This window comes from Anabaenopsis arnoldii (assembly GCF_028331025.1).
Lineage (GTDB): Bacteria > Cyanobacteriota > Cyanobacteriia > Cyanobacteriales > Nostocaceae > Anabaenopsis > Anabaenopsis arnoldii.
Map to the genome: position 1 here is coordinate 1 of NZ_JAQMUH010000187.1, position 54,199 is coordinate 54,199.

Sequence of the window (54,199 nt, forward strand, 5' to 3'; positions counted from 1 at the left end):
AATGGGGCGTACAACATATTAAGAAAAGCAGTCCTGAACGCTTTTGCAGACGGGATAGAGGGGTTAGGAGTAACTCCAATCAGGTTTACCCCTGGTAAAGTGACTTTGTAGATTTGTCTATAATTTCACAAACTCTAAAGAAATCTTTGATGCAGGATCATCTTTTTTCAAATATCCGATAAGAGGATGTTTGATAAGTTTTCAACAGGTAATTTTTATCTTAGGGAAAAGGGAACACCGGATCAGGGAATGGGGAATGGGGAATGGGGAACACACCGAACACACAATAAACAATAAAATCCAGTCCCCTCCCCTTACAAGGGGAGGGTTAGGGTGGGGTCAAACAATATTTGATACACTAATCATGACTTGACAAATATCGGCTAAGGCCATCAACTTACTTTAAATCTAATAATCCTTGCTCTTTCAATTTGGGATTAAACCGTAATTGTTCTTGTAAACCGCGGTTTTTCAATACTAGTAAAATTTCTGCTTCTACTCGCCGGGCTATATTTTTCAGTACTTTGATTTGCGCCAATTCATCATTAGCTGGGTGATGATATTTTTCTTCTTCCTCAGGTGTCATTAATTGCAGCACATTAATAGCCTGTGTCCAGCTTTCCCGATCATCTGCATTACCTAAAGGAATAGTAGTATTTTCCTCTATCCAAGCATTTTGAATACTTTCTAAAATTGCACGTTTAGGACTTGCAATTGTTTGCACTTTGACCCAATAACATTGTTCTGGTTTACGGACTAAATGTTGCTTAAGACTCAAGTAAACATCCCGAGAATAGCCGACAAATTGTAGTTGTTTAGCCTGGTCAAAAATAGCGTATACGCCTATTTTGCCAGAAAATACTTGAGGCAATTCTCCGTTTATATCAATATAAGGTACGTATTCTATTGCGGATAAACTGGAAAAGTTGGTTTCAATGGTCATTTGTTAAATACCCAATTCTATCACTGATAGTATACTTTGGGGACTATGTAACGCCAGCTAATAAAGGCGGACGGCTAATTTCTGTAATTCGTATTTGTTAATACTTCGCTCATAAAAAATCCTTGGAGCATTGAGAGGAATTAATCTCCCAATTGTATCATTAACAGTCCACCAGTCCATTTAATCAGTTAGTGGGGGGATTGGGGATTAATTATTGGCTAAAATTCCCATCTATTCCTCTGATAAGTGATATAGCCTTTTTCAGGCTCATGAAGTACACACCAATTCCCTATTCCCTCAAACTAAAAAAAAATGTACCTCACGAGCATGGGAAATGCTATAGTTTAACCAAAAAAAATCAGAAATAATCTCCAATACGTATAAGTCAACAGCTTCTGTATTTCTAAGTATTATGTTAAATAATCTATCAACTGTCACAGGTAAGACCCATGTACTGAATAGGACTAACTAGCGCTGTAGCCTTAACAACACTGACATTTACCCTCAGTGCTACCCAGACTTGGAGTCAAACTAAAACTAATCAAAACAGCTTTACTTGTCTCTCAACTCGCTACCCCGGTTGTGTGGAGAAAATTCCCACACCCTTGGGGTTAACACCTGAACCAGGAGGAAAATACCAGAGAATCATTACTTGGAAATCTGACTCTTTACCCCCAACTGTGCAGATATCCCATAGCGATACAGTGACTTATATCGCTCGCAGTAATGTTTACCGTAAGCAGCAGAAATGGGATTTAGCACTGGCTGATTACAACAAAGCTATTGCGATTGATCCTAATGATGCTTATGCTTACTTGTATCGCGGTGCTGTTTATGTTTATCTCAGAGACATCAACAAAGCCAGGGAAAACCTACAACGAGCAGGGCAATTATACCTCACTCAAGATGATCCCGATGGTTATCAACGAACAATTACGCTTTTAAACTCTCTGTAGCTGCAAGATCCCCGACTTCTCACATTATCAGAGATAATCTAGGCTAATTTAGCTAGAAGTCCGGGCTCTGTGTGACACCGAAGATCATGTATTTGATGATCTTGACAAGATGGGATAGCGCCATTCTATATACCCCCCTTACGTTGCAAGGGGAGGGGTTGGGGGTGGGGTCAAACCTAATCAGAAGGGCGAAGCTATAGGCGATCGCACCTCCATGAGTAATATCCCCGACTTCTTACATAATTGGGATAATCTAATATAATTTGTCCAGAAGTCGGGGCTCTGTGTGACACCGAAGATCATGTATTTGATGATCTTGACAAGATGGGATAGCGCCATTCTATATACACCCCCTTACGTTGCAAGGGGAGGAGTTGGGGGATGGGTAACCCCCGGATACTAGATCTGAGAGTGCAAGGTTTTAAAAATCCTCATCCTCATCCATATCATCTTCATATTCATCATCGTCAGCCACCAAGTCGTTGACTATGTCATCCGCAATTAATTCATCCTCCTCATCTAATATTGACCTTTCAGAGCGACGAGTACCAAAAGTACCCTCCCCTAAACCAGAAACATCCAGGTTATAACTGCGCGCTGTGCGGTCATCTAACACCATATCCAGCGGGTCATCCACCTCATCTAAAACACCGCTACCCTCTAGTGTCCCATATTCATCTAAAGCCCCCGGCTCCTCGTAAGTGTTATAACCAGTCCCCGCCGGAATCAAGCGCCCAATAATCACATTCTCCTTCAACCCCCGCAGCCAATCAGATTTCCCCTCAATAGCTGCCTCAGTTAATACCCTAGTAGTTTCTTGGAACGAAGCTGCAGAAATAAAACTATCCGTATTTAAAGAGGCTTTAGTAATCCCTAACAGCACGGGCGTATATTGTGCCTTCGCCCCCCCTGTAATCGACATCGCCTCGTTCACCTGCTCTACTTGTCGCAGTTCCACTAACTCCCCAGGAAGCATCGTAGTATCTCCACCATCATCAATTCTGACCTTGTTAGTCATCTGGCGGACAATTACCTCAATGTGCTTGTCAGCAATATCAATCCCCTGGGACTGATACACCATCTGCACTTCATTGACTAAAAAAGTCTGTACCTTTTGCAAAGCATGACTAGCACAAGCATAAACACCCTCCTCTGAACCTAGACTAAAGAAAACCTCTAGTATTTCATGGGGATTAGAAGGGCCATCGCTCAGTGGTTCTCCAGCTGTAACAGCCCCTCCATCTGGAATCATTAAATTTTGTCCTGGTCCTAGGGGATACTCAGTCACCACCCCATTCGCCTCAACTACCCTCCCGGCGATCGCCTCATCCCCATCACCATAAACCACCTGCAACTCCCCAGAGCGCCGAGCTAAAATACAAGCCTCCTTAGGTTTACGAGCCTCCAGTAACTCCTCAATCCGGGGCAAACCTTGGATAATATCCCCAGTTTTCGCCCGTTCAAACACCAGCAAAACCAAATTATCCCCCCGTTGCACCAAATCCCCATCTTCCACCTGCAAAACAGCCCCCGGACTCACACGGTAAGGGCGACCCACCCGGATATAAACAGCATATTCCTGCCCAGCCAGAGCCGAATCCTCACCAGTCGCAGCAGTTGTCTTCCTCTGAACCACAGACCAAACCTGCCCCGACTCCTGCGCAAACACCCCCGGAGCTAGCTCCGCCCCTTCTACCAACAAGTCACCCATCTTAACCTTGGGTTGGCTGCAGCTACTCACCACCACCTTATCAACATCACGCAAAACCAAACAGCGCCGCACGGTTTCCAGGTCTTCTCTCACGCCCCGGACAATTCCGCCATCTTTAGCAAGAATCTTAGTACGCGCAACCACAGACCCAGGCGCTATGCAGTCCCCATCCTCAACCTCCAAACTAGTTTCCGTACTCCCTTGAGTAGCATCCGCCGCTATATCCCGCCGCACCACCAAAGACTCCAGAATCACCAGCTGCAAACGCTGCACGGCTGGATTTTCCGCATCTTGTACTAACTCAATGTCCGCAGCCAAAGGAGAACCACCATGGTCTTGTTCCCCATCTTGCTCAATCTCCAAAACTAACTGAGTTCGTAAAAGTTCCACCCCATCCACAGACTTAACACGTTCAGAATCCTTATAAGGCAAGCGCTGCACTGCCCGCATTTGTATAGAGCGCCCAGTTTGTTGATTAATAGATGTTGTTGAAGGAACATCTGGATGATTAGGTACTGGAAACTCTATCACCGGACGGCTTAATAAAGCCGGACCTTCTGGAGTTTCCACATACTGAACGTAGCGTAACTCAGTCGCCACTGCACCGCGAAACTCCTGACCGGGTTGGACAAAAGTATTATCCACGCCCATAATTTCTTCCAAATCCCCCGCGTCAGCAGTAGTAAGTCCCGCATCCATCAGCAGCAACTCACCGGGTTTAATCACCACCTCCCGGAGGATATCGTTTTTCTGGGTGATTTCTATCACTCCACCGGTTTGACAGAAAATATCTTTAACAACTTCAGTACCAGCTTCCACAAATTGCCCATCTTCCACTAAAAGTAGGGAGATATCTTTGTTCACCTCATGAGTTTCTTCAGGAATCCACAAAAGTGTACCCCCTTGAACCACCTCATAACCTAGTTTCGCTTTACCTTTCTTCTGAACCTCTACACCCGCGAACTTAAGAAAACCACCCGTATTTGTACGATACCGGTCATCAATTAGTTCAGCTACTACTTGACTATTTTGGACTTTTGTACCTGGGGTCGCCCGTAAGTTAAAAACTTGGTTATTACTAGTTGTAATTAAATAGTGGTTACGACCTTGGGAACTTTCTACGGTGACTGTAGCTTGGTCTAAGACTACAGAAGCTGTGATGATTTCAATTTCCCTAGCATTCTTTCCGGGGAGATTTTCCGGTAACCGTACTACTCCCCCATGTTGTGTGGTTAACTTGGTTTCTGCTAAAACGCCGTTTTCTGAAATTCGGTCACCATTTTTTACCACCAATTCCGCCCCCGGTGGTAAATTGTAAACCTCTCCAGATAATACCCAAATTAATCCACCCCGGGCAGCCGTCGTAGTTGTGTTTCCTTGGCGGTCTGTCTTTTGCTCAGGTACAACTTCTGCAAATAACACTTCACCCGCCAAATCTGAAGCTACATCTTTTACCGCTTTTTCCGTATTCAAGCGGGTTGTCCGTCCACCTAGAGCCACTTCCGCCAGTAATTGACCGATTTTTACCTGCTGACCATTCTGGACGTATAAAGTAGAGCCTTGGGTAACGTTGATTTCTTGGGCGACTTGGCTTTCATGGTCTGAGTGTAAATGAATGACTCCATTAGCTTCAACATATAAAGCATCTTCACCATGTCGCGTGCGATAAGTACGGGTGCGGAGTTTCCGGGGGAACCGGATAGTACCGTCACTCTTAGAACGAACCTGCTGCGCCACTTCACCGGTGAACACACCCCCGGTGTGGAAAGTACGCATTGTTAACTGTGTCCCTGGTTCTCCAATACTTTGGGCCGCAATAATGCCCACAGCTTCCCCTAAGTCTACCATTTTGGCATGGGCTAAACTCCAGCCGTAACAATGTTGACACACAGAACGCGCAGCTTCACAGGTTAAAGGCGATCGCACTACCACCTCAGTCACCCCAGCCTCATGGATTTTATCCGCCAACTCATCCGACACCGGAGTATTCCGGGGCGCAATTACTTTTCTTGTTTCAGGATGCACCACATCCTCAGCAATTACCCGCCCTAGCAACCGTTGAGACAGAGGAATCAAAATCTTACCCCCCTCCGTCATGGCACGTAAAGGAATACCCCTGGTAGTACCGCAGTCAATTTCCCGAATAATTACATCCTGGGAAACATCTACCAACCGCCGGGTCAGATAACCAGAATCCGCCGTCCGTAAAGCTGTATCTACCAATCCCTTACGCGCACCGTAAGAAGAAATAATATACTCAGTTACCGTCAGACCTTCCCGGAAATTGGTCTTAATCGGTAAATCAATAATTTCCCCCTGCGGGTCAGCCATCAAACCCCGCATACCAACCAACTGGCGCACCTGGGAAATATTCCCCCGCGCTCCAGAGAAAGCCATCATATATACAGAATTGAGAGGGTCAGTGCTTTTAAAGTGCACTACTACCTCATCCTTGAGGGCCTCACTAGTTCCGTTCCAAGTATCAATTACTTTTTGGAACCTTTCCACTTCGGTGATTTCGCCCCGTTGATAGCGGTTCTCCGTGGACCGGATTTCTTCCTCCGCTGCCTCCAACAGCGATCGCTTAGTCGGGGGAATCATCAAATCATCCACACTAATAGACACCCCCGCCTTAGTCGCATAGCGGAACCCCAAATCCTTCAACTTATCTGCCATCACCGCAGTCCGCGCCGTCCCATAATGGGTAAACGCCCAAGAAATTAACTTTCTCAATTGACCCTTATCAACCACCCGATTCCGAAAAACAGCCTGTTCTTTAGTCATTATTAGTAATTCCCTATCTTGTAAAAAAGATGGTTGACAGTCAACAGCCAACAGTCAACAGTCAACAGTCAACACCCAACAGTCAAGAGTTTATACAGCCAAAGCCTCTTGAATCGCCTTGTTATAAATCACCCGACCCGGAGTAGTGCGGACATATTGAGACATTAAATTACCTTGGGCATCCTCCCTGACTCGGCGATACTTATACATCACAGTCCGTGTACCATCACCATTTTCCGTCACTTCCAGGGCTTCTACATCTGGTTTCTCTGTTTCCACATCCCCATCAAAGCGGACATAAATATAACTGTGTAGATCAACCTGCCCTTGATGGAAAGCCATAATCACATCATCCAGAGAAGCGTAGTACCTACCCGCCCCCTTAGTCGCCCTAGGATTTTCCGCAGTTAAATAATACGCTCCCAACACCATATCCTGACTAGGGGTAATAATCGGTCTCCCCGTAGCCGGAGATAAAATATTATTAGAAGCCAACATCAACAGTCGCGCCTCAGACTGACTTTCTAAAGACAAAGGCACATGCACCGCCATCTGGTCACCATCAAAATCAGCATTAAAAGCCGGACAAACTAAAGGATGTAACTGAATCGCCCTACCCTCGACCAACACAGGCTCAAAAGCCTGAATACCTAAACGGTGGAGGGTAGGCGCTCGGTTTAACATCACGGGGTGTCCCTCAATTACCTCCTCTAGCACATCCCACACACTAGGGTCATTACGAGAAATCAACTTTTTCGCAGCCTTAATATTGTTCACCATCCCACTGCGGATTAACCGATTAATCACAAAAGGCTGAAATAGTTCTATAGCCATCTCCCTAGGTAAACCGCACTGGTGGATATTCAACTTCGGACCCACCACAATTACCGAACGTCCCGAATAATCTACCCGCTTCCCTAACAAATTTTGGCGGAAACGCCCTTGTTTACCCTCAATAATGTCAGACAGCGACTTCAGAGGGCGATTATTTGCCCCCACCACAGTCCGACCCCGCCGACCATTGTCAATTAAAGCATCCACTGCTTCTTGCAGCATCCGCTTTTCATTCCTCACAATAATCTCCGGGGCTAAAATCTCTTGCAATCGCGCCAGCCGATTATTCCGATTGATCACCCGGCGATACAGATCATTGAGGTCACTAGTAGCAAACCTCCCACCATCTAACTGCACCATGGGGCGTAAATCTGGGGGAATCACAGGAATCACAGACATAACCATCCACTCAGGTTTAGAACCAGTGGCAATAAAATTATCAATGACTCGCAGTCGTTTAATTAACTTGGCTCGTTTCTGACCCTTAGCCCCGGCGATTTCCTCCCGCAGGTTTTCGGCTTCTTGTTCTAAGTTAATATCAGCTAATAAACGCAGCAAGGCTTCTGCTCCAATACCTACTTCTACCCCTTGCAGCGTCGAATCTTCGCTGTAAATTTGGTCTTCAATTTCTAACCACTGGTCTTCACTGAGCAACTGCTTATAACTTAAAGTTTCCGCATTACCAGGACTAAGCACCACATAGGAATTGAAATACACAATCTGCTCCACATCCCGTAAAGGCATATCCAGCAGAATCGAAATATAACTCGGAATACCCTTGAGATACCAAACATGAGCCACAGGCGCAGCCAGCTTTATATATCCCATGCGGTGACGACGCACTCGCGACTCCGTTACCTCCACGCCGCAGCGTTCGCAGACAATACCACGGTGACGGACTCGTTTGTATTTGCCACAGTGACATTCCCAATCCTTAGCCGGTCCGAAAATCCGCTCACAGAATAGGCCATCCATCTCCGGCTTGAGAGTACGGTAATTAATAGTCTCAGGTTTAGTGACTTCCCCCACCAACTGACCATTAGGTAGGGTTCGCTCACCCCACTGGCGAATGCGTTCTGGTGATGCTAAACCGATTTTGACATAATCAAACTGATTTGACTGTATTGTTCTCATATTTCCTTAGTCATGAGTAAATCCTTAAATGCGTTCACTGTTGACAGTTCAGTGTTAACTGAAAAATACCGTCAACAGTCAACCGTCAACCGTCATCTGTACAGGTTTTTTAGTCTTCCTCTAAGGAATCACGAGTCAGAGATTCATAGGTAGGACGAGGAGGTGTACGTCGGACAGATTGATCCGCCATTAAATCTACCTCCACATCCAAGGAACTACCGTCAGATTGGGTCTCAACCTTATGGACAGCAATATCTAAACCTAGAGACTGCAACTCTCTCATTAAAACCTTGAATGATTCCGGCGTTCCAGGTCGAGGAATTGACTTACCCTTCACGATCGCATTCAAGGCCTCATTCCGTCCCTGCATATCATCAGACTTGACTGTCAGCAACTCCTGCAACGTATAAGCCGCCCCAAAAGCCTCCAATGCCCAAACCTCCATCTCTCCAAATCTTTGCCCACCCTGTTGAGCCTTACCCCCCAAAGGTTGCTGAGTTACCAAGGAATATGGACCTGTAGAGCGCGCATGAATTTTATCATCAACCAAATGTACAAGCTTCAGGATATAAGCCACCCCCACTGTAATCGGTCGGTCAAAAGCTTCGCCAGTCCGACCATCAAATACCATAATTTTACCGGGGTTATCAGGGTTATACACCCAGTCCTTACCCGTCTCATCCCTTGCCTCCTGTAACTTCCCATGTACCAATGTCCGGGAGGTCTCCTCACCATACATCTCATCAAAAGGTGTAATTTTAAACCTCACTCCCAATGTGTGAGCAGCCCAGCCCAACATACACTCAAAGACTTGACCTACATTCATCCGGCTAGGTACACCTAAAGGATTAAGCACAATATCCACGGTGGAACCATCAGCCAAATAAGGCATATCCTCGACTGGTAAAATCCGGGAAATAATCCCTTTGTTCCCATGGCGACCGGCCATTTTATCCCCGACCTGGATTTTACGTTTCTGGGCTACATATACGCGCACCACCATATTAGCACCTGGCGGTAATTCGTCACCTTGTTCCCTTGTGAATAAACGGACATCAACTACTCGTCCTTTTTCTCCATTGGGAACCCGTAGGGAATTATCCCGCACGTCTCGCGCTTTCTCGCCAAAAATAGCCCGTAAAAGCTTCTCCTCGGGGGGTTGGTCAGACTCTCCCTTTGGTGTAACCTTTCCAACTAGTATATCTCCGGATTCGACCCAAGCACCAACCCGAATAATTCCCTGCTCATCTAGTTGGCGTAGAGCATCTTCCCCCACGTTGGGAATTTCTCTAGTGATTTCTTCGGGTCCTAGTTTAGTTTGTCTGGCCTCAATTTCATATTTCTCAATATGAATCGAAGTATAAACATCATCCTGCACTAATCGCTCCGAAATCAAAATCGCATCCTCGTAGTTATAACCCTCCCAGGGCATATAAGCGACAATGATATTTTGACCCAACGCTAACTCCCCACCTTCGGTAGAAGAGCCATCCGCAAGCACTTGACCGGCGATCACCCGCTCGCCAATCCTAACCAGAGGTTTTTGATTTAAACAAGTATCCTGATTAGACCTTTGGTATTTAGACAGGCGATACTTAATTTCTGGAGAGTCATTGAAAGGCTTAACCCGAATTTCCGTAGCATCCACATAGGTAACTTCTCCATCCGTGCGGGAAACAATCACCATCCCCGAATCCCTTGCACCTTGAGCTTCTAAACCAGTACCCACCAAAGGACGCTCCGGCTTTAACAGCGGTACAGCTTGGCGTTGCATATTGGAACCCATAAGAGCGCGGTTAGCGTCATCATGTTCCAAAAATGGAATCATACTTGTAGCTACTGAAACAATTTGCACGGGCGAAACTGCTACATAGTCCACCTGTTCAGGGGTAGTGGTTGCCCAGTCTTGGCGGTAGCGCACAGGTACAGACGGTCCTTTAATGTAGCCATTGTCGTCTAATGGTATATCACCCGTGGCTGTACGTAAATCGTCTTCCTCATCCGCAGTCATATAAACTGGCGGTAGGTCAAAGCGTACCCGCCCATTTTCCACAGGTCTAAATGGCGTTTCCAAAAATCCATATTGGTTAACACGCGCATGGGTAGCCAAAGACCCAATTAACCCTGCGTTGGGTCCTTCTGGTGTTTCAATGGGGCAAATTCTGCCATAGTGGGAAGGGTGAATGTCTCGCACTGCAAACCCAGCCCGTTCACGTGTTAAACCACCTGGACCGAGTGCGCTAAGGCGGCGTTTGTGGGTCAGTTCTGCTAAGGGATTTGTTTGATCCATGAACTGACTTAGTTGACTAGAGCCAAAGAATTCTTTGATTGCTGCTACCAATGGTTTAGGGTTAACTAGGGAAGCTGGGGTTAGAACTTCGGCATCAGATACTGTCATCCGTTCCCGAATAATCCGCTCTAGGCGGTTCAAGCCGACTCTTACTTGGTTTTGTAGCAGTTCGCCGACGCTTCTGACGCGACGATTACCTAGGTGGTCAATATCGTCGATATTGCCAATGTCATATTCTAGGTTAATCAGATAGTCTACTGCGGCTAAAATATCTACGGGAGTTAATACGCGGGTGGTGTCAGGAACAGAAAGTCTTAATTTTTTATTGAGTTTATAGCGACCCACTCGACCGAGATCATAACGTTTAGGGTCGAAGAAGCGGGAATCTAACAGCTGTTGTCCGCCTAGTACTGTGGGTGGTTCACCGGGGCGTAATTTCCGGTACAATTCCATCAGGGCTTCTTCTTCGGAAAATTGACCTTCTTTTTCAATGGTCTTTTGGAAATATTCGGGGTGGCGCAGGGCGTCAAATATTTCGTTGTCGGATAAGCCAAGGGCTTTTAATAGCACTTGGGCTGAGAGTTTGCGGGTTTTGTCGATGCGTACCCAGACTAAATCATTACGGTCTGTTTCAAATTTCAGCCAAGCCCCCCGATTAGGGATTAAGCTAGCTGAATAGGTACGTCGTCCGTTTTTGTCTATTTCTGATTTGTAGTAAACTCCGGGCGATCGCACTATTTGATTAACGATTACCCGTTCGGCTCCATTGATAATAAATGTCCCACGGTCTGTCATTAAAGGCAGGTCGCCAATAAATACCTCTTGCTCTTTAATATCTCCTGTTTCCTTGTTCAGCAGACGTGTAGGTACATACATCTGTACCGCGTAGGTACTGTCACGCCGTTTTGACTCCTCAACGCTGTATTTGGGCTCTTTGAGTTTATAGTTATGTCCTAAAAAGTGTAGTTCTAGTTTGCCTGTGTAGTCTGTAATTGGACTAAAGGAATTTAGTTCTTCTATCAGCCCCTCTTCTAAAAACCAGCGAAAACTCGAGCGCTGGATTTCAATCAAGTCGGGTAATAAAAAGGCGGATTCCATATATTTATCTGTAGTCATGCCCTTACCTTCGTCAACCTGGTTAAATTTGTTTATTGGACGCTGCTAGTGTCTGGTTTTTGCGTGTTCCCCAATTAGGCGTATATGTCTATCACTCTTAGGAACACCTGTTTCTTTATCCCATCTATTTCTACACTTAGACAAACCCTGCCATTTAAGCTAGAAAGAGAGTTTTTGACAAGGGGCTAATCGCCCTTATTTTCTCTTGTGGCTGCGCTAAAATCCAGATATTAATTTGCTCCCATGGCTTACGCCACGCTACGCCACGCTACGCTATCATGAATATGCCTAGACTTCTCTAAGCTCTCTTGGTGCGATCAATGCACGGTTTATAGTTACAGTTGTCTGTTTCTACACAGGTAAACAGCATAGTACTTGGTTAAGTTTGATTTGTCACCTCGTTGCTCTATTTTGCTCGTTTTTCCATGGACTAGGCCACGCTACGCGACCTGCTTTAGCAGCAGCGCTGGCGCTATCGCACGCGACATGATTTACTTTTAACAATTTTCTATAGGTTGAGTATGGCTCCATGCGCTGTTTTGAGCAAAGTCACCGGTGAGAGTCGAACTGCTAAACCAGTCATAAAATCAGAACATCCACTTGTAGAGAGGAGAAGGATGATCAAGTTGATAACATTACAAAATCAAGCTTAAGAGTTTGTAATTCCTTCCTTTTTTTTGATTATGACTTATTCAAGTTTTGGAGGGATTCATCTTAGCATAACTTTGTCCTGCCGGAGTTAGACCTTGATCAGAGCCGCCTCCCACACAAAAAGGGAGGAATTTCACCAGGGGCGGCTTTAGTAATATCCCCATTTATGGTAGGTGATATCTATGTTTCACATCTGGGAACCCGGTCACCCCCACTAATCCAAATAATTTACAAGCATTTTCAGTAGTTTGAGTAGCAATGGCTTCTAAAGTCTCCCCACGCAAATCGGCTACCTTTTCCGCCACATAACGGACATAGGCTGGCTCATTCCGCTTTTCACCCCGTTTAGGGACAGGGGACAAAAATGGGCAGTCTGTTTCCACTAGTAGGCGATCGCCTCTGACCATCGCGGCGGAAGCCTGTATGGCTTTGGCATTTTTGAATGTTACCGTCCCGCTAAAGCTAATATAGAAACCTAAGTCCACAAACCATTGAGTTTCTTCTGGTGTTCCACCCCAACAATGCATGACACCTCTGGGGATTTCTCCCCTATTTTCCCGCCACTGTAGCAATATTTCCCTCACTTCCGGCGCGGCATTACGACAATGGATAATCACCGGTAAATTGAGTTGGCTGGCGATCGCCAATTGTGCTTCAAACACTATGCGCTGTGCTGCATAGTTATCTGCCTTATAGAGATCCATACCCATCTCCCCAATGGCTACCACCTTCGCTTCAGAACTAGCCAAAGATTTGATTTGCGCGGCTGTATCGCTCCCCCACTTGTCAACATCCAAAGGATGTAAACCAACGGAGAAGCTGAGTTCCGGGAACTGGTGCGCTAAGGATTTGATCCCCGAAAATTCTGACGGTTCGACGCACGAATGTACTAGACGCACTACACCTGCTTCTTGCCATCGCGATCGCACTGTTTCTAAATCCCCCTTGAATGTATCAAAATTCAGATGGACGTGAGTATCAATCAAAATTAGACCACCCGTGGGCGGGAGGCTTGCATTGTCCTTTTTGCTCATGAGTTCTTATGTCGCAACGCCAAGGGCTACCCTGATGCTAGATCGGTTTTTATGATTCCCTGACCAGTAATCAGTCAGAGTAACTGATTACTGATAGAGTAGCGTGGCGTAAGCCATACACTTGAACTACTCAGCAGATGCTGGGGTGAGTGGCTTGAGTTTCCGAGCCAGTCTTGATTTTTTTCTAGCGCCATTGTTCGGATGTAGAACACCGCGCTTGACCGCTTTGTCAATTTTGCTGACAGCCGCGGACAGCCGCACCTGTACCTCTTTCTCTAAATCTGAGTTAGGATTAGCTGCATAGACATCTACAGCGCTAAAGTATTTTTTCATCAGCGTTTTTACTGCTGATTTGTAAGCTTTGTTCCGCAGACGATTGCGTTCTGCGATTTGGGCGCGTTTAAGAGCAGATTTTGTATTCGCCACGGTCAATTCCAGAAATACTATTAATATGTACACACACTACTAGACTTACTAATATAGCACTCATACTGCCAATGTCAGAATTTATCAAAAAAAACTTTTTCTATGGCTAACGCCACGCTATCGCTATGGGCAGTAGAGAGTGGCAAGTAGGATTACGACTATGGAACAGACAGGGGTAGTGTGGTCTGCTGCGTTACTCCACAAAGCCTGATGATCAATTAAAGTATCCTTGACAACTTTACCGTTGGCGTGTACTCATTGGCTAAAATGCGTTAAGATAAGGTACTAATAAAAATATCGCGGTAAGCGGGAAACTCAGCGGCTTTAGCCCTGAGAGGGAAGCGACTTAGTGGTTAAAACCACCGTGGTCTTTTCAGGTGAAAAGTAGCCAGTAAGCTAGGCTTAGACTTTAAGTGAAAACTACTGTTGGTAGCCTTGGAAGTATTAAAAAAAATCCAGGTTAAGCTATAGAAGAGAGTTAGGACGATCTCGATAACCTGATGGTTGAAGAGTTAAGACTAATTCTCAGGCGGGAATATCCTAAATTTTGGCATTATCCTTACTCCATGCTGCGAATCATTACTCAGCAGGCAGATGTTGTATCAGAACTGCAACGTATCTGCAACCGTACTCACGATGAACACGTGCTTCACAAAGAAGCAACTGTGCGCGAAGTACTGCAAGCAGTGAAGCGCCAAGGCGACAAAGCTGTTTTGCATTATACAGCTGAATTCGATAACCAAACCCTGAAACCAGAGGAGTTGCGTGTTACTGGCTCGGAAATGGATGCAGCCTACCAACAAGTATCGAGGGAGCTACTCCAGGCGATTCAGTTGGCTAGCTGCAAGATTGAAGCATTTCACCGGCAGCGTGTGCCGAAAAGTTGGGTACACTTTGGTGATGATGATGTCGTGCTGGGCAAACGCTATATCCCGGTAGATTGTGCTGGTTTATACGTTCATGGCGGTCGCGCAGCTTATCCGAGTACTGTGCTTATGAATGCTATTCCAGCTAAAGTGGCTGGTGTACCGCGTGTAGTAATGGTAACACCACAGGGGAACAGAAAAGCAATTAACCCGGCTGTTTTGGTGGCCGCACAAGAAGCGGGGATAAGAGAAATTTATCGTGTGGGAGGGGCACAAGCGATCGCGGCTTTAGCCTATGGTACAGATACGATTCCGAAAGTGAACGTAATTACCGGTCCGGGCAATATATATGTCACCTTAGCGAAAAAACTAGTTTACGGCACTGTCGGCATTGATTCCCTAGCCGGTCCGAGTGAAGTTTTAATTATTGCCGATGAAACAGCAAATCCTGTAAATGTGGCGGTGGACTTGTTAGCCCAAGCAGAACATGACCCAATGGCGGCGGCGATTTTGTTGACCACAGATACAGCTTTAGCCAAAAACGTACAAGTAGCGGTGGAAAGACAGTTAGTAGATCATCCACGACGGATAGACACGGAGAAGGCGATCGCCCACTATGGTTTAATTGTAGTTGTAGAATCGTTATCGGCAGCAGCAGCATTTTCTAATGAATTTGCCCCAGAACACTTAGGATTACAAGTTCAAGATCCCTGGGGATTACTTGCGGATATTCGCCACGCTGGGGCAATATTCTTAGGGGACTCAACACCAGAAGCCCTAGGAGACTATTTGGCCGGGCCTAACCATATCTTGCCGACTTCCGGTGCTGCTCGTTATGCTTCACCTTTAGGAGTAGAAACCTTTCTGAAACATTCCAGTATTATTCAATACTCACAGAGAGCACTGGAAAAGGTAGCTGGGGCAATTGACGCTTTAGCAACAATGGAAGGACTACCATCTCATAGAGATTCAGTGCGACGGAGAATTCAGCAGCAAGAGTAATTATCAATGTTGATTTTTTGGATAATCTATTGTAAAAACTTACTCAGTGGAGGCACAATAAAAGATTGTCACTCAGTAGCCACAATAGAGCAGGGTTATAAGTGACAATAACTTGTATCAGGGAATTATATTAAAGGGTTATACCTTTGAGGAGATCAGTGGTGCTAAAAAATGTTTTGGTAGCTCTTGACGGATCGGAAATTGCAGAACGAGTCATTGACAGTTTAAATGACTTGGTGTTTTCCGGTGATACCAAGGTCATTCTGTGTCATGTATTTCCCACGCCAGAGTCAAAGATGCAACTATCCACAGATAGCGATCATCGAGAATCTTCCAACCTGCCTGATTTCCATATTGAAAAACTACTGTTAAATTATAAGGAAAAATTAACATTTAAGAGTGAATTAGAATTGGTAACAGGAGATCCTGCCGAAGAAATTATTCGTCTTGCTAACATTTACAAGGCGGATCTAATTATCATTGGTAGTCGCGGGTTAACTGGGATGAAGCGAATTGTTTTGGGTTCTGTGAGCACTCAAGTAGTGGAGGAGGCTAATTGTTCGGTGTTCGTGGTGAAACCAACCTGACAAGCAGTTAAGGAACATGGGGTAAAATTTAAGGATCAGTTTTTCCTGGAGGCGATTAATCACGGGCTTTTGTGTAAAAGCGATTAAAGGCCTCTTTCGCATTAATTAATTGACTAAAAACTGCCGCAAACTTAACAAACTTAGGGTATGACCTAGATTTAAAGGAAGAATTGAAACCCCTTCCAAGCGGGACTGAACCCAACCTTCTCCCCAGTACCATTCATGAAAGCCATCAATACCTCCACTAAGTAGCAACCGCAAACAATTAGGTTTCGCCACATCTACTTGATGATGAATTGCAATTGGGCCAGTCCAGGTTGTAAACTGAAAGCCAGTGTGCAGTTCTTCTGGCATTCCTGGGGTAAAAGTTTGTCCTACCAGCCATTGGGCTAGTTTATCGGGGTGTTGCAAACTATTACGAATTGCACTGGCGGAGGCTGTGATTTCTATTCTTAGTTGACTTTTTTGAAAATTACCAAGCATTTCTTAATAATTATTTAAGGTTTAAGTCCGAATTTCGGTGCATTGTAGTTCTAGTATTGCAAATACAATCATATTCTGCATGGGACGGGGCGTAATCAGAGAGTCGTTTTCTACTTAAAATAGAGAATGTAGGCTTATTAAGAAACGTAAGGTTTTTCATGGCTGATCAATTAATTCGTGCCACAGCTGCCGATGGTGGTATTCGTGCTGTAGGTGTTATTACTAATCGTTTAACAGAAGAAGCACGGCAACGTCATGGGCTGTCCTATGTGGCAACAGCAGCACTAGGGCGGACTATGGCGGGTGGCTTGTTGATGGCTTCTAGTATGAAGCGACCTGGTTCTAGAGTGAATGTCCGCATCAAGAGCGATGGTCCTCTGGGTGGTATCCTTGTAGATGCTGGTTTAGATGGAACAGTACGGGGCTATGTGGCCAACCCATCTGTAGAATTGCCTCCTAATGAAAAAGGTAAGTTGGATGTTGGTGGTGCAGTGGGTAAGGGCTATCTCTATGTAGTGCGAGATATTGGTTATGGCTACCCTTACTCTAGTACCGTAGAGCTGGTATCGGGGGAAATAGGGGATGATGTGGCGCATTACTTAGTTAATTCTGAACAAACACCTTCAGCCTTAGTTTTAGGGGTGTTTGTAGGAGCAAGTGGTGTAACTGCTGCTGGGGGATTGCTAGTGCAAGTTTTACCGAAGGCTGCTAGAGATGAAGCCCTAGTAGAAACATTGGAGTCTCGTGTATCTAGTTTATCCGGATTTACCCCATTATTACAAGCTGGTAAGACTTTACCAGAAATTTTTGATGACTTACTCGGAGACATGGGTCTGTCAATATTTCCGGAACGTCAAATGTTGCGCTTCCACTGTGGTTGTTCTTTTGACCGCGTACTAGGAGCATTAAAAATGCTGGGAGCCGAGGAATTGCAAGATATGATAATTAAAGATAATGGTGCAGAAGCAACTTGTGAGTTTTGCGGCGAGGTTTATCAAGCAAGTAGCAATCAGCTAGCTAAATTAATTGTTGATTTGGAAACAGAATCTTCGGTTTCTGGTTCAAGTGTATAATAATACAAAAAGATGATAATTTTCATGGTATCTGTGGTCGGAGAATATTGAATCAGGTACCTTTGGAATTATCAACGAGTTACTATGACGGCATCGGAATTATCAGCATAGAACAGTTAACTATTCAACTACTTTGGTGTGAGAGATGACACAGCGGGATATTCCAGAAAATTGGCCTCCATCTAAAGCAGGAGAGCCAGATGATATGATAAGGTTATCCCCAACGCCACAATTCGCTGAAACTCAAGCATTTGGTGTGCAGGCTAATGGTTCAACCTCTAAGTCAGTGAATCGACAACAACAAGACAGTTACGAATTACCTTTACATCAGCAGTCAGCCGCAACTAGTGTACCCGGTCAAAAGTCTGGGAAATCCCCCGGCTGGATGAAAAACTGGTTTTTGTGGGGATTAATATTAACATTGATACCTGGCAGTATCGGGTTCGTAGCAATGACAGTGTTGCTGAAACTACCAAGTAGTCCCACTTGTACTGCAATTTCTCGACCTTTTGTCAGCGCTTCAGTGAGGTTATACTGCGCTCAGAAGTTAGCTGCTGGGCAAAATGTGGATGATTTACTGCGAGCGATCGCTTTGGTGAGTAAAATATCAGAGGATCACCCATTGGCGGGAGAAGTTAACCGTTTTGTTGCCGAATGGTCGAAAGACATTTTACGGATTGCAGACGAGAGTTTTCAGTCAGGTAATTTAGAGGATGCCATAGCTACTGTCCGTCAGATACCTAAACATTTGGCAGCTTATAAATTAGTAGATGAACAAGTTAGTAAATGGGAGTTAATTTGGTCTCAGGCGGAAGACATATATAAGCAGACTGAAGAGGAACTAAAAAAACAGCGTTGGCAATCAGCATCTATGCTAGCCGCTCAATTAATGGGTGTAGATAATGAGTACTGGTCTGGCGTTAAGTATAATCAATTAGATAAATTAATTACATCAACAAGGGAAGATGCTGATAAGTTAGCAAATGCGGAACGTTTAGCAAATACCAGAGTTTCAGATAACTTATTAAAAGCGATTGAACTTTCTGAGTCCCTCAGTCCGGAAAGCTACCTTTATCAACAAGCACAAGAGTTGATTCCTGAAATTGGGCGAAAAATGCTGGATTTGGCACAAGCAAGCCTGGATAGGAGGGATGCGGGAAAAGCTATAGATATTGCCAGACAAATCCCAGATAATGCCCAATTGCAGGTAGAAGTGAAAGACTTTATTACTTTAACTGAGGCTAAAAGGAATGCATGGATTGGTACTGTGTCTGGTTTAGAAACAGCAATCTTTGAGGCGCAACAAGTTGATGCTTCCAGAGCAATTTATGGTGAAGCACAGGCGTTAATTGCTAGTTGGCAAGTGGAAATTGAAGATCTGGCACGTTTGGAAAGAGCCAGGACACTTGCTAGTCCAGGGACAATCGAAGACTTGACAGCCGCTATTGCTGAAGCGCAGTTAGTTTCAGGTAATAGTCCCCGGGCTGCGGAAGCGAGGACGGAGATTAACCGTTGGCGTGACCAAGTTCAGACTATTGAAGATAGACCGATTTTAGAACGGGCTCAACAATTAGCATGGCCTTCAAATGATATTAATGCTTTGCAAGCCGCAATATCTCAAGCTAGACAAATCCGTGAGGGTCGGGCCTTGTATTCTGAGGCACAGAGCAGAATTAGGCAGTGGACAGATACCATTGAGCGCACACAAGATCAGCCATATTTAGATAGAGCCAGAATGTTAGCCCAAGGTGGTAATTTTACTGCTGCTATTAATACAATACAACCGATTGCATCATCGGGGCGATCGCTTTCTAGGGAAGCTAGGAACAATATACGTAATTGGCAAGGACAAATCCGTGCTAGAGAAAACTGGGCTAGGGCGCAACAGGTAGCAGCTGGGGGTACGCCAGAAGCTTTATCTCAAGCGATCGCCATAGCGAATCGTGTTCCCAGAAGTAGCACTTTACGGATGGATGTGAATTTTGCCGTTAACCAATGGAGTCAGCAGTTATTAAGCATTGCTAATTCTCAGAGTAATTCTAATCTTGCCAGGGCGATTGAGACGGCGAAGTTAATTCCCCGAGGTAGTTCTGCTTATAATACAGCGCAGCAGCAAATTAAGAATTGGGAGCAGTTACTTAATCCTGAGCCTCCACCATTTGAGCCTATAGTTCCGATTGTTGAAAGTAGTTTTTAATCTGGATATCTGATTTTCTTAGGTTTTTTGCAACCTTCTGGTCACGGATTGTAGGTGATTGTAACATAAACCCACCCCAGCCCTCCCCTTGTAATACGAGGGGACAAGTTTCAATCCCTGATAGGGATTATAGGTAATTGTCACACAAAGAAGAGGTACAAGAGCGATGGCAATGGATGATGGTTTCAATCCCTTTAGATAAACGCGATCGCAGTTTAGCATACTGAGTCTGGGTTAAATCGCACTCAAATACAGAATACTGCATCCACTGTCCATAGGATTTAAGAATTTTGTGAATTTTATTGCTGCGTTTATCTTCTAGTATGTCGTAGGAAATAACTACAAACATAAGGTTTAATTTATTTCATAACCAGGGTAAAAGCCGACAATATTTAAAACTGCTTGGATGTCGTGGCGGAGTAAGGAATAACCTAAACTCAGGAGTGAGTTAACCGGGTCTGTGGGAGGGCGACGGTTCCGGGTGGAAAAGCTAAAGTTATCGACGCGAATCAATTGATTAAAACAGCCAAAATATGCTGCACTTCCTGCACCTTCATAACCTCTGATGGAATTAATTGATGTGGCTTTTTCTAAGGATGCGATCGCCTGAGATAGTTGGTTAATGTTAGAGGTTGTTTGATAATTTTTCAGCCGTAATTTTCATCACATCTTCACCCCATTTAATTGATTAAATCCAGTCCCCTCTCCTTACAAGGGGAGGGTTAGCGTGGGGTAAAACAATATTTGATAGTAGGAGCAAAACCGAAATCAATATGTTCCCTGAGCGAAGTCGAAGGGAACAATATAAGGGGGAGGAAGTCGAGGTTAAGAGAACCGCAAGAGATTTTAGAGACTATTGGGGGGATCGTGGTTTCGACTTCGCTCAACCACCGAAATCAATCAATAGCGATGAGGACAATAGGCGTATTGGTTCAAGGCCGCAATCTGGATATATTCGGTATTATTATTCATAATTTTTGGTTAATTTTGATTGATATGTTCGCCGCATCATCCCCATACCCATTGGTGTTTTCCGTCCTACCCCTGCATATAAGGCAAAATCAGCTAAGGCGTTAATTTTTTTGATTTCTATAGGTTCAATTTCTCCTAAGAGTTGATAGCTCACTTCTCCTACAAATCCAATAAATTTACTACGAGAGTCTGCGACAATTTCTGTACGAATGTTGAAGAATGAGGGGAATATTGACTCTAGGACAAGTTGACTAATTTCGATTCCACTATATTTATTCCACCGAGAAAGTAGGGAATTAAAGATACATTCTCTGGTGGGGAGGGTGCTGTCATATTTTCCTTGACGGAAAGCGGTGGGTGTGGAGAAAGTAAAGTGAACATTGCGATAGCGATCGCTGGCTTGCTGATATAATTGACTATAGGGTATAGTATTAGCCCAAGGCTGGGTAGATTGGGGTGTACCTTGAATGCTGGTAATATACAAGTCAGCGGGGCCTAGATGCCAAGGGTGATTGGGGTTAAGATTGAGCCAGAGTTGGGTAAGTTGACTAAAGAGTGTGTCATCTAACAGGGAGATGCGCCACCAGCAAGGCTTTCCTGGGGGGATGGCTTCTTGATGTGTATGTTGTAGTTTAGACATTCCTCTAGTTCCCTGAAGGAAATTAGTTTGTAGGGGTGAGAGGGTAAAGGCTTTATCAGCACTAGGATTATGTAGGCGATCGCCTAATGTGCGGTCTACGGAACTGACAAGGGTTAAAAATAGTGCGTGCAGATGTCTTCCTGTGAGAAACTGGGGAGGGATAGGCGACAAAGGAAGTAGATTAAGAATTAAGCTATGAGGCATATTTAATAGTTAGGAATATTTTGTGTTTGGTGGGGAGGGGTGAGGTAAAGGTAATTTGTAATTGGGAGATATAGCCAAAGTCAATAAAAACTCAACAATTTACTTTGCTGTTTTATTGGGGCGTTTTACTTGCGTTTTTTTGTGCTAGACTTGGTAGCTCTTGATTCAATGGTAAAGTCTGGTATTTCTGCTAGTTCAGATTGACTTAAACTATACTGTTCACAAACCAAGCTCAACCGACTTCCTGGGGTTTGCACTGCGTTAACGGAGTGAGTCAAATCACCTTGGAAGTAAAGTAAAGTATTCACCTGGGGTTTAATTTGTCCCAGTTGGCGTTTATGAGACTTGAGTACTAGTTCTCCCCCTACCATATCTTCAGGTAAGCGTACATACAGAACACTCACAAACATAGGTGGTTCTATGGTTTTGCAGTAAGAACGCAAGGAGCGGTCAATGTGGGGGTCTACACGGGAACCTTGTTGAAGCTGTAAGGGATTGAGGTAAAAAGCATTACAACTAGGTTGGAGAGCCAAATCTAAGTAGGGCTTGAAGTAGGGGAATTTTTGTTCTACAGTGGAGATGTGCGATCGCCTAAACACTAGAGAAAATCCCTTAGTGGCGACAAAATCGCGGTTAAGGTTATTGATCGCAAAGTAAGAACAAGCCTGAATTTCTCCCCATAGGTTATTGAGATACTCCATTGGGAAAGCGTTATGCTGTTGTTGAAAGTATTTCACCGTGAGTTTAAAAAGCGATAGAAAGTAAAATTAGGAACCACATTAGATAAATCATCTGTGTTTATTTGTATATATCTGTGGTTCCATATTGCTAAAACCGACCTTGATTAACTCCCAAAACGGTATTCCATGCGAGCGGGAAGCTTTAACCCTGGGATATCATCAAAGTAATAGTATAAACCTCGCATTTGCAGATTTTGAATCAGACTAACAGGAGGCATATTTACTACATCATAGCTAATAACTTGATTAGTAAACATGACATCTAAAGGGTTTAAAGGATATTTACAAGTAAATAAACCCTCAGTAGTGTGAGAGTTATGTAACTCCGTAACTGTCACCTCAGCCTTACTCATCCACTTACCCAAGCGGATCCATTTTGGTAATTTAATTGGTTTTTCAGCAATTAGGAAAAATTCAAATTGACTTTCTGGTGCAATTTCTTTAGTTCTACCAAAACTGGGGATATTCTTTTGGGTTTTCTCCATCTCGACATGATAGTTATTATTAGCATACTTCCAGGTGTTGAGAATGGCGGAATGATGCAAAACCCTAGCGGGAGTAATGTAAATTTTCTGCTGGTTGAGTGGTATTAAATGCTCCTCATATTTTGGTACTTGTTCCTGGCTAAAGTAGCGATAGGAGTGTTCATCAGCTACGGTAGTAGAGTGGATTTCACTATCAACTAAACCCAGTGCGTAACAGAGGGCGTAATTGTGAATTATTGGCTCTGTTTCGTAAAGTCGCCCAATTTCACGGGTGGCAAAATACAGGCTATCATGTAGTTCCAATTGACATTGATAGATAATGGTCATAGAGGTTACTTAGCCTTAGCACTTGTTTTCTTTTTGCTAATGTGCTTTTTAGCATAATCCTTGGCTTCCCCATCAGCTTTCTCTAAAATTGCTTTAATTCCTGTTTCTGTACCTGTAAGGGTCTTAACTTCCTGTAGCAGAGGTGAAAAAGCATCACCAATAAAATCAGTATGTACAATAAATTCATCAGCCATTAAAGCCTCAATTGCACTTTTAGCAGCAGTAATTACATCATCCTCATCCAAAGGTTCAGGAGGATGAATGGTATTTTGGGCTTTCATTTGGTCATATATTGCTTGAGTCCAACGGAGATTACTGGTAATTTCTCCATCTGCAAATACAACACCAATCAACTCATTACGCAGGCGACCTGTACGGGTGGTTTGCGCTCCATAGTGGCGGGTTCTGAGAATATTATTAAAAACGTAAAGGAAACTCGCCTCTGTAGGGTCTTTGAGGGTGACAATACTAGGGAAGAAAACCTGCGGTCTAATATGGTCTTGCTGATTAATACGACTGGTAACTTCACCGGGTTTAGAACCATTTTCCCCCTTGGATGCCATTGTACCATTTTCAAAGGGGGCGTTGAGGGTAAAAGTTTCGTGGGATTCATCAAAAGGGGTAATTGAAAATGCTGTATCTACAATTACCTTAGATTTTTCCGAACCAGAGTCACCAATGGCAAAACCGTAAATAATACAATCAGGATTATCCATAGCGAAATTAACGTTATATTCGCATTCCTCCGCAGTCATCAAGCCGTAGTTACGCAGTAATTCCCGACCAACTAAACGTTCTGGGGTAGATTGTTTGCGCTTAAACATTGATAAACGGCTGATTGTGGCTTTATCTCTCACTCCAGCTCTCACCCTGGCTTTATTTAATTCTCCATCTGTTTGAAAAAGTGGATAAGATTCTGTAATGCGGACAGTGAGAAAATGGGCATATTTTCCCATGGGTTTGTAGGGAATTGCAGCTTGGAATAGTTTTGAAGGAACTGTTTTCAACAATGACATGATTAATCTCTCCAGAGAATTGAATGTGTTTGATATTGGGTTAGAAATTGGGTTAATGGAAATATCTAATTACTCATTTACATCATCTTTTTCGGGATATTTTTCGGCGTTTTCTTTGTCATCTGCAAGGCGGTAAAGGAACTCACAAGTATCTCGAATTAAATTGATTTGACGACCTGCTAAACGAGCGCGATCGCCTGCAAATGATTTCTCAAATACCTCCTGAACAAAATATCTGGAAAAATCTACAACAGCTTGGCGTTCTTGTTCACGGTTACTAGTTACCCAACGTCCTTCAGCAGTAGAAGCATGAACACGGTCCATGAGTTTAAACACTTCCGCAGCCACCGCCATTACTAATGTTTCTCCCTGAAAAACACTAGACTCAGCTTTAAGAATAGTTTCAGATGCCATATCTATGGGTTTCAACACAGCATTAGATTTAGGGTTATAACGCTTATTAGCGCGGTAAAATTTCCGGTACAAATCTGTTAATTTTTGCGGATGATTTAAGCTTGATTGTTCTCCCACAATTAACTGCTCCATATTTTGATCAAATTTCACATGAGGGTCAAAACAAGGGTAAAAATGATAGGTATAAAGCCTAAGTTTTTCGATTCGGGCTGTTTCTACTCCTTGGTTACGCACCCAGCGATTGAGATAAGCAAAAACATACAAAGGACTGGTTTCAAAATCCTTAGATAGTTCTGCAAATTTACCCCAATTCGCATCGTAACCAGTTTTACCTTGTTTAGCGTTGACATCTAAATGAATAGCATAAGCCGCCGTTAACACATTTAATGGTGCTGGGTATTCAATACTGTTTTCTTCCCAACCTTCTAAAATGTAATCAAGACGGAATCTATCCCTTTTGACTAAGGCACGGAAAGCATGGGGCGCACTATCTAAGAAAACGCTTTCCTCAAATTCAGCACCATCATTAAAAGGTGGAATTGGCGACTCAGAAACCACTGTTTTTACATCTAGAATCATGGGAAAAGCAAAGGCTAACCAACTCGGCATGATCCAAGATTCAGTGTCGGTGCTATCCTTTCCTGGGGGGAGTGCCATAAAATAAAATGTTAAGGGTTGATCTTCAGGATAAGAAAGCTTAAATGTGCGGTTTTTTCCAGCCTGGATATGTTCATCAATGATGAAGCTATCTACCTTTTGATAATTTGCTTTTTCTAAGTTTGCCTGTAAATCCTTGCTGATGAAATGATTACGTATGGTAGTATCAAAGCGAGTTTGAGCAATACCATTGTATGCTTTCTGTAAAAACTTATTAGTTTCTGGGGTGAAATAATAAGTTGGGTAAAAATAGAGATAGCGGTATTTTCCCTCTTCAAATCGTTTACCAACTGCTTGAGTTTGATTCATCAAAATTTGCCTGAGCATCATTTCCACACCCGCAATACTGGAAATGTTCCGCTTGGCGTTGGAACCCCCCAACATTTGTTTATTTGTATAAACTTGGGGTGTAAATAAAACTGCTGATTCCATTTGCTCAGTCACGGTGTAAGCTGAATGAGAAATTGAGCAAATAAGTTGCTTTCCTCTTCCTGATTTTTTAGCAGCATTGTAACTATTTAATTCGTCTAAAAATGTCTGACTTTCAGCTACAGGTGATACTTGTTGCTTGCTATTTGGCAACATGACGACGCGATTTACCCACAGTCTTAAATCCTCCCAACCATCGGGTAATTCATACTCAGAAATCAGCGGGGAAATCAAGGTTGATAAGTAATCGATAATTTGCTGACAAATTTCGCGGATGTTTTCAATCCCCGGATGAGATTCTAAATATTTAGCCGCTAAATAATACCATTCATAAGGTACTCCCCCAGTATTTCCTTTTAACTTATTTTCCTTCAGACTTTCGTTAATGCGTTGAATTTCCCGAACTGCGGGTAAATATGCTGTTAAATTCCACAACTCCGCGACTTTGTGGGTTAAGTCTAAATCTGGTAATGCTGGTAGTTTTTTATCTTTCTTTCTCGCAGCATCAATGCGCTTAACGGTCTCTTCCCAAATCTTACGGGTGACTAAATCACCAAATTCCGCTATTTGGTCGATGCGGATATCATCTTTAAATGTGAGGTCATGGTCAGCAGATAAAACATTTTGTTGCTGAAATTTAATCAGATTTTCACTGCGACTTTGAGCAACAGAAGATTTATTAGAGTTTAATATCCTTAATGTAGCATCTAAAGCTACTTGCATTAAACCTAAATGCTCAAAGAATAAATTGTAATATTCCGCATATTTCATCCCTTTACCATCTCGACTAAATCCTGTTTGTCGCAGACGCAGTTGACCTGCACACAGTGACTTAATACTATTAACTACACGGTCTGATAAATTTTCTTTAGTAATGGGCGGTGCATTACGCAATGCTAGATAAATTACACCTGTGGGTAAATACAGTAAAGGTTGATAGTAAATGTTTTCATAAGTGTTCACACTGGTATGATCGTCAATTAAAGCATTATTAACTACGTTAGTTAAAACACCTCTATTTTCAGCAATACTGTGATAGGTAAATTTTAGTTTTCCATCACTTAATTTATGCAGAATCTCTTTGAGTCGGTTATGTTCCGCATCTTGGGGATGTTTGACAATTGAGGCCAGGGAATCAGCCAAACAAGTTAAATAACACAAACTTTTAATAGTGCGATCTTCGAGAACGGGATTTAAGCCAAATTCCGAAAAATTCCAGTTAGTATCCCAGCGTCGTTGTGCATTATAAGCTATGCACAATAAATCATCTAAATATTGCTGATAGGCTTCCCAGTTATCTGGGTTAATAAACTTATCAAGTCCTAACTGGTGAATTTTTTGATCAATAATTTGGCGCTGTTCTTTTACGGGTAACTGGCGACAGTCTGCTGGGACATCGGGAAATTTTTCAAAGTCATGTAAAATAAAGCCTGCAATTACTAATCGGCGTTCTTTTTCTTTAACGAGTCTTCGGACTGTGGTATCAAGTTGTTGTAACCGCTTTTCAATTAAGTTAGCCGGAAATAAACCATTGAGTAAATGTGTATTCAATGATTGGTCAGCAGCATTATCTCGCCGAACTTTAGTTTTACCTGCTACTGCTCGCTCGTGGTCAATTTCATCAAAGAATTTACCGCCTTTGGCTGTAACACCAATGGCTATATTTAGGAGGTTGGGTAAAACATACTCAGCGAAATCAGCCATTACTGGGTCATGAGGATTTTCCGCCTGAATTGCTTCTCGCAATAGTTTAAGTGTGAGTAATTCACCCTGAGTTTCAATGGTACGGTCTGAAGAATCACCATCAAAACCAAAGTCTTGATTAAACAAATCATCGTCTAATTCTTCTAGTTCTTGATTTTGATTGTCAAATAAATCTAGTTGCTGATTGTCTGCAATGGCTTGAGTTTTTTTATTCATGATCTACAAATAATCAAATTGACTAATTATTGGTTGCAGGTAAGGAAGATATTACTGATTGGGTTTTATAGTTTGTGAAGAGGAAAGCTGGAGTAAAACTTACTGTCTTAAGATGTGGCTTTTTAAGTGACTTATTCAAGCATCAGCCAAGCTGTTGGGGATTAAGATTGCTTACGCCTGAGCTTAATACCGCAAGCTGGTGCTTTCCTCTTGTAGAGAAATTATCGGATAGTCTATGACATTGGTTACTCGGTTAATAACCTATATTCAAATTGGTTATGAGCAACTTGTTTTTTTTCAATTAGGTAGCCTTTTCTACGAGCTTCAAATATGGTGTGTCCAAATCGGAAACTCACATTTGCTGCTAGCTCATCGCTAGAATGCCATTTACCATCCTTAAGAATTGCAATTAATTTCTCAAGGTTTTTTAATTTGACGGGCATATCATACTCCTTAACACCTATGGTCATGGCAGCCCAAATACTGGACATATTTACGCATCAGCATTTGTATAGTTTTGAACCTACATAAAACGAAACCTGTTGTCAAGGAATTTTTCTGATTTTAATAAGCTTAGACGTATTCAACACTAAAAGCTCTTGACATATTCAACCTGACTATGAAATACTTCCATCAGATAAAGCTTTACGAGCACGTAACCACTTAATTAATCCCTATTAGGGATTGAAAAGAATAAGTCTGTGCTTAAAACCGTAAGCTTTTTTTCTCAACAATCCCTATCAGGGATAGAAACCTTAAACAATCCATATTTCATCTCCTTTGCTTTTCAAGTTATGGGCGTATAGGTGAGGGTATCTAGCAACAGTGCTGACTGACCAAAAGCGATCGCATAAGGTGCAGTAGCATCATGAACGCTGTACTGGTCGCAAATGGGGTAAATCTGAAAGTGCATTGGTAGTCGTAACCGCATCCGCACTTCTGACACGGGTCTACGAATGATGTCAGCAACTAAACCCTGTGTTTTCAGGCGTTTGTTAATTGCACTGATCCATTTATTGTCGGGTTGGGAAATTTCCACCCCAGTTAAAACCTGAACTTTCCCAGTCTCCGCTATTGGTTGTAAGTCTCCCGGATAGGTAAATTTCCAGTTCAGTCGTTCCTCACGGTAGGAACGCAACTTAATAAATGCGAGACAATGAGCAAATCTACCTTTGGCTATGGGTTGCTCTGTGCGTTGTGCGGTTTCTGCGAGTGTCCGCATAAATCCTGCCTCTGTCCACATTTCAATGTCTAAATTGCTCAAAATACCTGGTAAATCGTAGGTTTTAAACCTGTCTGCTGGGTTTTCTTCCGTTAAGTCATACAACCCACATTGCAAGGGACTAGAACCCCGAAAACTAGCAGCTTCTTCAGCAATGGGATTACCTGATTTACCTGAGATTGCTTTCCAGTCTCCCGCCCATTGCTTAATATCTTCAGCTATGGATTTGAGGCTGTTGTTAAATACTTGCTCACAGGCTGTTTGAAATTGTTGTCGGCTTTGGGCATACTGTTGTTTAATTGTGCGATCGCTCAATTGGTAACATAGCCAAAATGATTGTACAGTACCCCAGCGGCGATAATAACCATTAAAATCATTGATTTTTCTATAGTTATCATTAATTATGCTGTGAAAAAATGGGCGCTCATACGTACCATCTACCTGTAAGGGTGGTGAATCTCCCTGAAATAAACGTTCTCCTAAAAAGTTAGGCACAAGAGCAAAAGCTGTAAAGTGGTTAAACTTAATCATTTGACCATCTTTCTCATAGCCATCATGTCTACCTAACCGCCCCAACCGTTGAATAAAATTACCTGCATCTGATGATTCAAACATCAGAAAATTGATTTTAAAATCAACCCCTACATCAATTGTGCTGGTACCGATAACTAAATCAGCCATGAGACTGCGTTCTTTTATTTCCTTTCCAGAAAGCCCTGTATTTTCTCCTACTGTTAGATCATAAGGTTGCAAAAATTCCTGAAAAAATGCCGTTAAACGCTTGACTGTTGCAATGGAGTTGAGAATAATTGCTCCTTTACTACCAGGATAATTTTTAAACTGAGATAAAATTAACTCCCTATTTTCTTTGAGCCAATTTTCCGAAGCTTTAGAACTAGGTTCTAAAGGAATAAAATTGAGGGTTATTGTTCTGGCTACCTGTCGCCAGCCCTGTGTTTGTAGTTGCTGTTTTTCTTGTTGTGTGGCAGGAAATTGATATTTATTTTCGGCAATGGGATTGATAAATTGACAGCGAAATCCTGCCTGTTGCAGTCTGCTAATTAAGTTTGGATCTGGTGTAGCTGAGAGAAAGAGAAATTTTTTACGCCGATTTGTACAGCGAATTAACAACATTGTGTTAATTACACTGGCAATTTGGGGGGCTGTAAAAACATGAAATTCATCAAAAATAAATAAGCCAAAATCTTTATCAATGCTACCCCATAATTTATCTGGGCTATCAACCGGACTTATATAAGCACCTCTATGCAAATAGTGAAAGATATCAGGATTAGTCAGTAATACTTCTCTTTGATTTGCGAGAGTTGCAATCGCGGCCGCTTTTTTTAGTCCTTCATTTTCAGCATAGATTTCTAAGTCAGCCCCGCTTAATTTGGCTACACGCGGCTCATTTTCTGGTTGAAGTTGGGCAATATATCCTCTAATTTGTGTTTCTTGGTCTCGTGCAAGTTCGTTAGTTGGGTAAAGTCCAATGGCGGAAGATTGACCTTGAATCACTTCTAAATAAGCCGCTAAACTTTTACCGTCCCCTGTCATGGCTGTGTTGAACACTACGTCAATATTTGAATCCCGTAGTGCTTCTAAGGTAGCTAATTGATGCCAAGAAAGTGACCAATTTTCAGGTAATTTCACGCCGTCAGGTGTGGGGACGGTTTGAGAATAAACAGGCTTGAGAGTAATTTTCCAATCTGCCGACATTCACTTAAATAGTGTCCGTAAACTGTTGTTATTTCTGATCATGCCATGCAAAATAGATGTTAGCAAGATATATCTGGATAAAAGTGTCCGTACAAATATGAGTCGGAAAGGTCAGTCTATAACTCTGTCTTTAAAGGAGCGGGATAAAGCAGAACTGGAAGCCATAGCTCTGCAATTTGGTATGATGTGGGGAAATCGCCCGAACATATCCAAGCTCATAGAAGCCATAGCCCAACGTAAGTTACGCATTGGTAACAATAACAATTGGACAGAAGACAGGATTCGAGCATTACATCGGTGTATAGGTGCATTAACCGACATTGGACAAGTAGAACAAGCCCAAATTATTGCTAACTTGCTTCTAGAACGCAGCGAACTGTCAGTACCATTGCGGACGGAAATACAAGCTTTTTTAGAAAATCTCCCCCCACCTTGGCGGTTACAAATAGATAACTACATCCTGCGACAGCAACCATTTCAGCTTTCCTACCAAGATGCAGCAGGGCGCGTACTGAATTTTACGGTGCGCCATGCTCGGATTACCCCCCAGGAAAAGCGCCAATATCTTAACTGCTGGTGTGAGGAAACAGAAGGAAACTCTGATATCCCTGAGCTGATTCATAACTGGACTTTACGCTTAGATAGAATTACAGATGCGGCTGTAACCTCCATCCCTGGTAATTGGCATTCTCAGTTAGATACAATAGAGGTGGAAATACATATATTTGGCGGCTTGGCTTTTGGTTATCAAGCAAAACCGGAAGATCACATCAATGAATGGTTAGCAGATCAGCCAGGGGTTCGCCGAGTTGTGAGGACGGTATCAAATACCTTTTGGTTTAGCCGGGAGGTGATGCAATACGGTCCAGACTGTGTAGTAATTCTACCTGAGAATGTGCGCGATCGCCTCAAGGAAAAAGTTCGCAACCTCTGCAAGTTATACGATATTGAAACCACAAGTTAAATCCCACTCCCATAACATCATCCCCACCTTCAGCGGTCTTCGACTCTCCAGTGAAATTTATCCTAAAATCTGCGCAATCATCCGATTGGCTTGAGAACCATAACCACCGCCAAATAAATTGAAGTGATTGAGAATGTGATAGAGGTTATAGAGGGTTTTTCTTTGCTGATAACCTGGCTGTAAAGGAAACACTTGGTTATAACCTTGGTAAAACCCAGGGGGAAACCCACCAAATAATTCTGTCATGGCAATGTCAACTTCTCGATCGCCAAAATAAGTAGCTGGGTCAAATATCACAGGTTCTCCTAACACAGTAAAACCAGCATTCCCACCCCATAAATCACCATGTACTAAGGATGGTTCTACTTGATGACCGGCTAATAAATCAGGAATAGCCGCCAGTAGTCCATCTTGTTGAGGAAAACTACCCCCCCGTCGCCTAGCTAATTGAAATTGATAATTTAAACGATATTTGGTATAAAATTCTGCCCAGTCTCCCGTCCAACTGTTGATTTGAGGTGTGGAACCGATAGTATTATTAATTTTCCATCCAAAACCTTTACTACTAATGGCTTTGTGCATCGCGGCTAGTTTGCGCCCCATTTCTTCCCATTTACCGTTACCGCCTCCCATTTCCAGCCATTCCAAGACAAGGTAGCTATAGTTACCAGCAGTACCCCAACAAATGGGTTGAGGTACAAGAATGGTATTTGTAACTAGTATTTCCTGTAAGCCCAGGGCCTCAGCTTCAAACATCCCCACTTGAGATGCTTGATTTAGCTTCACAAAGTAAGTTAAATCTCTATCAGAAATAGCATAACCTTGATTAATACAGCCACCACTAACACCTCGCTGGCGCTGAGTTTGAAATTTTTTGCCGGTGACTTGGCTAATATGGGTATCAATTTCAGTCCACATTTTGAAATTAGTAGGGTTTTAAGATCACTACCCCATAAGCATCGGGAGAAAGATACTGTTTTGCCGATCGCATTAAGTCAGTGGTATCTTGCGATTGAATATGATAGGGATAATTAAAAGCAGGTTCTAACTTTCCTATCATAGATTGATAGTAACCATATAAACCAGCGCGATCGCTTGGGGTTTCGTTACCAAATATATACCTATTGGCTACCCGCCGCCGCACCCGACCAATTTCTGCTTCTGAAACTAACTCTGTATGTAGTATACGGATATGTTGGGCGATCGCCTCCTCCACAGCTTGTAAATTTTCCACAGCACATTTAGCGGTAATATAGAATGTCCCTTGTAACTGATTAGTCATATTACTAACACTAATAGAACTTACCAGTCCCCGTTCTTCCCGCAAATCTCGCACCAGTCTGGATGTGCGTCCATGTCCCAAAATACCCGCCAAAACATCCAACCCATAAATATCATCTAGCTGTCCCAACCCTGGAACCCGCCACACCATGACTAAACGTGCTTGCTGAAGACTGTCATCGACAAATTCCCGACGCACAATTTCTGTAAACGCAGGTTCAGGATTAACTCTTAACTCTTGAGTATTAATTGTTCTGTGTTGACTATGACTAAATCCCTCAGCTACAGTTGCAATTAATTCTTCTACGGGTAAATTACCCACAGCCACAGCGGTAATCGACTGGGGTTGATACCAAGTTGCGTGAAAGTCGCGCATTTGTTGGGCTTGCAGTTGAGAAATTACCCCTTCTGGTCCCAATACTGGACGGCGATAAGGTAAATGCTCAAAAGCCGTCTCCATTGCTCTTCTGAATGTCCGCCGCTGGGGATTATCTTCAGAACGGCGAATTTCTTCTAAAACCACTAAACGCTCCCGTTCAAAGGCATCGTCAGGAATACTGGCATTAAGGACTACATCTATTTGTAATGGCGCTAGCTCTACAAAGTCTTTGGGAGCAGTGGTTATGTAGTAATGAGTGTAATCTTGGCTAGTGGCTGCATTAGTCACAGCACCCCGTTCTTCAATTCGACGTTCAAACTCACCGCTTGCTAATCGGTCGGTGCCTTTAAAAACCATATGCTCTAAAAAGTGAGCCATGCCATTAATCCTATGAGATTCTACCGCCGAGCCTACTTTGATCCACAAGCTGAGATTTACAGCTTCTACTGGCATTTGCTCTGCGACTATGGTTAAACCATTGGGTAATTGGTGGAGTGTGGGTGCGTTTATCCGAGGGAATTTTGCCAGAGTTGAGGTCATGGGTGGTAGGAGAGTCACAGCTTTTTACTCTTTCATCTTATCTACTAATTTTCATCTGTATCTTGAGGAAACTGTTTAGGTGATGAATTTCACGCGGCTTTTTTTTCGCAGATGAAGTAAAATTATAAGTAGTAATATTAAGAATTATAAAGATAAATATCAATGACCAATATTTCTAGTCACAAAACTAAATCCCGCGTTGCTGTTATTGGTGCAGGTATAGGCGGACTGACTGCGGCGGCTTTATTGGCCCATCGGGGTTACAGTGTTTTAGTTCTCGACCAGGCCTTAGTTCCGGGGGGTTGTGCTTCTACATTTAAACGTCAAGGATTTACCTTTGATGTGGGGGCGACTCAGGTTGCTGGGTTAGAACCGGGGGGAATTCATCACCGCATATTCTCGGAATTAGCTATAGACTTACCAGATGCGACACCCTGTGATCCTGCTTGTGCTGTGTATTTACCCGGAGAAAGTACACCGATTAATGTTTGGCGTGACCCCCAGAAATGGCAAGAGGAACGCCAAAGACAGTTTCCCGGTAGCGAACCTTTTTGGCAGATGATGTCTGTGTTATTTGAGGCTAGTTGGCAATTTCAAGGGCGTGACCCAGTATTACCACCGCGTAATTTGTGGGATTTATGGCAACTAGCTCAAGCGGTGCGTCCTAGTACATTCATTACAGTACCCTATACATTATTTACTGTGGGTGATGCTTTAAGGTTTTATGGACTGGGTAAGGACCAGCGTCTGAGGACGTTTTTAGATTTGCAATTAAAACTGTATTCCCAGGTGAGTGCGGAGGAGACAGCTTTACTCTATGCTGCAACGGCGTTGAGTGTCTCTCAATTACCCCAAGGATTATTCCATCTCCAGGGTAGTATGCAGGTACTCAGCGATCGCCTGGTGACATCCTTAGAACGAGATGGTGGTAAGTTATTAATGCGCCATACTGTGGAACAAATTCAGGTAAAAAATGATCAAGCCAATGCTGTAGTCATTAGAAACCAGAAAACAGGTGAAGTCTGGACAGAAGTAGTAGATCATGTAGTTGCTAACGTCACAGTGCAAAATTTAGTGCAACTATTGGGAGAAAAAGCCCCTGCTGGTTATCAAAAGCGTGTGGAAAAATTACCCCCAGCTTCGGGAGCTTTTGTGGTTTATTTAGGGGTAGATATAAGTGCTATTCCCCCCGGTTGTCCCCCCCATTTACAATTTTTGTATGATGTTAACGGCCCGATTGGTGAAAATAATTCTTTGTTTGTTTCCGTGAGTCACCCCGGAGATGGACGCGCTCCCGAAGGTAAAGCCACAATTATCGCTTCATCATTTGTCGATCCTACACCCTGGTGGCAAGGTGAGAATTATCAACAGTTAAAACAACAGTATACAGAAGATGCGATCGCTCGTCTTGGCCAATATTTCTACCTCAAACCAGAAACCATTATTCATGTAGAAGCTGCTACACCCCGCACCTTTGCTCATTACACAGGGCGCGATCGGGGTATGGTTGGTGGTATTGGTCAAAGAATACCCACCTTTGGCCCCTTTGGTTTTGCCAATCGTACACCCATCCAGAATTTATGGTTAGTTGGTGACTCGACTCATCCAGGAGAAGGCACAGCTGGGGTCAGTTACTCAGCGCTGACAGTAGTTAGACAAATTCAGGCGGAATTTTAGAATTAACAGATTTCTAGTTAGAAGTTAACATTACGTATCTGTGTTCATCTGTGGTTGAATTGCAAAAACCAACATATCTAATTCCAGTCCCTGCTCATAGTCTTGTCATTTTTAGGTATTTTGCATCCAACTTTTCCATTACAAGTGTTAGGTTTAAGCTGTTTAAGATGCTGGACTTAATTGGTCGCTTTTCATCCCAAAAAATCAGAGATGAATAAAACTTGATTACCGATGGAGAACTCAACATATCAAAGGTCTTGTGTGCAGTCTCCTCATTATCAAAACTCAGGAAGTAAACAGTATCATCAAAAACGACAGGCTTACTAACTATATGGCTAATTAACCGAAATTCTAACCTCTTATAAAGACCACAAATTGCAATTTTCCAAGGTTCAAAAGTATACGCACCAACACCAAAGATAGAAAACTTGGGATTACTTTTGTATATTTTACTCTTGCGGTTATCTAAATAACTTGCATGAGACTCTAAATAACTCCAGGTTTTAGGAGCTAAATGTTTTATAGAGTCAGTTGATTCACCAACAAATTTCTGAGTCACTAGGAGATATCGATCAGTATTTTTTATACGATTTTGAGCCACATCCGAACCTTTAATTAAAGGAAACACATAAGTTTCTTCAATATCAACAGTTTCTCCTAGTCCATTTACAAAAATATTATTATTTTTACGCAACTCCATGACATTCGAGCAATCATGTTTAATCCCAGAACGCCATTTCTTTTGATGATTGACATCATATAGTTGACTGAATTTTTCAAAAGAAACTATATCTCTTATGAGGAGATTATGGCGATAACCTATTGTATAATATTCTGAGCTTCTCAAACTACTAAATACATTACAGCAGTAGTTTTTAGAGGTTGAATCAAATTTACAGAAGAATAGACAGGCGTCCACAGATGCATCAAAATACTTTTTTGTATCTATGCTATAACTTGCACAGTCAGCCAAATTAAGATTATTAGAATAAAGGTAGCCCAATAACTTTCTGGAAACGGAAGTTTTGCAAAGCATTGCTAGGTAAGCATTACGCCCTTGTAGCCATTGTATAGACTGAATTAGCATCCATTCGGAAATATCAAAGTTACTCTTACCAGTTATAGCGTCCAAGCCTCTGTGATTTTGAAAATTACTTTTTTTGGGTAGGTTTGTGCCACCAATTCCTCCCTGTTGCGAACTAGTCACCCAGGGAAAATTACCAAGCACGAGAATTTTTCCATGCAATTTATTTACATATGATAACCAATTAAACTCAAAGAAGTTGGCATTTTTAAGCTCAATCCTGTTATCTTCTAAAAATAGTTTTTCCGTGTGTGCATTCTGTAAATAATCTGAGTTTATCTCTACTCCAATAATCTTTTTAGTTGATGGAAATAAACGTGCAGCAGTCTTAATAAAATTACCAACTCCGCAAGTAGGATCAATAATCACATCTGGATTAACACCAATTTCTATCAACTGCTGACATACTTCTTGAGCGAGTTCCACCGGGGTTTGGAAATCTCCATATTCTATTTTTGTCTGATCACCAGTCTGAATCATTGGTTAGCCCTGTAAACAGCAACTATGCCTTTTTCTTGTCCAGCACGCTCAATAACTCTTCCATATTGTAGTCGCCATTGCAAGGCATTAGAAATAGTTAAAAATCCTTGCAAGGGAGGGTTAAGCAGGATTTCGTCTGCGATGTTAGATGCTTCAATTTCATCAACAGGCAAATTTCTATCATACATAAAAGCAATCAAGTCATCTTTATTACCTTGATTTTCCAAGATGCTCCGAATTCCACGAGTCATCTGAAAATCTGCCGTTCTTTCTGTACTGACGTAAATTGTGTGCTGAATATTTAAATTTGCAGTCTGATTTGTACTGTTGTCTGTCTTATCATAAACAAAGATGATTAGTCCATATCCCAGTCCAAAAATCTTTTGTCTTGCAGATTTATAAGGACACGATGACTGTGGTTGTTTAATGCTTGTGACTTTAATATCAACTAATAACTGGGGAAAGTCAATACCACTAGCTGAATTACCCTGAACAAAATCATACTTCTGTTTGAGATAGAGCTTAAATTTCTGCTCTAGATATGTTCCAATTGCTTTCCCATCAGTAACACCGTAAAGTAATGGTTCTGGGTGTCTAGACTCAGCGACTGAAAACACTGCAGCTTCAGTACATAGGGTTTCTATGGTCAAAATTTTCATGGTTGAAGCAAAAAACAATATTAATTACGGCATTTCTGGTCGATCCAGTAAATATCCTAATATCATAAATCTTGTGGTGTGGCTATCCTGACAACCCCGCCTACCTACTTTGACTGTTGTGCTACTGCCAAAACAATATAAGTGATAAATTTTACCTATCAAATATAGGTTTGTCTTAGGGAAGACCAGGAATCATAGCCACTTTAATCACCTCACGGGCTTTCATCTGGTAAAACACCTGTTCTAGGTCTTGTAGCGATCGCTCTTGACTGATTAACAATTCAAAAGGTATTTTACCACTAGCTATGAGTGAAAGGGCTGCCCGCACATATTCCGGTGTATTATGAAATACCCCTTTTAAGGTCAATTCACTATAATGTAACTTTTCTGTGTCAACTGTAATAGTTGTGTCTCGGGGACAACCACCGAATAAATTCACAGTTGCACCAGGACGGGCGCAAGTGATGGCGGTTTCCCAGACAGTTGGCACCCCAGTAGCTTCAATTACCACATCAGCACCCCATCCCTGAGTAAGTTCTTTCACTACACCGGGAATATCGGGGATGTGATGATAATTAAATGTGTGTGTTGCTCCCAGTTGTTGACCTATTTTCAGTCTGTGGTCATTACCTCCCCACAGGATAACTTGTGATGTCTGAGCTAATACAGCCACAAACATCAACCCAATCGCCCCATCTCCCAACACAACCACCCGGTCATGGGGTTTGACATCAGAACGAGCCACACCATGCAAAACACAGGCTAAAGGTTCGGTCATAGATGCTAAGGATAAAGGCAACTCATCGGGAACCCTGAACATATTATATTGTACTATTGCCGCAGGGATTTTCAGATATTCCGCAAAAGTGCCATTATTCCAGGTGATATTAGGACATAAAGAATACTCCTGTCGTTGACAAAAAAAGCATTTCATGCATGGTGCGGAATTATTAGCGACAATGCGATCGCCAACTTGCCAATCTCTCACACCAGCACCCACAGCCACAATTTCCCCTGCAGCCTCATGACCAAACAAGGTGGGGAGTTGCAGCATTTTGGCATGGCCACCACGCCGCCAAACCTTTAAATCTGTACCGCAGGTGGTTGCTACACCCACTTTCATCACCACTTCACCAGTGGTGGGGGTGGGTTCAGCCACCTGTTCTAAGCGTAAATCTTCTTGACCGTAGAGTAATGCTGCTAACACAGCTTGGAACCTAATTAGTTATTTACACTTGATTTTATCAGATTGTGGCAGACAATGAGAAATTCTCCCTAGTCTCTGAGTGTAGTTTGAGGTACAGCCTCATGGTGAGTTTCACCGGTCGTACGAACCACACGAGCTACAGTTAACATAGGTATCTCTTGGCGACAGGATTGGCAAAACCAATACAATTCATTATGACGGATATGACGCAGGAGGGAACCACCGCAACACGGACAGATGTTAGACATCATATTCATAGGATCCTCCTCAAGTAAAGTTGTTTAAAAGTTGGAAAAAAATTTTTAGTTAAAATCTGAGCTGATCTGTATCTAAATAACTATTTTCAAAGGCCAACCAGTTTGTTTAGCAATGGCGATCACCTGTTTAAGACCCTTTTCCAACACAAAAGCGGCCTAAAAACGCCAGATAATAGGATTTTTCTGGTTGGACTATGAAGGGATAATCCTGAGCTTCTATACCTTTATAAGTAGCGACATAGTTAAGTTTAATTCGCTGACCGGCTTTGCTAATACTGACATAAGGTTGCTGGCGATAGTAGGTAAATACTTTTTGAGTATCTCGGATAATAAGGATTGTGCAAGATGTGGGCGGTGGGAGTTGATACCAAAGCGGAACTCTTTCCCTTCGGGGAACGAGTTGAGCGATCTTCATCAGTTGTTTCGGTTTACGTGGTGAAGAATTACTCAGAATAAGTATTTACATCAGCTTCTCAAAACAGAAAATTCGTACTTACTTTTTCTGATATAAATTGACCGCATTAACCTTTGGGAAGCCGATGTTAGTTAAGGGTATAATTAACCATTACCAAGAGAGTTTCCCAGATCAACAATGGCTAATTAGCAGCCATGTCTTTAGAATATACCTGAATTGAGACTGGTTGCATCTACCTTGGGGATCATGCCATAGTTAGTATTTTTTGTATTGGCAGTTACAGAATAATATTTGGTGTAGCTATTCATACTAAAAATCTCAGATATTTGTAATTTTTATTAACCATAAGTTAACCAAAATAGATTAACTAGAGTCATGTAAAATAATTCCTGCCAAAACTAATCAAAAATTAATATTTTTTTCCATAAGAAAATGAAAATTGCCACTTGGAATGTAAACTCAATTCGCACTCGCCTGGAACAGGTGATATTTTGGTTAAGGGAAAATCCCATTGATGTCCTCTGTTTACAGGAAACAAAAGTTGTAGATGCGGACTTTCCGCGATCGCCTTTAGAAGAATTGGGCTATCATACTTATTTTTCGGGACAAAAAGCTTATAATGGTGTAGCGATGATTAGTCGTCAACCACTTAGCAATATTACCGCCGGTTTCACACCAATTCTACCCAATATTGACCCAGTATGGGATGTGCAGAAGCGCGTGATTACAGGAGTCATTGATGGTATTCGGATTGTAAATGTCTATGTCCCCAATGGTTCGGCCGTGGGCAGCGAAAAATACGAGCTTAAGCTGCGCTGGCTGACGGTACTAAGGGAGTATTTACACACCCTTTTACTTTCACAACCTGCACTCTGTATGTGTGGTGACTTCAACATTGCCTTAGCTGCCGAAGACATTCATGAAAAAGCTAGTACAGACAATCATATCATGGCATCCGAACCAGAGCGCCAGTCTTTACGAGATATCTTAGATTTGGGGTTTGCTGATGCCTTTCGTAAGTTTACCACCCAAGGAGGACACTATAGTTGGTGGGACTATCGCGCCGCAGCTTTTAGGCGCAATATGGGTTGGCGAATTGACCATCATTATCTCACCCCAATACTCTATGAACGCGCCAAAAGCTGCATCATTGACCCTACCCCCAGAAAATTGCCCCAACCTAGCGACCACACTCCTGTAATTGTCGAATTTTAGATTAGGGTGTAGATGGAATTCATCACCCAAAATCCTTATGTTTCTGGTAACTGGAGCAACGGGAGGAATTGGTCGCCGAGTAGTGCGACTCCTACGCTTACAAGAAAAGTCAGTGAGAGCATTTGTCCGCCTCACTTCCCGTTATAACGAGTTAGAACACCGAGGAGCAGAAATCTTCATCGGTGATTTGCGACAAGACCAGGATATTGCAAAAGCTTGTCGCGGTGTGGATTACATTATCAGCGCCCACGGTTCTGATAGTGACTCCCTCCATTTGGATTATCGCGCCAACATTGAACTCATTGATCAGGCAAAAGCTAATGAAGTTAAGCACTTTGTCTTTATCTCAGTATTAGGAGCCGAACGAGGCTATGAAGATGCTCCCGTGTTCAAAGCTAAAAGAGCAGTAGAAAAATATTTAGAAGCTAGTGGCTTGAATTACACAATTTTACGCCCCTCTGGATTAGCATCGAATTTACTACCATTGGCAGAACAGTTTCGCGAAACAGGTTTTTATCTGCTCGTTGGTGATCCTAAAAACCGTAGTTCGGTTGTTAGTACCGATGATTTAGCCAGAATAGTAGTGGATTCAGTCAGAGTTGAGGGCGCATGCAACCAAATATTACCAGTGGGAGGTCCGGAGATTTTATTGCGTGAGGATATTCCCACCATTTTTAGTCGCGTCTTCAATAAGGAACCTTTAGTCATTCATTCTCCCCTATTCGTTGTTGATGGGTTACGGTCTACCTTGGGTTTATTTAATACCCAGGCACAACAAGCTCTAGGAACTTATCGCACATTGCTGGCCAATGAATTTTTCTGTCGAAAAGATGAAATAGCTAACTTAGAGAGGATTTTCAATTTTCACTTAGAAACTTTAGAGAATTTTCTGCGCCGCTATCTTGCAGTTTGAATTAGTGGGTCAGTGGAGATCAGGAAGTAGGGAAGAATAAACTTCCCACTCCCCATTCCCCATTCCCCATTCCCCATTCCCCATTCCCCCATAATCTAAAATTTTATGAAATATTCCTTACTCGCAAATGCTGCTCAAGCGCGTCAAACAAAACAACAATTTGCTAAACCAGAAGACCAACTATCTTATGAAGTGGGTAAGGCTGTACAGGAATTGCCCCCACTATATACCAGGGTTTTGGCAGGAACACTGAGCTTGGTGGTATTTGGAGCGATCGCCTGGGCAAATTTCTCTCAAATAGATGAAGTGGCGATCGCACCGGGGGAATTAATCGCCTCTACACAGGTGCGACCAGTAACATCTTTAACTGGAGGCTCTATTGTCAAAGTCAAGGTACAAGAGGGCGATCACGTTATTAAAGATCAAGTTTTGATTCAACGTGACCCAGAATTGAAGCAAACAGATGTTAATCGCCTCACCCAATCAGCAAAATTAATCTCCCAAGACTTACAGCGCTTAGAAGCCGAACGCATTGGTACTACAGATACTGGGACAAAACTACAAGATGAACTTTTAGCATCCCGCCTTGCAGATTACCAAGCACGTCAAGCTGTCACCCAAGCAGAAGCCAATCGCCAACAAGCAATTATTGCACAGATACAAGAACGCTCTCTGCGCTTACAAGAAAACCTAGTCAACGCTCAAAGCAGCTTTGAAAATGCCCAAACTAATTTACTTAACGCGCAAAATGTCGTTATTTCAATAGAAAAAAATGTGGCGATCGCTCAAGAAAGAGAAGAAAATCTCCGGACTCTGATTGCTCCGGGTGCATTACCAAGAATTGACTACTTAGAGGCGCAAGAAAGATTAAATCGCGCCAATACAGACATGACCAGAGCAAAGGATGAAGTAATTAATGCCCAAAATAGATTAACTGAGATTAAAGACAGAATAGCATCCTTAAAAAGAGAGATTGCCGCCCAATCCCAAGAAATGCGTCAAGCAGAACAAGCCTATCAAGGAGTTCGCCAACAGTCCCAGCGTTTAGCCTCTGAGCGCCAAAGTGAAATTCTAACCCAAATCAAACAGCGCCAAGAAGAACTCAGCAATATCAACGGTCAACTTGAACAAGCAACAAAACAGCAAGCAGGGGAAACTATCAAAGCCCCAGTTACAGGTACAATCTACAAAGTTAAAGCCACCCCCGGCCCAGTACAGGCCGGTGAAGAGCTACTGTCAATCTTACCTACAGGGGAAGAAATATTATTAGAAGTTAAAGTTCGTAACCGTGATATTGGCTTTATTCGTCCAGGTATGACTGCAAAAGTGAAAATGGCAACTTTTCCCTTTCAGGAATTTGGCACCATTGATGGTACAGTTGTCCAAGTTAGTCCTAATGCAATTATAGATGAGGAACTGGGTTTAGTTTTCCCCACCAGAATACAGCTAACTCAACATTCTATAAATGTCCAGGGCGAAAAGGTGGCTTTTACTCCTGGAATGGTTGCTAATGGTGAAATTGTCACTCGTCAAAAGTCAGTTTTAACTTTTATTATTGAGCCTGTAACTCGGAGATTTAGTCAAGCATTCTCAGTCAGGTAAGCTCATCCCACGCCTAACAGAAGTTTTTCTTTCCAGTCACACCCTACCATGTACACACAAGTCGAAGTAAATTACAAAGGGGCTGGGGTGTACACCCCAGTGCAAAAACCTTTGATTTGGGTAGGGTGTGTTATCAACGTTAGTCCCAAGGCTACTAAAATTGACTATGATGCGTTGTATTCAGGGACAACACACCCTAGACCACCCTAATAGTCACACCCAGACCACTACTGTTGAGTTTCGACATCCGTATCCGTAGCGATAATCCCACATCGTTCAGCAATTACCTTAATTTTGTGAAAGACATATCTCGGAATCTAAATTAGTATTACAATTACTTAGAAATAAAAAACTTTTGATGTAAATTGTACAATCAGGAATATGGGGAGTAAGCGATATTCTTCCATGTTAGACCAAGTTAAACAAAACTTTAGTCATTGTATCAACAAAGGAGGAGTTATTTATGCCACAGGTTCAAAAAAGAGTATACTTAATTACACAAGAACAGCGTGATGCCTTACTCAACTATCTCTTAAATCGTCCATATCGTGAGGTAGCAACTGGAGTTGAGTTTCTCAATAATGCACCAACTACTATGGTGAATCTGGAAGTTACTAATGAGCAGTTAGAAAGTATGACTGGCGCAACACAACCGGAATCTGAAACCAAGGCACAAGACGAAAAAGAAGTACAAATTGCTAACGCTCCTACATAAAAATTAGGTGTTTTTAATGCAGTTTAATTAACTCTTGATTCACTAGTGATGATCAAGTAGTTCCACTTAAACAAGTTGCCTAAATAAAATCAGCATTAAGAACACATTGACGGAGAAAGTCTAGAAAGAGGTTCGGCTCTCTTTCTATAGGTAACTTGTTTAATTTTAATTAAATTTATTCAGATCAATTGGGGTATTTACCAAAAACAATGTTTTTGGTGACAATTCGGTATATTTCCGATGATAATTCCCCATATCAAATACTAATACAAATCACAATCATCAACTTAATTACTATTTTATTATGGATATCATCCAACCTACCACTAATCCATTTAATACAGAATATCCATTATCTCAGAGTCAAGATCCTTTCCATCCTGCCATCAGAGAAATTGCCTTTGTTGATTCCCAGTTATATGATTATCAATCAGTAATTGAGAATTTGGATGCAAATATCCAGGCGATCGCTTTAGATAGCAATTACAGTGGCATTACCCAAATTACCGAGAAATTACGAGATTACAGTAATTTAGATGCCATCCATATTTTCAGTCATGGTCAAGCCGGTGCTTTACAGCTAGGTAGTGCCTTTTTGTCTCACGATAACTTATGGAATTACAAAGATGCGCTAAGTGGCTGGGGAGAAACGCTACTGCCACAAGGTGACTTATTATTTTATGGATGCAATGTAGCGGCCGGTGAATTAGGCGAATCTTTCGTACAAAATATTAGTGAAATTACAGGGGCAGATGTAGCAGCATCAGATAACCTAACGGGAAATGCAAGTTTAGGTGGTGATTGGCTGCTGGAATTTCAAACGGGAGAAGTGGCTTCCATATTTAATACGGAAACACTTAGCAGTTACTCAGGACTCTTACTCCCAGAACCATTATACAATAATGATTCCACTAACACCATAATTACTCTCACCAACTTAGGAGACAAACTTAAATTAACAACAGATGATACCGGTAAATTAACCTTAATTGATATAGGAGAAATACCAACCTTTGCCAGTATTACTTTTGATAAACCATCCCAGTCATTAACCATAGATACTCTAGATGGCGATGATGAAATTATCATTGACTCCAGCATAGAATTAGGTAGTGCTCACCTCATTCTGCGAGGTGAGAAAATTTCCCTCAACACTGGTGGGCAAATTACCACCACGGGAAACATCACCTTTAGCGCCGTCGCCAACATAGCAGCAGGAATAACCACAGCACAAATCAACTTAGCCGGGGGAATTACCGCCCGAAATTTCAGTGGGATAACGCAAACGGAAGGAACATTAATTTCTGAGAGTATTGACACCAGCGAACAAGCAATTATTCAGCTAGATAACGCCACACTAAATCTCAGTAATCTGGATTTACAGGTAATTAGAGCAAGTAAATATGAGTCATCGGCAAGCCTAGCAACAAATACTATCAATGGTGTTGCCACAGTCAACATTGGCAATAGCAACATTATTGCCACCAACAATATCAATATTTTAGCTCAAGAAAATACAACCATCACCGCAGAAAATCAAGGTATATCTATTAATAACAGTTTCCAGGGACAAGTGGAGATTGGGATTAGTAATAGTACCATTCAATCAGCCGCACTCACAGTTAAAGCTCAAAGTGATGCTAACATCAAAGGACAAGCATCACAGGTAGTTAATGAAATTGCCGGAAATATTCAAGCCTATATAACTGATAGTAATAATATAGAAATTGGTAATGGGGGATTATCCCTGATAGCACAGGATAATACCAAAGCGACTGCCATTTCTCCAGGCATTAGCATTGACATAAACACAGGTTTAGGGCAATTAGGATTTACTGGGTCAGCAACAGTAAATACCTTAAACCGTACAACACAAGCGTATATTCAAAAATCTGGCATCAGAGTTATTGATGGCGATATTAACCTCAAAGCTGAGAAAAATCAGCAAGCCATAGCCAATACTCCCGCGACACAAATCACTGATAGTAGCTCACAAACTCCCCTTATTTCTGTCAATATTCAACTTGATGGAACATATTCAGCCAACTCCATATTAGGTGACACCAGGGCATACATTGAAGACAGTACCTTAGAAACAGTGAACACTGGGGATATTGTCATCCAAGCACAAGACACCTCAATCATTGATGCTACAGCTCAAATCAGTGCCTTTGCAGAATCTCAATCACTAGTACCCGTAGATGGAGTTGGACTAGGAAGATCCATAGCTTTTAACGCCATTGGTTGGCTTAGTGATTGGTTTAACAAGACACTAAATGACTTAATAGGAACCAGTGCGGGGATAACAGAGGAATCAGCAGATGTCCAAGCATACTTGAAAAATGTGACAATTACTGTTGCTGATGATTTATCTATTTTAGCCACATCAGCAGCGCAAATCAACGCCACAGTCAGCAACGCAGCCGAGTCTACTGCCTCATCTCTGTATGGAGCTAGTAGTATGGCAAGCAGTGGCATCCTCGCCAGCAACAAAGTCAGCACAACAGTAGGAGCCTACATAGAGAATGGCATAGGCAGCGGTGTGATTGGCGGGAAAACAGACATCACAGCCCAAGACAACATAGGCATATACAGCAACAGCAAAATAGTATCCTCTAGCATTACCACCAACGACGGCGGAGCCGCCTTATTACAAGGGGGAATCAACAACCTCATCCCCGCCGACTATAACAGCAACGAAGGGGAGAGAACCCTGAAATTTGGGGAAAGAGTCAGAGAAGCAGCCACAGGGAAAGTATACGAATATCTAGGATTAAATAACACTGCCATAGACCTGAGTACAGCGGACTACAGCGACTATGGGTACTGGAAACCAGTCACAGGAACCCAAATAATTCCCCAAGGGAACAACATCAGTAACTCAGATTCCGTGGCCGCAGGGGGATTAGTGGTGACAAACCAAGTCAGTGGCAAAGTAGAAAGCTACATCAAAAACAGCACCCTGACAACCAAAGAACTGAGCATCCAAGCCGTAGAAAACGCCACAATTAAAGCCAACATAGACAGCACAGTCTCAGCATCAGGAGGTAGCGCCTACGGTAGTGGCATCACCCTAGCAGTGAACTCAGCCATCACCACCAACCAAATCCTCAGTAGCGCCCAAGCCTACATCACCAACAGCAACATCACCAGCAACACCGGAAATATCAGCATAGATGCCAGCAACACATCGACAATAGAAGCTCAAACCCTGAGCGTCACCAGCAGCGGGAATGAGGCACTGGGAGTCACAGTCGCCTTCAATACGATAGGATGGAAGCCACAAAACATATTTGCTGGCACACTGGATGCCCTATTAGGAAGCGCCATCCTGGGCACAGCCCAACCAGCCCAAGTCAAAGCCTACATCGAAAAATCCACCATCAACGCTGCCGGGAATCTCACCCTCACAGCCACATCCCAACAGCAAATCACAGCCCTAGTCAGCAACGAAGCCACATCCGCCGCATCAGCCCTGATTAATGCCACCGGCATAGCCACTGGTGGCATATTAGCCAGCAACCTCATCAACAGCACTAGCCAAGCCTACATAGACAACACACAAAACACAGGTAAAATCCAAATAACAGGCAGCATAGACATAGATTCCCTGGATGAAAGCCACATCAACGCCGACACCAAAGTCATAGCCTCCTCCAACACCACCAACGACGGGGGAGTAGGCATCATCAACAACCTAGGGAAACAGTTACTAGAAGAATATAAATATACCAGCAACTCCGGCAGTAAACAGCTAAAATTCGGAGACCAAGTTAGACTAGCCAGCGATTACGCCGAAGACCAAGGCATAGCCGGGCAAGTGTACCAATACATGGGTACTGCCGCCACCATAGACCTAGGCACACAAGACTACACCAACTATGCCCTATGGAAAGCACTAAATAACATCAACATCCTCCCCACCGGGTTAAACATCAGCGACTCAGACGCCATGGGTTCAGGGGGATTAGTAGTACGTAACGACGTACGCAGTCAAGTCAGTAGCTACATCCAGAATGGAGATGTTAAAGGTAGTAGCCTGAGCATCAGTGCCCAAGACAGCAGCCAGATCACAGCCCTAGCAGAAACCACAGCATCAGCATCGGGGGGTAGTTCCTACGGTAGTGGCACAGTCATAGCCGTAGCCGGCACCATAGCCACCAACACCGTACTTAGCGAAACCACAGCCTACCTCAGTAACAGCAAAATAGAAACCAGCAGCGGGGATATTACACTAGAGGGGATATCAGACGGTCAGATAAATGCCACCATCTTGACCAACGCCACATCAGGAGACAAAGCCCTCGGAGTCACCCTCGCCTTCAACACCATAGGATGGCAACCACAAAACCTGTTGAGCAACACCCTAGATGCCTTATTAGGGGATTCAGCGTTAGGGACAGCCAAGCCATTCACAGTTAAAGCCTACATCCAAAACAGCAGCATCACCACACCAGGAAATCTGACATTACTAGCAGACTCCACCGCACAAATCACAGCCAAAGTCAGCAACCAAGCCGAATCAGCCGCATCAGCCCTCTATGGAGCCTCCGGTAAGGCCATAGGAGCAGCCCTAATTAGTAACCTAGTTAACAGCCAAGCCCAAGCCTACATAGACTACAGCACCGCCACACCAGGAGTAGTCATAGTAGGTGGGGACATTAGCATCACAGCCAAAGACACAGCGGGAATAGAAGCCACCAGTACCATAGTCAGTAAATCCGTGACCATCAACAATGGGGGCTTAGGAATTATTCAAAACTACCTGAATTATTTAGACGACTACGAATACACCACAGCATCAGGAACACAAGTACTCATACCCTTGATTCATAAAGTCAGGCTAGCAGCGGATTACAGCGGCGGGGGAGATGGTGGTAGTGTATACAGATTCTTGGGTACAGATTTAGACTTGATAATTGACTTAGGCACAGAAGACTATACAAATACCAGTCGCTGGCAGAAAATCACCCAATCAACAGCCGATTATGTACCAAATCCCGGTAATATCAGTAATTCAGATGCTAAAGCCGTAGGAGCAATGGTAGTACGTAACGACGTACGCAGTCAGGTAGGAAGTTGGATAAATAAAGCCCAAATCACCGCCACCAACATTAGTATCAAAGCCGAAGAATCAGCAATTATTACAGCTAACACAGAAAGTACCATTACCGCATCTGGAGGTAGTTTTTATGGCAGTGGTACAGTAGTAGCCACAGGGGGGATAGTAGTTACTAACCTGGTACTGAGTCAGGCAGAGGCCTACATTAGCAATAGTAATATTGCTAGTAGAACCGATGTAAATGTAATTGCTAATAATACATCAATTATTGATGCTACTCTCCTAAGTTCCCTGTCTACGGGGGATACAGGTAGGTCTGGTGTGTTAGCTTTTAACTCCATTGGCTGGAAACCGCAAAATGTTTTTGCTAATGCTCTGGATACGTTAATTGGCGCTCCCCTGATTTCAGGGGCTTCATCAGGTGAGCAACCTGCTAGCGTAAAAGCTTATATCAGAAATACTGAGGTTAATGTCGGCGGTAATTTATCTGTTTCTGCCATCTCTGAAGTAAAAATCAACGCTACTGTTAGTAATGCTGCGGATTCTACAGCTTCAGCTTTATATGGTGCGAGTGGCAAGAGCGCCGGGTTAATTCTAGCAAGTAATAAGCTCAGTAGTACCGCAGAAGCATATATTGATTATGATCCTCTTTACAGAGGTGTCCGCATAGTCAATGTCGCTGGGGAACTGACGATCGCAGCCCAAGACAATGCTGGTATTTATGCCAATAGTAAAATCGTTTCTTCTTCTACCACGACCAATGATGGTGGTGCTGCCCTTCTCCAAGAGGGAATCAACGATCTCTTAAATGTTGATTTTACCAGTTTAGAGGGGGAAAGAACGGTCAAATTTGGCGACAGAGTTAGTCTCACTGATGATTATGACTCAGGATTGGGCAAACCAGGCAGTGTATATGAATATATGGGTACTACTGCCACATTAGACCTCAGCAGTGAAAACTATAGTGATAAAGGTTATTGGAAAGAGGTAACGGAAACCCAATTAGTACCCCAAGGGTTAAATCTTGCCGTTGGGGGAGGTTCTGATGCTGCGGGTGTTGGCGGGCTGGTAGTCTTGAATGACGTGAAAAGTAATGTAGTTGCCTACATCAACAGGGGAGAAGTCACCGCCGGGGAAATAACTTTAAAGTCTCTGGAAACCGCAGAAATCAGCGCAACCGCAGATATTACTGCCTCAGCTTCCGGCGGTACTGTCATGGGTAAAGGCAATGTAGTTGCTCGCAGTGGAGTTATTGCCACCAACCTAATCCTCAGTGATTCCCAAGCTTATATTACGGCAAGTAATATCACTACAGGTGATTTGGTTCTGGATGCTCAAAATACTTCCCACATTAACGCACAGACATTAAATACTATCAGCAGTGGCGATACAGGACAGGGAGTGACAATGGCATTTAACACCATTGGCTGGAAGTCACAAAAATTCTTCATGTTCCAGGCTCTCGATACCTTACTGGGTGATCCGGTCATGGCCAATGCCTTTAATAGCCAGCAACCAGCTAAAGTACACGCCTTCTTATTTGATACCACAGTTAAAGCCACGGGAGATATTTCCCTTACAGCTACTAATGATGCCCAAATCAATGCCACTATTAGTAATACTTCCACATCAGTAGCCACAGCCTTTGCAGATGCCAGCAGTAAGAGTATGGGCTTGGTGGTAGCCAATAATATGGTTAACACGGATGCTAAGGCATATATTGACTATAATAATCGCAGAAATTTGCAGTTGAATACCGTGAATGCCACTGGCGGGATAAATATATCTGCAGTAGATGATGCTCATATTGTAGCTAATAGTACTTTGCAAGCCCTCTCATCCACCACTAATAACCCCGGTTTGGTAATCACTACTCTATTTGATAATATTCTTTCGGGTTCTTATCAATACACGACTAAATCAGGGCAGCGCGATGTTAAAAACTCCGAAATTGTCCGAGTAGACGATGAATATACTAACGGTGGAGATGCGGGTGGTTTTTATCAGTTTGTTGGTACCGATGCAGAGGGAGAAAATCTTGACTTAGGAACTGTAAACTATAGCAGTGGTAAATGGGAGAAAATTCCTTTAGATAGTGCGGTAGATGATGCCTTAGCTTGGGGAAATAAGTATGTAGGCATTAGTATAACCGGCTCTGATTCTCAGGGCATTGGCGGTTTGATTGTCCGTAATGATGTCAGGGGTAACGTTGAGACCTATGTCAATAGGGCGACTACCATATCTGCTGATATCAAATTGGTTGCCTTAGAAAATGCCACTATCACTGCCGTCGATGAAAGTACAGTGGAAGCCATCGGCGGTAGTGTAATCGCCAAGAGTAATTCCCTGGCTGTCAATGGCATCATCGCCACTAACCTAGTATTGAGTAAAGCCAATAGTTATATTAGCGGCAGTAACATCACCACCAACACAGGCGGTGTGAGTATCGATGCTAAAAACACTTCTATTATTGATGCCGAGATTACTAGTAATACCACATCTAAAGGCGTTTCTGTAGGCGTTACCTTAGCATTCAATACCATAGGCTGGCAACCACAGAACTTCTTATTTAACACCATTGATACCTTATTTGGTACTAGCATTGGTACGGCAGATTTAGCAGCAGTCCAAGCATACATTCTCAACTCTAGTATTCAGTCTGCGGCTGGTTTAACTGTAACTGCCAGTTCTGAGGCTAATATATCTGCAAATATTGGCACATCATCCACAGCCATTGTGGGCACCTTACAAACTGAGTCTAGTAACACATCTGTGAGTGTCGGTGCAGTAGTAGCCCTCAACAAAGTGGGTACCCTGAGCCGGGCGTACTTAGAAAATACCCCTACTGTCAGAGCCAATAACGGTACTGTGCGAGTAGAGGTAAGTAATACATCTACCATTGATGCCAATGTAGAAGCCCCATCCCTGGCGGTGGGAGTGGGGGCAGCATCAACCAATACAGTATCTGTGGGCTTCAGTGCCGCCCGGAATGAAATTCTCAACAACACAGAAGCTTATATCAAAAATGGCTCCGTCACAGCTACTAATGGCAGTGTTACCGTTAGCGCCCAACAGAATGCAGCTATTGACGCTAGCTCTATTGCTTCTTCCATTGCCGTTGCAGTCAGTTTGAACTCTGGTGAAAAAGCCATTGGCTTCAGTGGTGGAGGGGCGTTAGCTTTCAATTTAATTCGGGGTAAAGCTAATGCGTATTTAGATAACGCCCCTGTGGTAGCAACAGGTACAGGGGAAAATCAAGGGATAGTCACCATCAGTGCTATCAATGGCGGTAGCATCACCGCAAAGGTAACATCCCTATCCGTTGCGGTAGCTGCTAGTCAAGGTTTTACCCCCGGTGCTTCCATTGGGGTTTCTGTAGCCCGTAACTTAATCGGTTGGAATGAGTATAGTCAAACTACTCCCAATCCTTTCGAGGTACAAGCCTATGCCCTGAATAGTGCCATTACTGCGGCTAAGGGCATTAGCTTAACTGCAACATCAAATACTCTTATTGATGCTACGGTGGCTGTTACCTCTGTTGCGGTTGGTTTGTCTTCCCAAGGCAATGCTTTGGGGTTAAGTGCTGCAGGGCTAGAGGCTACTAATAAAATAGCCACCCGGATTAATGCTTACATTGATGGTGCTGGGACTACAGCAATTACGGCTCAAGGTGGGGATCTGACTGTGAAGGCGGCGGATACTTCCCGCATTACCAGTGATGCCCAGTCCATATCGGTGGGGGCTTCATTGTCGGGGGGTAAAGTTAGCGGCTCTCTTTCTTTAGGTTTGTCTTTGGCAAGTAACTATATTGATAATCAAGTCAATGCCTACATTAAAGATGTCCATGGCACTATTACAGGCTCGGTCATTCTCCAAGCAAATACCCTGGAAGACCAGAGTAAGTTTAATCATCAGTATGATACCTCCGAGACAGTGGCTTTGATGATTGGGGATAGGGTGAAAACTGCTGATGATAAAGTTTATCGGTTCTTAGGGGAAGCTTATAATTACACCACTGAATCTACAACCTCAGATGATTTGGTAAATATTACAGCCGGGAACATTGTCAAGTTAGCTAATGATTATGCCGGCGGTGGTACTGGCGGTGCGTTTTATAGAAGCTCGGTTAATATTGATGGTCTTGATTTGAGTGTTGAAGATTATAGTGATACTAGTCGTTGGCAATTAGTAACCCACAATCTCGCTGCTGAGAATTACAATGATGGCAAGCGCTGGAGGCAAGAAACAGCCATTTCTGCTACTTCCATCGCCGCTTCCGTAGCAGCAGCAGTTGCTGGTAAGGCAGGTTTTGCGGTTAGTGGGGCTGGTGCTGCCGCTGATAATATCATTCTGTCTAAAAATAATGCCTACATTGATAATAGTCGAATTATTAACGCGGTCAATGTAGAACTGACATCACAAAATAGCGCCTCTGTGGATGCTATGATTTTGGCGGCTTCCGGTGCTCTAGCTTTTGGTGGTAAGTTAGGGGCTGCTGCTTCCGTGGGAGTAGGTGTTGCGAATAATGCCATCACCCAAGAAATACAGGCTTATCTTAGTAATGCCAATGTCACAGCCACTGGTAACCTACATCAGACTGCGATCGCCGATGCTGTGATTTTAGCCACTGTAGTTGCTGGTTCCTTTGCGGTTGCTGGTGGTGGCAAAGTGGGCGTAGGCTTAGGCGGAGCCGGTGTCAGTGCTGAAAACAAGATTAATACTAAAGTTAACGCCTATATTGCCAGCACCACCACTACCCCTATTACCATCACTGCCAAAGAAGTAAAATTAAACGCTGATGATACCTCTACCATTGAATCCTTCACCGGTGCTGCATCCCTCGCCGCCTCCTTCGCTGGTACTGCTGGTGTTTCCCTATCTATCGGTGTGTCTTTAGCTGAGAACACTATTAGTAGT

Annotated in this window: 32 protein-coding genes and 3 pseudogenes; 12 read left to right on the plus strand and 23 right to left on the minus strand. The window is 43.0% G+C overall.

The features are described from left to right. Positions 1 to 397: 397 nt before the first annotated feature. On the minus strand, positions 398 to 943 hold the full coding sequence (locus tag PN457_RS16700; RefSeq protein ID WP_271734646.1) for a GIY-YIG nuclease family protein: 546 nt from the start codon (positions 941 to 943) through the stop codon (positions 398 to 400). Positions 944 to 1,527: 584 nt separating this feature from the next. Between PN457_RS16700 and PN457_RS16705 the strand changes: the two genes are divergently transcribed. After that, positions 1,528 to 1,899, plus strand: coding sequence for a tetratricopeptide repeat protein (locus PN457_RS16705; RefSeq protein ID WP_271734647.1), 372 nt, complete (start codon positions 1,528 to 1,530; stop codon positions 1,897 to 1,899). 180 nt (positions 1,900 to 2,079) lie between these two features. Here PN457_RS16705 and PN457_RS16710 read toward each other — a convergent pair whose 3' ends face one another. The 5 genes and pseudogenes from PN457_RS16710 to rpsT all read right to left on the minus strand — a co-directional run bounded on the left by PN457_RS16710 (position 2,080) and on the right by rpsT (position 13,879). After that, positions 2,080 to 2,238, minus strand: a complete 159-nt coding sequence (locus PN457_RS16710) for a hypothetical protein (RefSeq protein WP_271734648.1) — start codon at positions 2,236 to 2,238, stop codon at positions 2,080 to 2,082. Positions 2,239 to 2,320: 82 nt separating this feature from the next. Beyond that, positions 2,321 to 8,362 (minus strand): annotated as a pseudogene (locus tag PN457_RS16715) (DNA-directed RNA polymerase subunit beta''); the annotation flags it as partial. A gap of 109 nt (positions 8,363 to 8,471) precedes the next feature. After that, positions 8,472 to 11,768, minus strand: a complete 3,297-nt coding sequence (rpoB, locus tag PN457_RS16720; protein ID WP_271734649.1) for a DNA-directed RNA polymerase subunit beta — start codon at positions 11,766 to 11,768, stop codon at positions 8,472 to 8,474. Positions 11,769 to 12,583: 815 nt separating this feature from the next. Further along, the gene (locus tag PN457_RS16725) at positions 12,584 to 13,453 is read right to left on the minus strand and encodes a TatD family hydrolase (RefSeq protein WP_271734651.1); all 870 of its coding nucleotides are present in this window, start codon (positions 13,451 to 13,453) and stop codon (positions 12,584 to 12,586) included. 126 nt (positions 13,454 to 13,579) lie between these two features. Next, positions 13,580 to 13,879, minus strand: a complete 300-nt coding sequence (gene rpsT / locus PN457_RS16730; protein ID WP_271734652.1) for a 30S ribosomal protein S20 — start codon at positions 13,877 to 13,879, stop codon at positions 13,580 to 13,582. 566 nt (positions 13,880 to 14,445) lie between these two features. On the opposite strand from rpsT, the gene hisD reads away from it, so the two are divergent. Both hisD and PN457_RS16740 read left to right on the plus strand, forming a co-directional pair. Then, a complete protein-coding gene (hisD, locus tag PN457_RS16735) occupies positions 14,446 to 15,747 on the plus strand; it encodes a histidinol dehydrogenase (RefSeq protein WP_271734689.1) in 1,302 nt (433 codons plus the stop codon). Between the two features lie 161 nt (positions 15,748 to 15,908). Continuing rightward, complete coding sequence (locus tag PN457_RS16740; protein ID WP_271734654.1) at positions 15,909 to 16,334, plus strand: universal stress protein; 426 nt, start codon at positions 15,909 to 15,911, stop codon at positions 16,332 to 16,334. Positions 16,335 to 16,439: 105 nt separating this feature from the next. Here PN457_RS16740 and PN457_RS16745 read toward each other — a convergent pair whose 3' ends face one another. Then, positions 16,440 to 16,817: a hypothetical protein gene (locus PN457_RS16745; RefSeq protein WP_271734655.1), complete on the minus strand. Its 378-nt coding sequence runs from the start codon at positions 16,815 to 16,817 to the stop codon at positions 16,440 to 16,442. Positions 16,818 to 16,975: 158 nt separating this feature from the next. Here PN457_RS16745 and hslO point away from each other — a divergent pair, with 158 nt between their 5' ends. Together hslO and PN457_RS16755 are read left to right on the plus strand one after the other, a co-directional pair. Next, positions 16,976 to 17,890 carry an Hsp33 family molecular chaperone HslO gene (hslO, locus tag PN457_RS16750; protein WP_271734656.1) on the plus strand — a complete coding sequence of 305 codons (915 nt, stop codon included), beginning with the start codon at positions 16,976 to 16,978 and terminating at the stop codon, positions 17,888 to 17,890. 145 nt (positions 17,891 to 18,035) lie between these two features. Further along, complete coding sequence (locus PN457_RS16755; protein WP_271734659.1) at positions 18,036 to 20,087, plus strand: chromosome segregation ATPase; 2,052 nt, start codon at positions 18,036 to 18,038, stop codon at positions 20,085 to 20,087. Positions 20,088 to 20,214: 127 nt separating this feature from the next. Here PN457_RS16755 and cas2 read toward each other — a convergent pair whose 3' ends face one another. The 9 genes and pseudogenes from cas2 to cas3 all read right to left on the minus strand — a co-directional run bounded on the left by cas2 (position 20,215) and on the right by cas3 (position 30,832). Continuing rightward, a complete protein-coding gene (gene cas2, locus PN457_RS16760) occupies positions 20,215 to 20,436 on the minus strand; it encodes a CRISPR-associated endonuclease Cas2 (RefSeq protein WP_271734662.1) in 222 nt (73 codons plus the stop codon). A gap of 23 nt (positions 20,437 to 20,459) precedes the next feature. Beyond that, positions 20,460 to 20,717 (minus strand): annotated as a pseudogene (cas1, locus tag PN457_RS16765) (CRISPR-associated endonuclease Cas1); the annotation flags it as partial. Between the two features lie 334 nt (positions 20,718 to 21,051). Further along, on the minus strand, positions 21,052 to 21,903 hold the full coding sequence (gene cas6, locus PN457_RS16770; RefSeq protein WP_271734664.1) for a CRISPR-associated endoribonuclease Cas6: 852 nt from the start codon (positions 21,901 to 21,903) through the stop codon (positions 21,052 to 21,054). A gap of 125 nt (positions 21,904 to 22,028) precedes the next feature. Beyond that, positions 22,029 to 22,640, minus strand: a complete 612-nt coding sequence (locus PN457_RS16775; protein ID WP_271734665.1) for a 2OG-Fe(II) oxygenase — start codon at positions 22,638 to 22,640, stop codon at positions 22,029 to 22,031. A gap of 107 nt (positions 22,641 to 22,747) precedes the next feature. Further along, a complete protein-coding gene (gene cas5d, locus PN457_RS16780; protein ID WP_271734666.1) occupies positions 22,748 to 23,455 on the minus strand; it encodes a type I-D CRISPR-associated protein Cas5/Csc1 in 708 nt (235 codons plus the stop codon). A gap of 5 nt (positions 23,456 to 23,460) precedes the next feature. Then, positions 23,461 to 24,471: a type I-D CRISPR-associated protein Cas7/Csc2 gene (cas7d, locus tag PN457_RS16785; protein WP_271734667.1), complete on the minus strand. Its 1,011-nt coding sequence runs from the start codon at positions 24,469 to 24,471 to the stop codon at positions 23,461 to 23,463. Between the two features lie 69 nt (positions 24,472 to 24,540). Next, on the minus strand, positions 24,541 to 27,891 hold the full coding sequence (gene cas10d, locus PN457_RS16790; protein ID WP_271734668.1) for a type I-D CRISPR-associated protein Cas10d/Csc3: 3,351 nt from the start codon (positions 27,889 to 27,891) through the stop codon (positions 24,541 to 24,543). A gap of 245 nt (positions 27,892 to 28,136) precedes the next feature. Further along, positions 28,137 to 28,382, minus strand: coding sequence for a hypothetical protein (locus PN457_RS16795; RefSeq protein ID WP_271734669.1), 246 nt, complete (start codon positions 28,380 to 28,382; stop codon positions 28,137 to 28,139). 264 nt (positions 28,383 to 28,646) lie between these two features. Continuing rightward, positions 28,647 to 30,832, minus strand: a pseudogene (gene cas3, locus PN457_RS16800) (type I-D CRISPR-associated helicase Cas3'). Positions 30,833 to 30,929: 97 nt separating this feature from the next. Here cas3 and PN457_RS16805 point away from each other — a divergent pair. Beyond that, positions 30,930 to 31,796, plus strand: a complete 867-nt coding sequence (locus PN457_RS16805) for a helix-turn-helix transcriptional regulator (protein ID WP_271734671.1) — start codon at positions 30,930 to 30,932, stop codon at positions 31,794 to 31,796. 57 nt (positions 31,797 to 31,853) lie between these two features. Here PN457_RS16805 and PN457_RS16810 read toward each other — a convergent pair whose 3' ends face one another. Both PN457_RS16810 and PN457_RS16815 read right to left on the minus strand, forming a co-directional pair. Continuing rightward, positions 31,854 to 32,714: a fructosamine kinase family protein gene (locus tag PN457_RS16810; RefSeq protein WP_271734673.1), complete on the minus strand. Its 861-nt coding sequence runs from the start codon at positions 32,712 to 32,714 to the stop codon at positions 31,854 to 31,856. Between the two features lie 7 nt (positions 32,715 to 32,721). Beyond that, positions 32,722 to 33,996: a M16 family metallopeptidase gene (locus tag PN457_RS16815; RefSeq protein WP_271734691.1), complete on the minus strand. Its 1,275-nt coding sequence runs from the start codon at positions 33,994 to 33,996 to the stop codon at positions 32,722 to 32,724. Positions 33,997 to 34,158: 162 nt separating this feature from the next. On the opposite strand from PN457_RS16815, the gene crtD reads away from it, so the two are divergent. Next, on the plus strand, positions 34,159 to 35,673 hold the full coding sequence (gene crtD, locus PN457_RS16820; RefSeq protein ID WP_271734675.1) for a C-3',4' desaturase CrtD: 1,515 nt from the start codon (positions 34,159 to 34,161) through the stop codon (positions 35,671 to 35,673). Positions 35,674 to 35,767: 94 nt separating this feature from the next. On the opposite strand, the gene PN457_RS16825 is transcribed toward crtD, so the two are convergent. The 5 genes from PN457_RS16825 to PN457_RS16845 all read right to left on the minus strand — a co-directional run bounded on the left by PN457_RS16825 (position 35,768) and on the right by PN457_RS16845 (position 39,775). Continuing rightward, on the minus strand, positions 35,768 to 37,237 hold the full coding sequence (locus PN457_RS16825) for a class I SAM-dependent methyltransferase (RefSeq protein ID WP_271734676.1): 1,470 nt from the start codon (positions 37,235 to 37,237) through the stop codon (positions 35,768 to 35,770). Further along, positions 37,234 to 37,896, minus strand: coding sequence for a type II restriction-modification system restriction endonuclease (locus PN457_RS16830; protein WP_271734677.1), 663 nt, complete (start codon positions 37,894 to 37,896; stop codon positions 37,234 to 37,236). The genes PN457_RS16825 and PN457_RS16830 overlap by 4 nt, the downstream gene beginning before the upstream one ends. Before the next feature lie 175 nt (positions 37,897 to 38,071). Next, on the minus strand, positions 38,072 to 39,103 hold the full coding sequence (locus tag PN457_RS16835; RefSeq protein WP_271734678.1) for a zinc-dependent alcohol dehydrogenase: 1,032 nt from the start codon (positions 39,101 to 39,103) through the stop codon (positions 38,072 to 38,074). Between the two features lie 68 nt (positions 39,104 to 39,171). Continuing rightward, positions 39,172 to 39,360, minus strand: coding sequence for a hypothetical protein (locus tag PN457_RS16840; protein ID WP_271734680.1), 189 nt, complete (start codon positions 39,358 to 39,360; stop codon positions 39,172 to 39,174). A gap of 127 nt (positions 39,361 to 39,487) precedes the next feature. Next, on the minus strand, positions 39,488 to 39,775 hold the full coding sequence (locus tag PN457_RS16845) for a glycosyltransferase family protein (RefSeq protein WP_271734682.1): 288 nt from the start codon (positions 39,773 to 39,775) through the stop codon (positions 39,488 to 39,490). Between the two features lie 432 nt (positions 39,776 to 40,207). On the opposite strand from PN457_RS16845, the gene xth reads away from it, so the two are divergent. The 5 genes from xth to PN457_RS16870 all read left to right on the plus strand — a co-directional run. Next, positions 40,208 to 40,990 carry an exodeoxyribonuclease III gene (gene xth, locus PN457_RS16850; protein WP_271734683.1) on the plus strand — a complete coding sequence of 261 codons (783 nt, stop codon included), beginning with the start codon at positions 40,208 to 40,210 and terminating at the stop codon, positions 40,988 to 40,990. A 37-nt stretch (positions 40,991 to 41,027) separates the two neighbouring features. Next, the gene (locus PN457_RS16855; protein WP_271734684.1) at positions 41,028 to 41,903 is read left to right on the plus strand and encodes an SDR family oxidoreductase; all 876 of its coding nucleotides are present in this window, start codon (positions 41,028 to 41,030) and stop codon (positions 41,901 to 41,903) included. 105 nt (positions 41,904 to 42,008) lie between these two features. After that, a complete protein-coding gene (locus PN457_RS16860) occupies positions 42,009 to 43,505 on the plus strand; it encodes a putative HlyD family type I secretion protein (RefSeq protein ID WP_271734685.1) in 1,497 nt (498 codons plus the stop codon). A 463-nt stretch (positions 43,506 to 43,968) separates the two neighbouring features. After that, entirely contained in the window at positions 43,969 to 44,220 is a 252-nt protein-coding gene (locus tag PN457_RS16865) for a hypothetical protein (RefSeq protein ID WP_271734686.1), read from the plus strand. A gap of 304 nt (positions 44,221 to 44,524) precedes the next feature. Next, positions 44,525 to 54,199 (plus strand): DUF4347 domain-containing protein (locus tag PN457_RS16870; protein ID WP_271734687.1); only part of this gene is annotated, 9,675 nt, incomplete at its 3' end.

Coding starts and splice junctions, on each gene's coding strand:
- PN457_RS16700 (WP_271734646.1), bottom strand. CDS start 943: ATGACCATTGAAACCAACTTTTCCAGTTTATCCGCAATAGAATACGTA.
- PN457_RS16710 (WP_271734648.1), bottom strand. CDS start 2,238: ATGGCGCTATCCCATCTTGTCAAGATCATCAAATACATGATCTTCGGT.
- rpoB (WP_271734649.1), bottom strand. CDS start 11,768: ATGACTACAGATAAATATATGGAATCCGCCTTTTTATTACCCGACTTG.
- PN457_RS16725 (WP_271734651.1), bottom strand. CDS start 13,453: ATGAGCAAAAAGGACAATGCAAGCCTCCCGCCCACGGGTGGTCTAATT.
- hisD (WP_271734689.1), top strand. CDS start 14,446: ATGCTGCGAATCATTACTCAGCAGGCAGATGTTGTATCAGAACTGCAA.
- PN457_RS16745 (WP_271734655.1), bottom strand. CDS start 16,817: ATGCTTGGTAATTTTCAAAAAAGTCAACTAAGAATAGAAATCACAGCC.
- hslO (WP_271734656.1), top strand. CDS start 16,976: ATGGCTGATCAATTAATTCGTGCCACAGCTGCCGATGGTGGTATTCGT.
- PN457_RS16755 (WP_271734659.1), top strand. CDS start 18,036: ATGACACAGCGGGATATTCCAGAAAATTGGCCTCCATCTAAAGCAGGA.
- cas2 (WP_271734662.1), bottom strand. CDS start 20,436: ATGTTTGTAGTTATTTCCTACGACATACTAGAAGATAAACGCAGCAAT.
- cas6 (WP_271734664.1), bottom strand. CDS start 21,903: ATGCCTCATAGCTTAATTCTTAATCTACTTCCTTTGTCGCCTATCCCT.
- cas5d (WP_271734666.1), bottom strand. CDS start 23,455: ATGACCATTATCTATCAATGTCAATTGGAACTACATGATAGCCTGTAT.
- cas7d (WP_271734667.1), bottom strand. CDS start 24,471: ATGTCATTGTTGAAAACAGTTCCTTCAAAACTATTCCAAGCTGCAATT.
- cas10d (WP_271734668.1), bottom strand. CDS start 27,891: ATGAATAAAAAAACTCAAGCCATTGCAGACAATCAGCAACTAGATTTA.
- PN457_RS16795 (WP_271734669.1), bottom strand. CDS start 28,382: ATGTCCAGTATTTGGGCTGCCATGACCATAGGTGTTAAGGAGTATGAT.
- PN457_RS16805 (WP_271734671.1), top strand. CDS start 30,930: ATGAGTCGGAAAGGTCAGTCTATAACTCTGTCTTTAAAGGAGCGGGAT.
- PN457_RS16810 (WP_271734673.1), bottom strand. CDS start 32,714: ATGTGGACTGAAATTGATACCCATATTAGCCAAGTCACCGGCAAAAAA.
- PN457_RS16815 (WP_271734691.1), bottom strand. CDS start 33,996: ATGACCTCAACTCTGGCAAAATTCCCTCGGATAAACGCACCCACACTC.
- crtD (WP_271734675.1), top strand. CDS start 34,159: ATGACCAATATTTCTAGTCACAAAACTAAATCCCGCGTTGCTGTTATT.
- PN457_RS16825 (WP_271734676.1), bottom strand. CDS start 37,237: ATGATTCAGACTGGTGATCAGACAAAAATAGAATATGGAGATTTCCAA.
- PN457_RS16830 (WP_271734677.1), bottom strand. CDS start 37,896: ATGAAAATTTTGACCATAGAAACCCTATGTACTGAAGCTGCAGTGTTT.
- PN457_RS16840 (WP_271734680.1), bottom strand. CDS start 39,360: ATGAATATGATGTCTAACATCTGTCCGTGTTGCGGTGGTTCCCTCCTG.
- PN457_RS16845 (WP_271734682.1), bottom strand. CDS start 39,775: ATGAAGATCGCTCAACTCGTTCCCCGAAGGGAAAGAGTTCCGCTTTGG.
- xth (WP_271734683.1), top strand. CDS start 40,208: ATGAAAATTGCCACTTGGAATGTAAACTCAATTCGCACTCGCCTGGAA.
- PN457_RS16855 (WP_271734684.1), top strand. CDS start 41,028: ATGTTTCTGGTAACTGGAGCAACGGGAGGAATTGGTCGCCGAGTAGTG.
- PN457_RS16860 (WP_271734685.1), top strand. CDS start 42,009: ATGAAATATTCCTTACTCGCAAATGCTGCTCAAGCGCGTCAAACAAAA.
- PN457_RS16865 (WP_271734686.1), top strand. CDS start 43,969: ATGCCACAGGTTCAAAAAAGAGTATACTTAATTACACAAGAACAGCGT.